The 57,671-nt window shown below is 49.1% G+C and carries 36 protein-coding genes and 1 tRNA gene (2 of these 37 cut by a window edge); 19 read left to right on the top strand and 18 right to left on the bottom strand.

The window, feature by feature from the left end; genetic code table 11:
* From C1H71_RS04750 to C1H71_RS04735, 4 genes are all read right to left on the bottom strand, one after another.
* On the bottom strand, nt 1–82 hold the 5' end (the start) of the coding sequence (locus C1H71_RS04750) for a c-type cytochrome (protein WP_223145989.1). 1,160 nt of this gene lie to the left of the window's left edge; only the first 82 of its 1,242 coding nucleotides appear in the window; the start codon lies at nt 80–82; the stop codon falls past the left edge of the window.
* 5 nt (nt 83–87) lie between these two features.
* Nucleotides 88–627, bottom strand: coding sequence for a (2Fe-2S)-binding protein (locus tag C1H71_RS04745; protein ID WP_130105542.1), 540 nt, complete (start codon nt 625–627; stop codon nt 88–90).
* Nucleotides 624–3,452: a xanthine dehydrogenase family protein molybdopterin-binding subunit gene (locus tag C1H71_RS04740; protein WP_130105541.1), complete on the bottom strand. Its 2,829-nt coding sequence runs from the start codon at nt 3,450–3,452 to the stop codon at nt 624–626. Before C1H71_RS04740 ends, C1H71_RS04745 begins: the two co-directional genes overlap by 4 nt.
* A gap of 850 nt (nt 3,453–4,302) precedes the next feature.
* Nucleotides 4,303–4,857, bottom strand: coding sequence for a sugar O-acetyltransferase (locus C1H71_RS04735; RefSeq protein WP_130105540.1), 555 nt, complete (start codon nt 4,855–4,857; stop codon nt 4,303–4,305).
* A gap of 219 nt (nt 4,858–5,076) precedes the next feature.
* Here C1H71_RS04735 and C1H71_RS04730 point away from each other — a divergent pair, with 219 nt between their 5' ends.
* The 3 genes from C1H71_RS04730 (at nt 5,077) to C1H71_RS04720 (ending at nt 14,230) form a co-directional block, all read left to right on the top strand.
* Nucleotides 5,077–9,042 carry a Pls/PosA family non-ribosomal peptide synthetase gene (locus C1H71_RS04730; protein ID WP_130105539.1) on the top strand — a complete coding sequence of 1,322 codons (3,966 nt, stop codon included), beginning with the start codon at nt 5,077–5,079 and terminating at the stop codon, nt 9,040–9,042.
* A 281-nt stretch (nt 9,043–9,323) separates the two neighbouring features.
* Nucleotides 9,324–10,238, top strand: a complete 915-nt coding sequence (locus tag C1H71_RS04725) for a nuclease-related domain-containing protein (protein WP_130105538.1) — start codon at nt 9,324–9,326, stop codon at nt 10,236–10,238.
* A gap of 164 nt (nt 10,239–10,402) precedes the next feature.
* Nucleotides 10,403–14,230 (top strand): SIR2 family protein, encoded by a 3,828-nt coding sequence (locus tag C1H71_RS04720; RefSeq protein ID WP_130105537.1) that lies wholly within the window; start codon nt 10,403–10,405, stop codon nt 14,228–14,230.
* Nucleotides 14,231–14,498: 268 nt separating this feature from the next.
* Here C1H71_RS04720 and C1H71_RS04715 read toward each other — a convergent pair whose 3' ends face one another.
* Complete coding sequence (locus C1H71_RS04715) at nt 14,499–15,641, bottom strand: Fic family protein (protein ID WP_223145988.1); 1,143 nt, start codon at nt 15,639–15,641, stop codon at nt 14,499–14,501.
* A gap of 162 nt (nt 15,642–15,803) precedes the next feature.
* On the opposite strand from C1H71_RS04715, the gene C1H71_RS04710 reads away from it, so the two are divergent.
* Complete coding sequence (locus tag C1H71_RS04710; protein ID WP_130105536.1) at nt 15,804–16,379, top strand: DUF1294 domain-containing protein; 576 nt, start codon at nt 15,804–15,806, stop codon at nt 16,377–16,379.
* Nucleotides 16,380–17,192: 813 nt separating this feature from the next.
* On the opposite strand, the gene C1H71_RS04705 is transcribed toward C1H71_RS04710, so the two are convergent.
* The 5 genes from C1H71_RS04705 to C1H71_RS04685 all read right to left on the bottom strand — a co-directional run bounded on the left by C1H71_RS04705 (nt 17,193) and on the right by C1H71_RS04685 (nt 24,574).
* Nucleotides 17,193–19,334, bottom strand: a complete 2,142-nt coding sequence (locus C1H71_RS04705) for a T6SS phospholipase effector Tle1-like catalytic domain-containing protein (protein WP_130105535.1) — start codon at nt 19,332–19,334, stop codon at nt 17,193–17,195.
* 2 nt (nt 19,335–19,336) lie between these two features.
* On the bottom strand, nt 19,337–20,065 hold the full coding sequence (locus tag C1H71_RS04700) for a DUF3304 domain-containing protein (protein WP_188053591.1): 729 nt from the start codon (nt 20,063–20,065) through the stop codon (nt 19,337–19,339).
* Between the two features lie 29 nt (nt 20,066–20,094).
* Complete coding sequence (locus C1H71_RS04695; RefSeq protein ID WP_130105533.1) at nt 20,095–20,862, bottom strand: DUF4123 domain-containing protein; 768 nt, start codon at nt 20,860–20,862, stop codon at nt 20,095–20,097.
* The gene (locus C1H71_RS04690; protein ID WP_130105532.1) at nt 20,859–23,525 is read right to left on the bottom strand and encodes a type VI secretion system Vgr family protein; all 2,667 of its coding nucleotides are present in this window, start codon (nt 23,523–23,525) and stop codon (nt 20,859–20,861) included. Before C1H71_RS04690 ends, C1H71_RS04695 begins: the two co-directional genes overlap by 4 nt.
* Nucleotides 23,526–23,731: 206 nt before the next feature.
* Nucleotides 23,732–24,574 (bottom strand): PhzF family phenazine biosynthesis protein, encoded by an 843-nt coding sequence (locus C1H71_RS04685; RefSeq protein WP_130105531.1) that lies wholly within the window; start codon nt 24,572–24,574, stop codon nt 23,732–23,734.
* Nucleotides 24,575–24,980: 406 nt separating this feature from the next.
* Between C1H71_RS04685 and ppc the strand changes: the two genes are divergently transcribed.
* The 8 genes from ppc to C1H71_RS04645 all read left to right on the top strand — a co-directional run bounded on the left by ppc (nt 24,981) and on the right by C1H71_RS04645 (nt 36,617).
* Nucleotides 24,981–27,740 (top strand): phosphoenolpyruvate carboxylase, encoded by a 2,760-nt coding sequence (gene ppc, locus C1H71_RS04680; RefSeq protein WP_130105530.1) that lies wholly within the window; start codon nt 24,981–24,983, stop codon nt 27,738–27,740.
* 475 nt (nt 27,741–28,215) lie between these two features.
* Nucleotides 28,216–28,695 carry a hypothetical protein gene (locus C1H71_RS04675; RefSeq protein ID WP_188053589.1) on the top strand — a complete coding sequence of 160 codons (480 nt, stop codon included), beginning with the start codon at nt 28,216–28,218 and terminating at the stop codon, nt 28,693–28,695.
* Between the two features lie 759 nt (nt 28,696–29,454).
* Complete coding sequence (locus C1H71_RS04670; protein ID WP_130105528.1) at nt 29,455–31,029, top strand: glycosyl hydrolase family 18 protein; 1,575 nt, start codon at nt 29,455–29,457, stop codon at nt 31,027–31,029.
* 129 nt (nt 31,030–31,158) lie between these two features.
* Complete coding sequence (gene murB, locus C1H71_RS04665; RefSeq protein WP_130105527.1) at nt 31,159–32,172, top strand: UDP-N-acetylmuramate dehydrogenase; 1,014 nt, start codon at nt 31,159–31,161, stop codon at nt 32,170–32,172.
* 86 nt (nt 32,173–32,258) lie between these two features.
* Complete coding sequence (locus C1H71_RS04660; RefSeq protein ID WP_130105526.1) at nt 32,259–33,026, top strand: TatD family hydrolase; 768 nt, start codon at nt 32,259–32,261, stop codon at nt 33,024–33,026.
* A 233-nt stretch (nt 33,027–33,259) separates the two neighbouring features.
* Nucleotides 33,260–33,796 (top strand): gluconokinase, encoded by a 537-nt coding sequence (gene gntK / locus C1H71_RS04655; RefSeq protein WP_130105525.1) that lies wholly within the window; start codon nt 33,260–33,262, stop codon nt 33,794–33,796.
* A 6-nt stretch (nt 33,797–33,802) separates the two neighbouring features.
* Nucleotides 33,803–35,140, top strand: coding sequence for a gluconate transporter (gene gntU / locus C1H71_RS04650; RefSeq protein ID WP_130105524.1), 1,338 nt, complete (start codon nt 33,803–33,805; stop codon nt 35,138–35,140).
* A gap of 649 nt (nt 35,141–35,789) precedes the next feature.
* Nucleotides 35,790–36,617: a substrate-binding periplasmic protein gene (locus tag C1H71_RS04645; RefSeq protein ID WP_130105523.1), complete on the top strand. Its 828-nt coding sequence runs from the start codon at nt 35,790–35,792 to the stop codon at nt 36,615–36,617.
* A gap of 348 nt (nt 36,618–36,965) precedes the next feature.
* On the opposite strand, the gene C1H71_RS04640 is transcribed toward C1H71_RS04645, so the two are convergent.
* The 5 genes from C1H71_RS04640 to C1H71_RS04620 form a co-directional block, all read right to left on the bottom strand.
* A complete protein-coding gene (locus C1H71_RS04640; RefSeq protein ID WP_130105522.1) occupies nt 36,966–37,955 on the bottom strand; it encodes a GGDEF domain-containing response regulator in 990 nt (329 codons plus the stop codon).
* 143 nt (nt 37,956–38,098) lie between these two features.
* Complete coding sequence (locus C1H71_RS04635) at nt 38,099–40,306, bottom strand: sensor histidine kinase (RefSeq protein WP_188053587.1); 2,208 nt, start codon at nt 40,304–40,306, stop codon at nt 38,099–38,101.
* A 221-nt stretch (nt 40,307–40,527) separates the two neighbouring features.
* A complete protein-coding gene (locus C1H71_RS04630; protein ID WP_223145987.1) occupies nt 40,528–41,289 on the bottom strand; it encodes a substrate-binding periplasmic protein in 762 nt (253 codons plus the stop codon).
* A 2-nt stretch (nt 41,290–41,291) separates the two neighbouring features.
* On the bottom strand, nt 41,292–41,993 hold the full coding sequence (locus C1H71_RS04625; protein ID WP_188053585.1) for a substrate-binding periplasmic protein: 702 nt from the start codon (nt 41,991–41,993) through the stop codon (nt 41,292–41,294).
* Nucleotides 41,994–42,523: 530 nt separating this feature from the next.
* Complete coding sequence (locus C1H71_RS04620; RefSeq protein WP_130105518.1) at nt 42,524–43,468, bottom strand: NADP-dependent oxidoreductase; 945 nt, start codon at nt 43,466–43,468, stop codon at nt 42,524–42,526.
* A 131-nt stretch (nt 43,469–43,599) separates the two neighbouring features.
* On the opposite strand from C1H71_RS04620, the gene C1H71_RS04615 reads away from it, so the two are divergent.
* On the top strand, nt 43,600–44,520 hold the full coding sequence (locus C1H71_RS04615; RefSeq protein WP_130105517.1) for a LysR family transcriptional regulator: 921 nt from the start codon (nt 43,600–43,602) through the stop codon (nt 44,518–44,520).
* A gap of 69 nt (nt 44,521–44,589) precedes the next feature.
* Here the strand turns inward: C1H71_RS04615 and C1H71_RS04610 are convergent, their stop codons facing one another.
* Entirely contained in the window at nt 44,590–45,699 is a 1,110-nt protein-coding gene (locus tag C1H71_RS04610) for an HD-GYP domain-containing protein (RefSeq protein ID WP_130105516.1), read from the bottom strand.
* Nucleotides 45,700–46,024: 325 nt separating this feature from the next.
* Between C1H71_RS04610 and C1H71_RS04605 the strand changes: the two genes are divergently transcribed.
* Entirely contained in the window at nt 46,025–46,756 is a 732-nt protein-coding gene (locus C1H71_RS04605) for a pseudouridine synthase (protein ID WP_130105515.1), read from the top strand.
* Between the two features lie 163 nt (nt 46,757–46,919).
* Here C1H71_RS04605 and recC read toward each other — a convergent pair whose 3' ends face one another.
* Entirely contained in the window at nt 46,920–50,249 is a 3,330-nt protein-coding gene (gene recC / locus C1H71_RS04600; RefSeq protein ID WP_130105514.1) for an exodeoxyribonuclease V subunit gamma, read from the bottom strand.
* A 204-nt stretch (nt 50,250–50,453) separates the two neighbouring features.
* Here recC and C1H71_RS04595 point away from each other — a divergent pair, with 204 nt between their 5' ends.
* The 5 genes from C1H71_RS04595 (at nt 50,454) to C1H71_RS04575 (ending at nt 54,927) form a co-directional block, all read left to right on the top strand.
* Entirely contained in the window at nt 50,454–50,969 is a 516-nt protein-coding gene (locus C1H71_RS04595; protein WP_130105513.1) for a hypothetical protein, read from the top strand.
* Nucleotides 50,962–51,957, top strand: coding sequence for a type II secretion system F family protein (locus C1H71_RS04590; RefSeq protein WP_130105512.1), 996 nt, complete (start codon nt 50,962–50,964; stop codon nt 51,955–51,957). The genes C1H71_RS04595 and C1H71_RS04590 overlap by 8 nt, the downstream gene beginning before the upstream one ends.
* 103 nt (nt 51,958–52,060) lie before the next feature.
* Nucleotides 52,061–52,153: transfer RNA gene (locus C1H71_RS04585), tRNA-Ser, on the top strand.
* Between the two features lie 387 nt (nt 52,154–52,540).
* Nucleotides 52,541–54,334: a putative nucleotidyltransferase substrate binding domain-containing protein gene (locus C1H71_RS04580; RefSeq protein ID WP_130105511.1), complete on the top strand. Its 1,794-nt coding sequence runs from the start codon at nt 52,541–52,543 to the stop codon at nt 54,332–54,334.
* Nucleotides 54,331–54,927, top strand: a complete 597-nt coding sequence (locus C1H71_RS04575) for a 3'-5' exonuclease (protein WP_130105510.1) — start codon at nt 54,331–54,333, stop codon at nt 54,925–54,927. Before C1H71_RS04580 ends, C1H71_RS04575 begins: the two co-directional genes overlap by 4 nt.
* 179 nt (nt 54,928–55,106) lie before the next feature.
* Here the strand turns inward: C1H71_RS04575 and uvrA are convergent, their stop codons facing one another.
* Nucleotides 55,107–57,671, bottom strand: the 3' portion of a protein-coding gene (uvrA, locus tag C1H71_RS04570) for an excinuclease ABC subunit UvrA (RefSeq protein WP_130105509.1). Its footprint extends 291 nt past the window's final position; 2,565 of the gene's 2,856 nt are visible here — the last part of the coding sequence; its start codon lies off the right edge, out of view; the stop codon is at nt 55,107–55,109.

Below are 57,671 nucleotides of genomic sequence, written 5' to 3'. Positions count from 1 at the left end.
ATGCGACCGAGTCGCTGGCTGAGCAGCCGCTCAATAATACGGCGGCTAAACCTGCTACTGCGAGCAGAGTACTTTTTATCACACCGCTCATTTGATCAGCCCAGGCGTAGTGAGAATGACATCTTTAACGGCTTCGAAATAGCGTACATAACCGGTGCAGCGGCAGAGATGGCTATCGAGTGCATGGGTGATGGTTTCTTCTACTTGCTCTTTGGCGACGGGTTCGCGTTGGAGTTTTTCAATCAGTACCGTTGCAGCATTAACAAAGCCTGGTGTGCAATAGCCGCACTGAAAGCTGTAATGCTCTAGGAATTTTTGCTGAATGGGCGAAACTGCAACCACTTCGCCCTTGTCATTTTTCTTGCCATGACCTTCGATCGTACGAATTTTCTTACCATTAAAAAAATGTGCACCCGTAATGCAGCTGCGGATTTCTTCGCTGGTGCCGTCGGTGTTATCCAGAATCACCGTACAGGCGCGGCACACGCCTTGGCCGCAACCAAAGCGCGAGCCGGTGAGGTTGAGGTATTCATGCAAAAAATCGATCATCATCAGGCCTTCCGGCACGTCAAGAGTGACGTTCTGACCATTGATATGGACGGTGAGTGCTTGCTGGGCGATGGTCATGCTAAGACCTTTTGAATTTTTTCTGGTGTGACGGGTAAGTCAGTAAAACGATGGCCGATGGCGTGTGCGATACCATTCACAATGGCGGCAACAACGGGGATCATGACCACTTCGGCGATGCCTTTGTTGGGGTCGGTTGCACTAATCGGCGGGAGAATGTCGCAAGTTTGCTTCCACACGGCGACGTCACGTGAGCGCGGTATTTTATAACGATTGAAGTTCCAAGTGCCGTTACCGGGGCCCTCTTCGTACAGAGGCAAGTACTCGTACAGGGCATGACCAATGCCTTGCGCCAAGCCGCCTTGTAGTTGGCCCGACACCAGTTGTGGCGAAATTTGATTGCCACATTCCATAATGGAATGATGCGACAGCAGCTCCACTTTGCCGCTTGCTTCATGAATCACCAATTCAACCAGCGTGCCCACGGCGCTGTAGTAAGTTACCGAGGCGTTATTCATTTGTGTCGTGGGTAAATAGACTTTGCTGCGATCCAAAACGTGGTAAGCACCCTTGGTCGTCATTTTGGCTTTTGTCGCCGAATCGGCACCGTCGCCATAATGCAGCGAAAGAGCATCAATCGGCAGGCGCGTGGTTTTGCCTTGCAATACAAAATCGGCTTCGGCCCATTGCCAGCGGTTGAAAACATGCACCGCAGCGCCAGTGACCAAGCCTAGCTCGTGGGCTTTTTGTGCCAATTGTTGTAGTGGCAGGGCTTGCATACCACCGGCGGAAAGCTTGCCGTTGACCCAACGTGCATCTTCCATGCGAACAACCATCGGATTAGCCTGACCACCGCCAAGACCTTGGCGCCAGATTGCCATTGCGGCGGGCCACAGGCCTTGGGTAAAGACGACGCGCGCTGCTTCTTGCGTACTATGGGTGTAGTAATACGCCGAATTGGTTGCACTGGCGGGGGATGCGTAAGCGGGTGACCAGCGCGGATTGGCCGAGAGTTTATCTTGCTCAGCCTGATTCATGATGTAGGGGTTACCCGAGCTGATGACAGGAAGATCATCCCATTCGAGTACCGAAGTGCGAATTTCATCGGCGGGCAGCCCCAGCCATTTAGCGACCGCAATGGCTTGCGAGGTGCTCATGCCGGTGCCAATTTCGGTGCCGGTGTGGTGCAGGCTAATTTTACCTGCGGAGCTGATTTCAACCTTTGCCAGCGAGGATTCAGCGCCGGAGCCAAAGTCTTTTTGTACGCAGGCAAAGCCGACCCCATAACGCTGACCAAGGTGAGCGGCTTCAAATTCTGCTTTTTTCTTGACGCGATTGAGCCACAGCGGATGGACTTTGGCTTTTTCTAGAATTTCATCAGCACGCACTGCGCCGCCCGGAACGGCCCCCTGTGTGTTTTTCATCCCTGATTTAAGGACATTCTTTAAACGAAATTCAATGGGATCAATGGCTAGTTTTTCGGCAATTTCGTCTACCGCCATCTCGGTGGCGGACATCGATTGCAAGGTTCCGTAGCCGCGTGCTGAACCGGCATCGATGGCACGCGAAGCATGGCCGACGGCGGTGAAGTCATTTTTTGGAAAGTAATAAATAGACTGGCAAGCAGTAGCCGCGACCATCATGATGGTTGGCGTGAAGTTGACTCGACCTCCGCCATCGCCAGAAAAATCCGCTCGAAACGATTGCAGTAGACCGGTTTGCTTATTGACGGCAATGCGATAATTTATTTTGATGGCATGACGTTTTAGTGCCGCTTGAAAATGCTCAAAGCGATCATAGGCGAGTCGAACGGGTTTACCATCACCGTATAGCGCACAGACGAGGCCATAAAAAGGCGTGTTGACATGATCTTTCGATCCATAGCCAACCGTGTAGCAGGGGTGGACAAAGAGGTTTTTGAGCGGAAAGCGGCTATGCGCAATCATTTCAGCAGCCTCTACGGACACTTCCATCGGGCCTTGCACCGCCAACACCATATGCATTTCTTGCTTGATGGGGTCGTACCAGCAATTGGCATTTTCTGGCTCGAGAGCGGCTAAATCACTCGATTGTGTTTGGTATTCACGCTCGAAGACCAGCCAGTCGGCGGGCGGCGTATCGAGTTCTTGTTTGATTTTATTGGCATAAAAAATACCTTGTTCGCCGACATTGCCATGGTCTTTGCCATCGGGCCAAACGGGTAGGCGTTTACGCATCATGCTTGGGAAAATAGGCGCGTCTTTCAGGCTAGAAAACGTATCGTCGGAAAACGGAGTTGCGCCGCCAACACGTACAAAGCGCCACGAAGCCCAAGGGTTGCGCTCTAGCGGGCCAGTTACGGCTCCGTAACGAATCACATCATCGCGAAATTGTAGTTTGTTATGCGCAAAACGGAATTTGGCAAAGTCATGAAAAATCAGAATGGCCACAACATGGCCAAGATACGCTGCCGTTTTTCCCTTAGGCAACAGCATATCGTCGCCATAAAACGGAGGGAATTTCACGCCATCGCGAGCTAAATCTTCAGCCGTTACAATTCGATCTGGTTTGAGATCGTCGCCGAGTATTGTAAGGTCAAAGCCTTCGTATGATCGATCGGCTTGCGTGGTGCGTAATAGCAGAGCGTGCGACTGTTCTTTTGGCCAGTTTGGCATGTCTTTGGCGCGAATATCGCGTGCAAATATTTTGGCTCCCGATACCTTGGCCAGGCCGTCAATCCGGAATTTTGCCAGGCCTTCCTGCGTGTTCCATTGTATTGGCTGCAGAATTTTTTCTTCAAATAAAGCGGCGTAGGCTTTGCTGCCAAACGACGCGACATATACCGAAACCCCAGCCGCTACACTGGTTTTCAGAAAGCCGCGACGTGACATATTAAGTGGATCCATTGTGGCACCTCAATAATATTGCTCGCCAAGTATTTAGTATTTTAAAAAGGCGCTTCGCCCCACCGTTGACTAGCAGCCTGTCGGACTTAAGCGATCGTAGCGAGGGAAAGACCGGTTTGAGACAGATTTCGTGGGTTTTTGAGGCGAATAGCTGGCTATTCAACGAGAAAATGCGTGAAATATGGCCAAATCCGGCTTTTCCGTAGTAGATCAGTCTTAAGTCCGACAGGCTGCTAGATAACCGAGTCCTCGTAGTAAGGTTCAAACCACACTTCGCAAAAAATCACGATCAAATTTAGTCAGTTTAAAATAATAGTGTGTCAATATAATGAAAGAAATCTATTGTCCATTTATACCATAGGTTGCCTAAACGAAAGAATTTTTCGTGACAGAGGTAAGCGCCCAGTTTTTCCCTCTACGCGGTACGGCCTTTTTTCTTCATGAATTGGCCGGTACTGTGCTAACGATCATTCACCCTCGTCGCCGCTCAGTGGCCTAGACAGGCCGAAATGATTTTTTCCCACCCTGCTTGTCGGCTGAAATGGCCCTCCAACATCGCCCCTGCCCAGCGAGAATTCCAATATATCGCCGTGGATTGACTGGCAAGGCATGTCAACATTTTAAGCGTTGAAGGAATAGCAGAAAAATAAACCTGAATTATTTAAAAAACGAGTTTATGAACAGGCCAGACTTAACGCTTAGAGATGACGCATGGCACGACCCAGCGGGTATTAGAATTTTTTTTCGCAAGAGGATGATCAATGATCGCCATTAAGCCGCAGAGAAGCGGGAAAGCATTAATAAGATCAATTTACTCTGCTAAATGGGCTAAATGGGCTGAATTTATTGATTATCCTATTTGCCGGATAATCTTGGCCGGATTGCCCGCAATAATCACGTTATTGCCAAAAGACTTAGTGACCACTGCACCCGAAGCCACAATGACATTATTGCCTAAAGTAACACCGGGGTTAATGGTGGCATGCCCGCCTATCCAGCAGCTATCACCAATATAAATAGGCTTTGCATAGCAGATACGCTGGTTTCTCTCTTGCTCGTCAATTGGGTGAGTGGCGGTATAAATACCGACCTGTGGGGCAATAAAGCAATTGTTGCCAATTCGCACTTCGGCTACATCTAGAATAACTAAACCAAAATTAGCAAAGAAGTTTTTACCAATATAAATATTGCTGCCGTAATCACAATTAAAGCTTGGCTCTATATAAGCATTTTTGCCACATTCACCCAGCAACGATTTTAGAATGCGTGTGCGTTTTTTTAATTTAATAATAGACGTCTGATTAAATTTTTCGGTCAATAAACGCGCCGCCGCACGCATTTTGATAAGCTCTTTATCAGATGGATCGTAATGCTGGCCAGCCCGCATTTTATCTGCTTCCTTCATTGAAATCACCTTTGTAATGCTCTATTTTGTTTGCGGTTAATGCTTAATAACCCACCGTAACTTGCTATTTTAATCCTCAACAGAAAGAACTGACTACGCATGTTTTTCTCTCAAGATCAATTAGGAAAATAGATTTTTATTTTATTGGCATAATATTTGATATTTAAATTAAAAAGTGCATAGAATGGCACTTCTTATCGTGCAAATCAGCTGATCCCTATGATTCTTCGTGGCCCTTATCTTCCTGAACTTTTGCGTGCAGAAACGCTTGCTGATTTGCTAGAAAGTACTGCTCAGCGTATTCCTGATCACCCTGCTATTTATTGGCAAAACGAGGTATTGAGCTACAGCCAGCTGAACCAGCGTGCCGATCTAGCCGCGCATCATTTAATTCACTTTGGCGTAAAAGCGGGGCAGATGGTTGGCCTGTGCCTGCCGCGTGGTGCTGAGCTACTCGTAATGCAGGCAGCGATTGCTAAGGCGGGTGCGGCTTGGCTGCCGTTTGAGGCAGATACCCCGGTAGAGCGCATGCAGGTTTGCCTAGAAGACGCAGCGGCGGTGGTGCTGATTGCTGAGGGCGATTTAAGCGCTGCGGGTGTAGCCGTATTAAGCGCCGCGCAATTATCTGCACCGGTGGCGGGCGTTTTGTTGCGCCGTGAAGGCTTACTGCCTAGCCATCCTGCTTACGTGATTTACACATCCGGATCAACCGGCAAGCCTAAGGGCGTGCCGATTAGTCAGGGCAGTATTTGCCACTTCTTGCGCAGCGAAAACTCAGTGTTGGGTGTGCGTCAGGATGATAAGGTTTATCAGGGCTTCTCGGTGGCCTTTGATATGTCGTTTGAAGAAATCTGGATCAGCTATTTGGTAGGCGCTTCCCTTTGGTTAGCACCTAAAATCCTGACAGGCGATCCAGATGCTTTGCCTGCAGTATTAAATCAAGAAAAAGTTACCGTGCTGCACGCCGTGCCGACCTTGCTGGCGCTATTTAGCCAAGAAGTACCCAGCTTACGGATTATTAATCTGGGCGGCGAAATGTGCCCAGAATCTTTAGTAGAGCGCTGGGCCACGCCAGAGCGACAAGTGTTTAATACTTACGGCCCAACTGAATGTACGGTATCGGCCAGCCTGGCCCAATTACGCCGTGGCCAGCCAGTAACCATCGGCAAGCCGCTGCCCAATTACGGCCTCTTGGTGCGCAGCGAAGATGGCCGCTTGCTGCCACAGGGTGAAACCGGCGAGCTGTGTATTATTGGCCCCGGCGTGGCGGATGGTTATTTGGGCCGACCTGATTTAACCGCTGAAAAATTCTTCGATAATCCCTTTTCAAATCTCGAAGAATTCCCGCATGAGCGGCGTTTATATCGCACTGGCGATTTAGCGCGTATCGATGAAGCAGGCCAAGTTCAATGCTTAGGCCGCACCGATGATCAAGTGAAAGTGCGCGGGTTTCGGGTAGAGCTGGGCGAAATTGAAGCCTCCCTTTGCCAGATTGCCGGTGTTGGCACGGCGGCAGTGCTGCTGCGCGAGCTGGCAGGCATCGATCAGCTGGTGGCGTTTGTGGTGGCAGATGGTGTGGATGCGGCTCTTTTAAGAAGCGAGCTAAAACGCAGCCTACCGCCTTATATGATCCCAGCCCGCTTTGAGTTTATGAGCGAATTGCCAAGGCTGACTTCAGGAAAAATCGACAGGAAAACCCTTAAAGCACGCGAGCTGATTCTGCCAACTGGCAAAAATATGGAAAGCGATGAGCCCGTAAGCGATGCAGAAAAAGCCTTGTTTGCAGCACTGGCCACGCTATTCCCCGGCCAGCCTTTACGCCTAGTGGGTGATTTTTTTGGTGAGCTGGGCGGGCATTCCTTACTGGCGGCGCGATTGGTCTCTATATTGCGGCGCAATCCAGCTTATGGCGGCATGACGGTGCAGGAGATTTATCAAAGCCGCACCTTACAAACGATTGCTACTCGGCTAGATGCTCTAGCACTAAGCCAGCCAGAAATCACGCAGGCAGAGCCAATACGCCGTGTGCCATTCATTAGGCGGCTGCTGTGCGGCAGTGCCCAGCTGGCTACGCTGCCGTTTTTAATTGGCCTGAGAATGTTGCTGTGGTTAGCGCCGTTTTTTACTTACCACTTTATGACCGGTGATGAGGGCGATAGCTTAGCTGTGGCGGTTGCTACGGCCATTTTGGTATATCTGGGCAGCCTATTATTTAGTTTTGCGATTGCTATCTGCGGTAAGTGGCTGATTTTAGGGCGGCTGGCGGCAGGGCGCTATCGGCTGTATGGCTTTACTTATTTCCGCTGGTGGCTAAGCGATCGCTTGCTGGATATTACTCCATTGTATTTTCTGACCGGCTCGCCTTTGCAATCGCTGTATTTGCGTGCGCTGGGGGCAAAGGTTGGCAAAAACGTGGCGCTATCGGCGCTTACCGTGCGGGTGTTTGATTTACTCAGTATTGACGACGGCGCAAGCGTGGGGGCATCGGTCAATTTTGAAAACTTCAGAGTGGTGGGCGATAGCTGGGAAGTGGGGCCAATCCATGTGGGCAAGGATGCCTATATCGGCTCTTATGCCGTGATGCAATCGGACACCAGCGTGGCCGATTTCGGGCGGCTAGAAGGCTTATCTGCCTTATCAGTTGGGCAAAAAATTGCCGCCAGCGAAGTGTGGAGCGGCTCTCCAGCGCGTAAAAGCAATGAGCTGATCCCAGCTGTGCCCACCCGCCCAGTGCGTAATTCTGCCTTGCGTGGCTTGCATGGTTTGGCCTATGCAGGCGGATCGGCCTTGGTTGCCATCTTATTTTTTGTGCCGGTCTTTCCCAGCTTTTTACTGATCGATTGGCTAGATGCGCATTGGTTTGATCTCACCGAGCAGGGCGTGGCGCTGCCTGAAGCGTTTATGTTTTATCTGATGCTGGCACTGCCTGCCAGTGCGGTACTGATTGTGCTGACTCTGCTCGGCTCTGCTGCGGTGCGTTGGATGCTGCTGCCGCGTAATCCGCTAGGAAGCTGGCCGGTGTTTGGACCTATGTATTATCGCCGCTGGCTGACCAATCAGATTCAGGAATCCAGCCTAAATATTCTGCATGGCCTGTATGCATCGGTGTATGCAGGCTGGTGGTATCGCCTGCTGGGTGCAAAAGTGGGCCGTGGCACAGAAATATCCAACGCCATTGGCGTCGTGCCCGATCTACTTACGCTGGGCGAAGATAGCTTTATTGCCGATGCCGTTATGCTGGGGGATGAAGACATTGATCGCGGCTGGATGACGCTGCGCCCAACCGTGGTGGGCAATCGCAGCTTTGTGGGCAATGGTGCTTATGTGCCCGATGGCAGTATTATTCCTGACGATGTGCTGATAGGTGTGCAAAGCCGCTCGCCCGCTAATGAGCGGATGCAGCCCGGCCAAACTTGGTTAGGTAGCCCAGCGTTGTCATTACCACGGCGGGAGCAAGTCAGCGGCTTTGCCGATAGCCTCACCTTTCGGCCAAGCTTGGCGCGTCGCTTAGCCCGTGGTGCGGTAGAAGCCTTACGCACCGTGATGCCGCTGGCGGTGATCATTACCGTAGGCTATCTCACCGTATTAAAAGTCATGCCCTTTGCCGAGCGGGAAGATTTTCATGGCGTATTTTGGGCGCTGATGATGGCCGGTGTTTTATACGGGGTGGGCTCATTCATCTTTATTGTGGCGCTGAAATGGCTAATGATAGGCCGCTATCGCCGGAATGAAGCCCCAATGTGGACTTCCTTTGTATGGCGCAGCGAAGCGCTAACCAGCCTTTACGAATCCATCGCCGTGCCCAACTTTTTTAACTTTTTACGCGGCACCCCGTGGCTACCTATGGCATTTCGCTGCATGGGCTGCAAGATTGGTAGTGGCGTATTTATGGATACCACCGACATCACAGAGTTCGATTGCGTCAGCATCGGCGACGATACGGTGATGCACGCATGGTCTGGCCCGCAAACCCACTTGTTTGAAGACCGCATCATGAAAATTGGCCACGTAGAAATTGGCCGCGGCGTAAGCGTAGGCACGCGCAGCACCATCCTTTACGACGCCATCGTCGGCAACGGCGCCCGCCTTGGCCCGCTCACGCTGGTCGTCAAAGGAGAAACCATCCCCGAAGGCCAAGCATGGACCGGCAGCCCCGCCGTACCTTGGCACACGTGCCGTAGCTGATTGTTTAATATTTGCTGTCACTGGCGCTGTTTAAAAACAGCGCCAGTGACAGCAAATATTGGGAATTATCTTATTTTTCTTACTTATAAAATACAAATTATTGTGTAGTATCCTTGTTTGAAATTGCGTTATGCTTACATATCTATCTTGATATTTATTTGGCTGCAATGATTCTCAAATCCCCCGATTCATAACAAGCCCAGCTTGACGAGCTTAATAGCCTGCTTACCCAAGCAAACCTAAGCGCTAATCAGCGCGACTTAATTACCAAAGAAATTTATATGCTCAAGCAGGGTGTGCTGGGTGAGCAGAATAGCGAATATGAAATTAATTTTTATCTGAAAGACTCAACAAAATGGGCAGTGATTCACGACCTGCGCATTGAACACAATGGCCGAGTGGCACAAATTGATCATTTATTGATTAATCGCTTTCTGGAAATCTATGTTATAGAAACCAAAAATTTTAGTGCAGATTTGCAAATCAATGAGTTGGGCGAATTTACGGCTTGGTATAACAAAAAGCCCATTGGCATCCCCAGCCCGCTGGCACAAAATGACAAACACATTGAAGTACTAAAAGCACTCTGCAAAACCCTGCCCTTACCTACCCGCCTTGGCCTTACCTTAATGCCAAGCTTTACCAGCGTGGTAATGGTCAGCAATAAGCAGCGTATTACCCGCCCCCAAAAATTAGATACCAAAAACATTATTAAAGCAGAGCAAATTCTGGAATGGTTAACTAAGACAAATGTTGATAATGCAAGTATTGGAACTGTTTTTGGTAGCTTAGCCAAGATGGTTAGCCCTGAAACAGTAATGGAAATTGCCGAGCTATTTACCAGACACCACCGCCCTTTAAAGCCCGATTTCAAAGCAAAATTTGGAATCAAAGCGCCCACTGAGGTTCCCGTCGTTCAAAAGCCTGAAGTGCAAGCGCCTGCACCGCAGCCAGAAGTGGTGACGGCAGCTATTACAGCAGAAGAAACAACCAAGCTCACTAGCTCCAAATTAGCCGCAAAACTTGGCCTTAAGAATACTCAGGAATTAATTGATCAATTGCTTGAGAAGGGATTTGTAGAAATTGTCGATGGCAAAACAAAAATTACTGATCAAGGGAAAGTAGCGGGTGGCGAGGCCAAATTCAGCCCTAGATTTGGGGCATATTTTATTTGGCCTGAGGGTTTGATTGGTTAGGGTTATTGGATATGGTTCTGGAGTATGCCGTTCTGACGCTAGCCCTACGGCAGCTCCCATCGTTGCGTGGCATATTTGCGTCTAAGTATTTGTAGGGCTACTGCTAGATAGGGCTGCCCATCAATTGGGTGTTGATATATGAACAGCATTGGTAAATTGAGCTTATGAGATTCCATTCCGACGGTCCTTCCATACCTGATAGTCTCTTAGAAAAAAGTGATGCACGCAGTGTCGTTTTTTTGTGCGGCGCAGGGGTTTCATTGTCATCAGGAATGCCAACTTTTTTCCAGCTAACTAAAGATGTTATTAGTTTTTTTGATCCGCCTGCTGATTCAGAGATTATGGCCGCATTTCAGCCATGGCTGAGAGAGGAAAACAAGGACTATATTGCGAATGCTCATCAATCTGCAGCGAATGTTCCTTTAGACCAGATTTTTAATTTACTTCACCTTGAGTATGGCAAAGATGAGGTTAACGCTCTGGTCACAGAGCGGTTAAGTATTCGCCAAGAAGGCAATGATTTTGGGAGTCAGCATGCCTTGATTAAGCGGATCTCTTCGAGTCAGAGTGGCGTGCCGCAGATTGTCACGACGAACTTTGATCGATTATTTGAGCTAGGAGAGAACGGAGAGCATCTAAAACGGCATGTGCCACCTGCTTTTCCTGATCTGAACTTTGGAGCGAATATTGAAGGGATCACGTACTTACATGGGCGACTGGTTGATGTCGCTTCTGAAAGTCATCCTTACGTATTAAGTAGCGCGGACTTTGGACGTGCTTACCTTTCGGAGGGATGGGCTACAAATTTTATTAGGCACCTTCTCGAACGATATACGGTCGTTTTAGTCGGCTATCAGGCAGAAGATCCTCCTGTTAAATATCTTCTTCAGGGTCTTAATCATGACGGTAAGTATGATCGGTCTAGACTCTATGCCTTTGACCTTGGGTCTTCTGAGAAGATCGAAGCCAAGTGGCGTGACCGAGGTGTTACTGCCATCGCTTTTTCTGCTTTTTCTGAACTATGGAAGAGCATGGAGGCTTGGGCAGACCGGGCCGATGATCCGCGCAAGTGGTGTGCATCCATAATCGCTAAGAGCCAGCAGGACCCGAAGGGTCTGGCCCCTCATGAGCGTGGACAAGTTGCTCACGTCCTTCGTACCGTGCAGGGCGCTAAATTATTTTCGGAGGCTGATCCAGCACCCCATCCAGAATGGGTGTGTGTAATGGATGCGAATATCAGGTCAACCACGTTGAGTAGTGGCTATGGTGATGATGCAGGAACCTTCGATCCTAAGGCCGCATATGGACTGGATGATGATGTGAGCGGTGCTCTTGAGGATGGACGTAAGCATGGCATTGGTAATCACAACCTCCTTGTCTGGGCCAATAAAGACGAGACCCCAAGTGATTTTTATCGAGTTATGGGGTGTTTCGAGGCGCTCCCCAAAAGGCTCGGGCATCTTATACCTTGGATCAGCAAGTCTATTGATAGCCCGATGTTGGCTTGGTGGGCGATTCAGCAGAGCAGACTACATCCCCAATTACGGCAAGCGATCGAGGGGCAAGTAGCCAATCCGGAGATACTTAGCGAGCGAGCTCGACATATTTGGAACCTCATCCTTGAATACCATCGTGCCCCTCGCAATCTTCAGAGGATAGACGACTGGTCTGCTTTGAAGAAACGCATCAAGGTAGAGGGATGGACTGCTGGTGTTTTACGAGAATTCCGGAGGGTTTCGACTCCACGTTTGGAGATTAAATCTCCTCGTGGCTTGAGGCAGTCAAGACCGCCGTGCTTGCCTTGGGATAAAGTTAATTTCGATAGCTTAGGGCAGTGGGAAGTTGTGTTCCTTGAGTGGTATCGAGAAGATTTATATATCCCAGACGATCTGTTGTCTCAGGTATTGGGCATCTTAGAGGATCAACTAACTATCGCCTCAGGTTTACTAGGGGATATCGGGACCGTTTACTTTCGCACTCCGACCTTATATCCAAACCGTGAGGTGAATGGAAAAGAACACATTACGAAAGCAGCTAAGGCTCTACCATGTTTCGTTCAACTTTTTGACCGCCTGGCCGCCACACAGCCAAAGCTGGCGCATGCACACGTAACGGCTTGGCCTGTGTCAGATAAGTTCTTTTTTCGGAAGCTCAAGCTGTATGCGTTTAGCAAGGTTGATGTCTTCGATGCCGACTATGTTGCCGAGCAGGTTTTGTTGCTAGATCAAGATACATTCTGGGATAGGGATGTAGTTCGAGAACTTCTTTTCCTAATGGCTGATCGATGGGGGCAGTTCTCTGAGGTTGGCCGAAATAAACTGACTGATCGCATTTTGACAGGCCCCGATCAGCGCCCCAACGGGTCTGATGAAGAGTTTCCAAGGTTGCGGGATGAGTTCGCTGCCAGATATGGCCGCTATCTCGAACTACAGGGGTGTGAGCTGGCGGTTGTTCGTAGTGAGCGGCTTGCTGAAATGATAAAGGGCATTTCGGGATGGAACGACGGTTGGGTTGCATCGGTGGTGACCAACTGGGGCTCGCGAATCGGGAGTATCAGTGTAGATAAAAACCCCGATGTTATTTTGAGTCTTCCTGTAAACGAAATAGTTTCCAGAGCAATGGAAGAGCACTCATCGGATTTTGGCAGTTTCACAGAGAAGCGACCTTTCGCTGGATTGGTGAAACTGAAACCTCGGAAGGCGTTATCTTCGCTGACTGTTGAAGGTAAGCAGGGCAACTATCCTGAGGTTTTTTGGTCGTCCATGATTAATGACCTTCAAGCAAATATCTCGCCTAGATTAAGACGGGTGTTCCTGCACCGAGTTGCACGACTTCCTAATTCGGTTACTGCTGAATTGAGCCATACCTTAGGGCGATGGCTCGAAAAAAGCTTGCTTACGGCTCTTGAGTTTGATGATGACCTTGGCTGGACTGTTTACGATCACATCGTTGATGGCATCTTCAGTGGTGACGAAGAGGCCGCACAGAGCAGTATTGGCGAAATCAGTTATGGTGGAAATGTCATTTTACGGTCGCGGCGCACCATTGACCATGCGATCAATGGCCCCGTCGGAATGTGCATGAAGGCCCTTTTCCATACCGTACCCAGAGATACGCAGGCGGCTGTGGCGCGAATCCCTGATCACATCAAGTCTCGTGTTGAGCGCCTGTTTTTGGCACCGGGTGAGGGCTCAGATCATGCTGTATCGATAGCAAGCAGCCAGTTGAACTGGCTCATGTTTGTTGATCCTGCTTGGACCAAGGAACGTCTTATTCCAATGTTAGATTTTGAACATCCAGCTGCGGAACCAGCATGGAACGGGTTTCTTCATAGCGGGCCTTTGCCTTCCCAGCCGTTGATAGAGATGATTAAACCGCTCCTGTTTAGTCTATTCCCGTGGGTCGAAGGGGGTTCGTGGGATCGCGATCTCTCGAGGGTGGCTGCTGAATGGCTAGGCGATATGCGGGTATTTCATCCTAATGAGCCAAGCGGTCTTTCAGGAGGCGAAATGCGCTCGGTCCTTCGAGCGATGTCTGATGACACTCGGAACAGCTTCATTTCATGGTTAGGTCATATTGGAAGGATAAGCGATAACGGTTGGGAACAACACGTGATCCCCTTAATTAATGGGGACTGGCCGAAAGAGCGTCGATTCCTGACTACCGCATCGATGAGTGCGTGGTTCGGCCTGCTGGTTGACACAGGCGATCATTTTCCTGCTGTCTACGAGGCGGTAAAAAAGTTCTTGGTAGCTGTTGATACCGATGATCTTCAGCTCTATCAGTTGATTGATGAGGGCGATAATCAAAAGCCGATTGCCGTCCTATTTCCTGAAACGACGCTTGATTTTTTGAACAGAGTTATACCTCCAGTTGTTCTACGATTGCCATATGAATTACCTGAAGCGCTTGCTCATATTGTAGAAGTTAACCCTGACCTAACTTCAGATCCTCGTTATTTGCGTCTTATCGATTTGGTTGAACGAAGCTAAATTTCGTATTTTTGGCGACCTGAATTGATTCTGACTTTCTGAACAACTCAGAGGACTTAGAGGTCGTAACCTTGAATGAAGTCGAACGTAAGCAAAGGCCGAATTAATGTCTTTGCTTACCTACGATTTTGTATCAGTGTTATTTGGCGTTAGCCTAAAATAGTCAGCGTTTGCGATCGCAAATCATCTAAGTTTTTGATAGCCATATATTTTCAGCCTTTTTTGCGATTCAGGAATCTGATTAACCTACAAACTCAAGCAGCAGCAATCAAGCCGAAAGCTCATAAGAAGTACTACGCCCACCCGATTCGGATTTATGCAGCACCCCCAGATTCAGCAATTCAGTAATGTCTCTGAGTGCGGTATCGGTGGAGCATTTGGCGATGGCGGCCCATTTTTTTGAGGTGAGTTTGCCTTCAAAGCCATCCTGTAGACGGTTGAGCAATTTGATTTGCCTTTCATTGAATGATGTTGCCGACCAGCGCTGCCAGAAATTCGCCTTTACGAGTACGGCATCTAGAGTGAGCTGGGCTTGTGCAATGGCTTGGAGCAGGGTGGCAAGAAACCAACTTAGCCAGTGTGTGATATCCAGCGTGCCTTTCTGGGTTTTTTCCAAGATGTCGTAATAGCCAGCTCGCTCGCGCTGGATTTGTGCCGACAGGCTGTAAAAGCGCTGAGTGTTGCCATCCGCACGCGCCAGCAGTAAATCACCCACCGCGCGGGCAATTCTGCCGTTGCCATCATCGAAGGGGTGCAGGGTTACAAACCATAAGTGCGCAATCCCTGCCTTTAAAATGGCGTGGTCTTCTAGGCTTCCGCTATTTAGCCAATCCAGAAAATGAGCCACTTCCTGCTGCAAGCCTTCTGCCGGAGGCGCTTCGTAATGCACCTTTTGCCGACCAATCGGCCCGGAAACAACTTGCATTGGGCCATCTTCATCTGCTCTGAATTCGCCAATCTGGATGCGGCTCATGCCGCTAAAGCCGGTCGGAAACAGGGCGGCATGCCAGCCGAATAGGCGATCTAATGTGAGGGCGTCTGCACTGTGGCTTGTTGCATCCAGCACCATCTCGACCACTCCTTCGACGTGTCGGTCTGTGGCAGCTAGTGCGCCAATATCAACGCCAAGGCGTCGTGCAATCGATGAGCGTACGGTGCAGGCATCAAAGTGCTCGCCTTCGATTTCACTGGTCTTAAGTACATCTTCGGTCAATACCAGCAGGCTGGCTTGCTCACGCAGATTCATGCCCACATCACTTAATCGCCCGAGCAGCATGCCTTGGGCACGGCAAACCTCAGCCAGTGGTTTTGCCAGCGCTGCCAGATCGTAATGCCAATTTGGCCAGTCGCTAGACTGCCATATATATTTGTAATCGCCGCTATTCATGCGGTGATTATGGAGTGCATTCACCGCAAGAGCAATATAATGTCTGCAAAATATGCGGTGAATAAATAAACTATTCGCCGCACTGTTACAATCCGACGTCTCTAATGGCCGAATCACTGTGTTTGCGTGCTCAGAACTTTGCAGTAGTGTTTCCTCTCTCCTTTTTAAATTACCAAACGAGGTTCTATGCGCTTTCAAGGAAAAATCAGTAGTTGGAAGGATGATCAAGGCTTTGGTTTTGTCGTTCAAAACGGCGGCGGTGAGCGGGCTTTTTTGCATATTAAGGCGTTTGAAAATCGCACTCAGCGGCCAGCAGAGGGCGATTTGATTACTTATGTGCAGGTGCGTGATGACAAGGGCCGGTTTCGGGCGGAGCAGGTTTGTTTTGTGGGGCAGCGAAGGGTGGCTGCGGCTGAATCTGGCTCTTGGCCTGTGATTTGGGTGCTGGTGTTTTGTGCATTTATAGTCTCTGCCTGCTATATCGGGCGTTTGCCGTGGCTGATTGCTGGTGGCTATTTGTTGATGAGCATCGTGGCTTTTATTGCCTATGCCCTAGATAAATCCGCCGCCAAGAATAACCGCTGGCGCACTCAAGAGAGCACTTTGCATTTGCTGGGGCTGTTGGGTGGCTGGCCGGGGGCTTTGTTGGCGCAGCGGGTGCTGAGGCATAAATCTAAAAAGGCTGCGTTTTTGGTGGTGTTTTGGGCGACGGTGCTGATTAATAGTGCGGTGTTGCTGTGGGTTTTGCTGCGCTGGCGTTGAGCGGCTTAAGGCCAAAGGCGGTGCGCAAGAGACGCGACTTGCACACCCGATACAAACCCATTCACAAGCTAGCAGCCTGTCGGACTTAAGCGATCGTAGCGAGGGAAAGACCGGTTTGAGACAGATTTCGCGGGTTTTTGAGGCGAATAGCTGGCTATTCAACGAGAAAATGCGTGAAATCTGGCCAAATCCGGCTTTTCCGTAGTAGATCAGTCTTAAGTCCGACAGGCTGCTAGCTAAGGTAGAACGGCACAGCGATATCGCATCTTTAATGCTATGCCACGTTACCATCCAAGTATTCCAGCCAAAGTTGAATCCAGATGGGCTGCTGCGGGATAATGTTTTGGGTACGGGCTAGATAGTCGGTTTCATGAAAGCACATGGTTTTTCCAAAAGAAATAAGTAATCTAGTCAACATCCCCTTTATGTTGCACTGCAACATTGATGCTTATCAATCTGCTGACTACTTTTCTTTATTTTACCGCTGAAATATCAATACTTTTCTAACAGTATATTTTGGTGTAATTACCGTGCAATTTTATGCTGGTTTATTTTTAATAATTATGTAAATAAGGTACTAGCAGCCTGTCGGACTTAAGCGATCGTAGCGAGGGAAAGCCCGGTTCGAGACAGATTTAACGGATTTTTGAGGCGAATAGCTGGCTATTCAACGAAAAAATGCGTTGAATATGGCCAAATCCGGCTTTTCCGTAGTAGATCAGTCTTAAGTCCGACAGGCTGCTTGGGGCTGGGGTGGGGGCAAATCAGCTATTTTGAAGTGGTGAAAGCTGCTGACTATGTTCGCCCCCGAGTTTAGCCTGCTGCAGCAAAGATATGCCGCCAGCGTAAATAACCATACATTCGATAAGGCTCTTGCCCAGCGTAAATAAGCCGCACACGTCGGCCTGTTTTGTACTCTTTGATTATTTTATTATTTTCTTCTATTTGGGCCGTGTTTTTTTCTTTGAGTCTTTGCACCTCTGTGACCGCAACGCCCGAACGCTGCAATAAATCTGGGTGAGTAAGAAGCGCTTCATTTCTTTGCTTTAACTCATGATTTTCACGCTGAAGCTTTGCTATTTCTACTTTAGTCTCGTCAGCGGCTTCTGCGCCAAGTGGCTTAAACCACGCTCTTGAATCATGCATTAATGTTTCAAAAAAAGGCAGGCACGGCGCTGGGCAGTGGCCTAGCCACAATGCTTTAATTCCCTCATCCCATTCTTTTTGTTTATCTTTCATTACATTAGCGACCGAATGCCGAGCAAGTAAACTCAGGCCCGTGGATACTATAGGGCCAGGAAAGACGCTTGTAGCAACGCTTGTTCCTCTAAGTATTTTTTCAATCACCGGATCATCAGAATTTAAATATTTAAACGAGGATTGATCCTGCAAAAAATCCAGCTCTAGCTTGAACTGCTGATCTGTCACCTTAAAATCAACAATATCTTGTGCCTTAGAAACGGCAGTAGATGCATTCAGGCTAGCCTGTTCATGGGCATGCCCCAGAATGGAGCGCCGCCATTGCAAAAAATAGCCATAGTGCTGATGTATCAGTTTTAGCAGGGGCATCGAAGGCTGGCGCTCAACAGGCCACATCGGGTCAATCGCCGCCAGGCTGGCTTTACTGACTGGGCTGCTCGATGGGGTACTAAGCTTGCTGGTAGCTTGCACATAGTCGTTAAATTTTTTAATCGTTTGGCTATCAATTTTAAAATTACTTTCCCGAAAGCCCTTCCATTCGCTTGGATTAGTCATCGGCACGCCCGCCATCAGCGCCTCTCGGTACATTTGTGCCAGCGTAATTTGCGAGATTTTTTTCTGATCTCCCTCGCTACCCTTACCATTCGCCCGCCCCTGATCATCCGGCAAATAACCGCCGCCAATATCGGAGTGCACTCCGGGATAAACCACCTCTTTCAAATGACGGCCACTTCCCACCGAATCCAAAGGAAACGAAGCCCTTACCTCGTGCGCAGCCACCAGATGCACACAGCGTTTAATACTGGAAGAAACGCTTAAATTCTGCTCGGTGGCCCAAGCATAATGACCATCTGCCCCAGGTGCAGACCGGGAAATCCCTACCGATGCTACGGTGTCAAACAAGCCAAGAAAATCAATACTCAGCGCTATCCCGCCCACCCCGCCGCCATAGGCATTCAGCAGCCAGTTACAAAATGCACGGGCCTCTGCCGCTCCGCGAGAAAACCCAAACACCGAAATCCTGACCCGCCGTAATGAAGGCTTATTGGCCAGCCTTACTTTAATTTTTTCGTGCAATGCCTGGCTGCGTTTAGCCAGCACCGTCGCTCGGCTAAAGTCCGCCTGCGGATTGGGTATTTCTAACCACTGACCCGGCTTGGTCTGATAAGGCTGTATTTTTAGCGTGGGCGGCAGCGGCTTTTGCTCCCCATACCAGCGATCAAGCATCTTTTGCGCCAGCTTGCCGTCATTATCCAGCGGATCAGTCAGGTTTTCACCCAGCAAAGCGGCAGAAATATGGTTGGTGACTTGCAGCAGAGCCCAGCACATTCTGACTTCTGCATGCATAGCCGCGGCCAGCCCGCCTGTTTTATCACGATCTTCACCGCTATCCCCCAGCTTTTTAAACGGCGTACCCACGCCGGGAATATAGGTTTTACGATACAAATACGGATCTGTTCCCGGCCCCTTTAGGTAAGGCTCATCCGCTTTGGCTGCGCCGCTGGTTAAAGCCAGCTGCGACACCGTGCCCTTGCCCGGATAAGCCTCGTATAAACGGGCCACATTGCTATGGCAGTATTCAGGCGTATCCCGATATTTATTGTTATTGGTGCCATCGAAAAAAAAGCCGAGAAAGATATCTTCTTCGCAGGTGAGGCAGGAGGGCTCATCAAAAGCTATGCCACTAACAATTTGCTCTGCACCATCTAGCATCAAAGGTAAGGGGCGGCAAAGCTCAGCAAATCGTGCGGCCATTTTTATTCTTCCTCAAAGGTTAATGAGCACATTTTTTTGTCAATATTCCACTTATCTAAACAGTCATTAATTAGCTGTTTACATGCTTCTCTATTTATTGGTGGATTGCTAGATGTTCTAATTGCCTTTTCTGTACACGACTGTCGCATTCTTGCGGCTTGTTCCTCTTTTGACCCAATTCCATACTTCGGCAACGATTGCATACAAAATTTCTTGGTGTTTTTTTGCAGGCAAGCATCCAGCGGAGGCGCTTTGATTTTGCCTGGCCAATCTGGGTGCGATGGCTCCACGGGCGAGGCAATTACTTCCAGCTGATGCTCGGGGTAAAACACCAGATACACATCGCCTGGCTTTTCATAGCGTGGTATTTCCTGCGTTTGCCGGTAGATTTCAGGGCGAATTTCCTTATCTGCCTCTTGCCACTCCACCTTAATTTTAATCCCCGGCCGCCAGACTTTAGGCAAGTTCACGCAGCAGCTTTTGGCCCCGCCTGCCGCCAGCGGCACAACAATCCCACCGGCAACTGCCTCTTTGGGGCTGCCGCCAGACACATCAAAGGCGGTGTATTTAATTTCTAAATCGGCGTTGTAATTCACCTGATCTACCGACACCGTTACGCTATCAGCAGGCACTTTACTGGCCGCGGCTAGCGCTTCTTCATCTGCTGAAATATCTTTTTGGCAGGCAAATAATAAAGGCACGAACAAAATGCATAGATACTGTTTAAACACTGTTATTTCCTTTGTGCTGCATCACTTATTTAAGGCCTGCTCTCTTGTAAGCGCGCCGTGCAAAAGGATGCCACTTCGGCAACCTCAGTTAAGCCTTCTGCCCTTGCCGCCATACACTCATTGCTTACCTGGGCATAAGCCAGCGACGCTTGTGCAGGAAGTAGCGCCTGTAATTGATCACGGTAGATTTGCTGCAATACCTGATCAGGCAGGGAGTGATCCATCATCTGATTGAATTGCAGTTCATTCAATATCAGCGGCTTATCCGCAATCTGCGGCTGATGAGCACCATTCACAACCACCAGCTTCGCTGCGCGATCAAAATAAGCCAGCTGCATAAAAGGGCGTAAAAACATGGCGCTTTGCTCTGGGCTTAAAGTAGCAAGCAGATTGGGCAAAATACGCGTATCCGCGTAACGCAAAATCATGCTTATTTTTTCAGGCAAAAGAATGACATCACAATAATTGGCAAAGTGGCTAAAAACCGCCTCTCTATCGAGCGGGCTAAGCCAGAAACTCAGCATGGGCTGCCCTGCAGTGATCTGCAGTAAAAGCTCAATCTGTGCCTGCAGCCCGCTTTGCGTATTGAGCGGGCAGAGCAAGGGCGAGACTTCCACATCCCCTCCCTGATCCTGATACAAAGCCGTATAGCTAATGCGATTCTTCATTTTAAGCAGCAGTTTTGGATCAAAGCTGTGATCCAGCAATGCATACAGGTGATTTTCCGTGCTTAGGCTCGGCTCTAGCCACTGCATCAAAACTTGGGCCGTTTGTTGCGGATAAAGATCAATCATCATGTTTTTCTCGCAAAAGGGCTGCCCGCATCTTTTGCTTTTAGTATGCAGGATTTACAAATTGAATGAGGAAACTGCGGCAAAGTTGGCATCATTTGCGCTGGCCCACTCCAATCATGGCTGCCGCCTTTAATGCTGATTTTCCCCGGTGCATGCAGCTCGATCTTGCCGTCTTTGATGCGGATATAAGCGCCACCAGCGGTCATCAGGATTTCTTGCTTGGCGTTAAACAAGCCCTTGCCTTTGATGGCGGTGAATTTGGTGTTTTTGTCGGCAGTGATTTCAATATCGTCGCTTTGCGCCTGCATTTGCAGCTGGCCTTTGGCGGCGATCAGCTTTAGGGTGATTTGGTCTTTGATACCACCCACAAACAGGCTGATGTGCTGGCTTACGTTATGAATCCAGCGGCGGCCGGTGCTTTGGTTGGTGTCACGCTGGGCGATTTGATCTAGGTTTGTGCCTGCGCTGAGGGTTTGACTTTGCGGGGTGGTGATGGCGATGCCGTCGGTCCCGTGCAGCAGGATGATTTTTTGTTGGCCGGTTTGCTCTTTGGATTTGCTTTTGCCGTCTTGATCCGTGTTGCTGCCTGCTTCAAAACTTTTGCTGGCGTGTACGTGGTGGTGCAGATGGCCGGTGGTGGCTTTGTCGCCTGCGCTGTTGTCGGGCTTGACGGTTTGATCGTCGTCGCCGGTTTCCATGCTGTCGGCGAGTTGTTTAGCTGCGTATTCACCGAGGTTTTTAGCGGTGTCTAGGGCCGATTCCAGCTGGCTTTGGGCGGGGCTGCGGTCTAGCTGCTTACTGGATGCATCACCTTTGGCTTCGGTGCTAATCAGTAAGCCGCTGGCGCGAATGGCACCTTGTTTGTCGCTGCGTAATTCAAAGCCTTCACCGCGTGCTTCGCCTTTTCCATCAGTACGTGGGTGGATTAAGTAGCCAAGGTTAAGCTGGGTTTTACCGTGCTCGCTAGATAATTTAGTACGGACTTCACCCTTGCTATCATCAAACAGCAGCTCGCCATACTGGCCGCCCTCAAATTCTTTGGTTTTGATGCCAGATAGCGTTTTATTGGCGGGCAAAGCACCTGCGCCGCTAAATGTGGGTACAGGATGACTACCGTTGTGGACTACGCCGGTGACGATGGGGCGGTCGATATCATTTTCGAGGAAATCCACCAGAACTTCCTGGCCGATGCGCGGAATAAACTGGTGACCAAAGCCTGCACCGGCACTTGGCATGGAGACGCGCACCCAGCAGGATGACTTATCATCCATATTTGCGCCAAACTCGGGGTGCTCCTTAACCCTCTGCCAGTGAAAATTTATTTTTATGCGGCCGTGCTCATCCGTATGCACCTCTGCTTGTTGGCTAGAGTCGGCACCGCTGCTTTGTGGGCCAACCACGGTGGCGGTTTGTACGCCTAGGCTTTTGGGTTTGCTGTGTTCGGTATGAGCAAAGTTAGGTGTAATCGGCTGGCCGCGCCTTTGGGCGGTGAAATCGGCTTGGTAGGGCTTGGCGGCCGCAGGGGCTAGCAGGCTGTGGGCGACTAGGCCAAGTTGCTGAGTTAAATCTGCTGGCAAATTATTATTGGCGGTGAATTTAAGCTCAGTGATGGCGAATTCCCGTTGCTCGGCTGAAGTCCCCTCATGCGCTGGGTGGCCTTCTAGGCGGAACCATTGCCCGGCTTGTAAGCTGCGCAAAGTACCAGAGCCGGTGAAGGATTTCTTTTGCGCGTCCAAAGCTTGCTGACGCAAGTTGGCATAGTGGCTGAGGCCCTCTGTATCGCTGGCGTAATAGTGGGTCTGGGTATCGTAATCTTCAAGGCTGGTCTGGATTTGCTGCCCGCCATCGCCTTGATCAATGCGGCTTTCATCAAAGCTTTGATTCGTTGTGGTGGCTTTGTAATCGAAGCTGGCAAGGGAACCCGAGCTGCTGCCGATTTGCCGCTGAGTTGTCCATTCGGTAAGAGAATCACTCTCCTCCGTAGCGTCAGCACTATGAAAGCTAACTTGCATTTCTTGCGCCTCTGGGATAGCAAAGGCGTCATCAAATATCACGAGTTGTACTTGCGGATTATCGCCAGCTAAATGCACGAATCGCCATGCCAAGCCTTCCTCGTGCATGAGTCGCGTTAAGAAATCAAAATCAGATTCTCGGTATTGCAGGCAATAAGAGCGCGGCAGGTGCGTGTCGGTGAGTTTAAAATCCAGCGTTTGCACAGCAGCAAACACGGGGTTTATCGCCTGATGCTCGGCCAGTACCTGTTTAATGATGTCTGGAACGCTTAAATCCTGAAAAGCGCGTGAAGTGCGGCGATAGCGCAGCAGGGCAAACGGTGGCTCTATGGTTAAAGCATATTTAGCAAAGCCACCATCTGAGCCAAGTAACTGGGCTTGGGTAATCACCCCGCAACGCTCAATCTTGCCGCCATCGGCATCGCTAATTGCAATCACTACTGGCAGACCCAATAGCGATTTCAGCTCTAAGGAGCCATCGGACGATAGGCAGTCAATTTGATAGCGATAAGCCTGGCTAACGCCCTCTTGGCCGCTTATCGTTTGAGGCAGCAGCTGCTCACCCCATACCCCGCCATCGCCAAGTTGCAGTGTAATAAGGCGATTGTCTTGATTAAAGGCAGCGGCGAAGGAGGCAAGTAGATCGAAGGTCATGTTAAACCAAGGACTTATAGTAATAATTGCATATTACACGAAGCTGTATGCTCTCTACGCTAGGATTTCGATAGTTGTACGGTGTAATTATAAACGAAAGTAGTTTTTGTAAGGTTTACTGCTTATTTGGGGCTTTTAAGGCTGGCCACTAAATGTAGACAGCCTTATGGCCTATATTTAGTGGCCTTTTACCTCGCCCCCATGCATCACAGCTCAATCACTCCGCCGCCTACGCGATGTGCGTTGCCGCCTACTCGGATGACTCGGTTTTCGTCGACCTCTACCAAGATCACGCTGAGGCGGGATACCAGTCTGTGGATGGTGTGGCCTTGCTCGATGCGTAGCGAGAAGGGGGCACTTTGGCCGGAGGCTAAGAGCCAGCCGGCGATACTGGCTGCGCCGGTGCCGGAGCCAAAATCCTCATAAACGGTGAATGCATCACATGAGAAAAAGCGGAGCGTGATTTGGTTGTCGTCTCGGCACCATACGGCGGCTTGCGGCAGGTTTTTGCTGGATTGGGCCAGCTTGGCTAAGCCTTGTGGCTGTGGGTTGGCTTGTAAGACGGATTGCTGCGATTTAACTTGCACAATCAGTTGCTCTAAGCCGCAATCTACAAATAATGGCCTGCCAACAATATCTTTGGGATTAAGCGCCAGTGCTTCGGCGATTTCTAATGCGCTGTGTATCGATTGCCTTGTATGCGGCGTGTTCATTTGGTTCCACCAGCGATCTCCTTGACGCAATAGCCATGTTTCCCCTAGATGCGTTTTAAATACTTGCGCAGCTAGGCCTATTTCATTGGGATGGGTGGCTTCGGCGGCGGAGAGCAAGGCTTGGCTAGAGAAGGGCAGTGCGTATTGGGGAGAGTGCACGTGGACTAGGGTATCGGTATTGCTGATAAAGGCGGTTTCGGCCACGGCCATTTGGTAGGCAAGCGTTTGCCGAGTTTGTTCATCAGGCATCTCGGCAGTGGTAAAGACCACCACAGGGTTTCCACCTAAGCGGCGCTCTGCAAACATATTAATAAGGTGGAAGGGGTAAGACGTCATTTTTTAGACCTTGGTAAGTGGTACATGTTTGTTATTTAATTTAATTATAACTTTCTTATATCTTGCGTATCTTATTAAAATACTTACTAATTATTTTAATAATTAAGTAAATCGCTGACTATTGTTAAATAATTGCACTGGGTGTGAATGTTTACACTTCGGCTTTTATGCATTTTTTAGGTGGATGTTGAGTGGATATCTGTGAATCATCTTCATAAGTGCCACACTGCGCTTACATTTTTTATTTATCCTTTTTGCATATCCTCTTATAGATCAAAGCTATATTTGAAATGTAGTCTGTCTATTTGCATTACATATTTATTTGTAAATATCTATCCGTGAAAACCGCAGCTTCTTGTTAGAATGAATCGTGTTTGCCCGATTCAATCAATGAACTGGATTACTAATGTCCGTACTCGAAACGATTGCCGATAAAGATCTTCCCCTCAAGCGGGATCTTGAATTACTCGCCGAACTTCTCGCTGCAACTATAAGGGAGCAGGCTGGTGTTGCTACTGCTGAGCAGATTGAGTCCATCCGTGCACTCGCTCTGTCTTATGTGCAAGAGAGCAATCCAGAGGCGGGTATCAGTTTAGCCAAATCGCTGGCTGATTTAGACCCCGCTTCCACCGTGGCCTTGGTGCGTGGTTTTGGTTATTTTTCTCATCTATCTAATATAGCAGAGGACTTACACCATAACCGTCGTCGACGCGCACATAAAATAGCGGGTTCCGCACCTCAACGCGGCAGTATTGCAGCAGCAATTAATAGCCTTACTGCAAGAGGCGTTAAGGCCACCGACATTATTAGTATGCTGGGTGAAAGCTTAATTGCCCCCGTGCTTACCGCTCACCCTACTGAAGTAAAGCGCAAAACGGTGCTGGATTCGCATCGTGCCGTGGCCGAGTTGCTAGCCGAGCGCGATCGTTTTGCGATGACACCAGAAGAGCTCGCGGATAATCAGGCCGCTTTAGAGCGGGTGCTGTTGGCGATGTGGCAAACACGGGAAATCCGTACTTTCAAACTTACGGTGCAAGATGAGATTGAAAACGGTGCGGCTTATTTCCGCAATACCTTTTTGCATGAGCTACCGCGCCTTTACTTAGATTTAGAAGACAAGCTGGCGGAACTCTGTGAGCAGCCTGTCCAGCTGCCTAATTTTATTCAAGTGGGTAGCTGGATTGGTGGAGATAGAGACGGTAATCCTTTTGTAACGGGCGATGTGCTGCGCTATGCGGTATCACGTCAGGCTGGGATTGCGCTGGATTACTACTACCAGCAGTGCATGAAGCTAGAAAATGAATTATCGATGTCAACGCGCATTGTGGCTGTAGATACGGCGCTGCAAAAGCTGGCCGATTCGGCTACAGACGAGAAGGATCGTAAATCAGAAGAGCCCTATCGCTTGGCGGTGTCTTCGGTGCGGGCCAGAATCTTTGCAACTGCAGTAAAGATTGGCACTTTCCATCATCAGTTGCACGATGTGGCTAATGCGGCCGAGTACCAAAATTCCGAGGAATTACTGAATGATTTAGCCACAGTTGCCACCTCGCTAAAAGCGCATGGTGCGGCATTGTTGGCGGGCGGGCGTTTACGCCGTTTACAGCGTGCGGTATCGGTATTTGGCTTTTATTTAGCCCCACTGGATATGCGCCAGTTTTCTGGTACGCATGAAAAAGTGATGTCTGAGCTATTTGCCCACGCAGGTTTAGAAGATTATATGCGTTTGGATGAAGCATCGCGCCGTGCCGTATTGCTGCGTGAGCTATCCAGTGCACGGCCTTTAGCTTCTGCTCACGTTGAATATAGCGAAGAGGTGCAAAAAGAGCTGGATATTTATCGTGCAGCGGGCGAAATGCAAGCGCGCTATGGCGAATCGGTACTGCCAAATTACATTATCTCTAACTGTGATTCAGTTTCGGATATGTTGGAAGTGGCCGTGCTGATGAAGGAAGTAGGCTTGGTGCAATTAGCGCCTAAGCTTGTTTCTAAGATTAATATTATTCCGCTGTTTGAAACGATTCCTGATTTGCGCAGTGCTGGCAAAATCATGACCGAGCTATTTAATATCCCGCAGTGGTGCAAGCTTTTATCCTGTCGGGATAATGTGCAAGAAGTCATGCTGGGTTATTCGGATTCGAATAAAGACGGCGGTTATCTTACTTCTAATTGGGAGTTATACAAGGCTGAGCTTACCCTTGTTGAGGTCTTTAAAGCCGCCAACTTTAAGATGCGCCTATTTCATGGCCGTGGCGGTACGGTTGGCCGTGGTGGTGGCCCCGCTTTTGATGCGATCTTGGCCCAACCAGCAGGCTCGGTAAATGGCCAGATTCGGATTACCGAACAGGGCGAAGTGATTACGGCTAAGTATGCGGATCGCGAAGTAGGGCGTCGTAATTTAGAAATTTTGATTGCGGCTACGCTTGAAGCCAGCTTTCCAGAAGAGTCACCACCATTAAATGACATGCTGGAGCGACGTCAGTTAATGGAAAAACTAAGCTTAAGCGCCTATCAGGCTTATCGTGATCTGGTTTACGCCACACCCGATTTTATTACCTACTTCCGTGAAGCCACGCCGATTAATGAGATTCCTAATCTTAATATCGGCTCACGGCCTGCAGCGCGAAAAAGCACCAATAGTATTGGGGATTTACGGGCGATTCCTTGGGTGTTTTCTTGGAGTCAGTGCCGCTTGATGCTGCCAGGTTGGTATGGTTTTGGTACGGCGATTAGTGAGTATCTGCAAGAAGCTGGGGACGAAGGCTTGGCGCTCTTGCAACAGTTATATCGTGATTGGCCGTTTTTCAACTCCACTATCTCGAATATGGATATGGTGTTGGCAAAATCCGATATCGCCATTGCCGCGCGTTATGCTGAGTTGGTGCAAGATCAAGAACTGGCACAGCGTATTTTTGGCCGTATCAAGGCTGAATGGCAGCGCAGCGTAGATGCTGTGCAAGCTATTTCTAAGCATGGCGAACTATTGGCTGATAATCCCAAGCTGGCACGTAGCTTGGAGAATCGTTTACCCTATCTTGATCCGCTTAACCATTTGCAAGTCGAGCTATTAAAGCGCTTGCGTAGCGGTGAGGCCAGTGAAGACGTGCAGCACGCGGTGCATTTAACCATTAATGGTATTGCGGCGGGCTTGCGTAATAGCGGTTAATCTTAGGGTCTGTTGACGTTTCATTCGCCATTGCGCTGAGCCGGAAAACGGCTAGGCACAAGGCATGTGACGAAGGCAATAACGGGTTATTATCGAGGAGCATAACGCAGTGAATGGCCATTTTCCGGCTCAGCCCTTCGGGTTTGGCCCGCTTTTGGGGCTGCACGGCGTTAAAAATCGCTCATGGTACTCGTACCATGTCGCCTTTTCTCCTTGTTCAGCCCCAAAACTGGGCCAAACGCAGCCGTGAATGAAACGTCAACAGACTAGCAGCCTGTCGGACTTAAGCGATCGTAGCGAGGGGAAGACCGGTTTGAGACAGATTTCGCGGGTTTTTGAGGCGAATAGCTGGCTATTCAACGAGAAAATGCGTGAAATATGGCCAAATTCGGCTTTTCCGTAGTAGGTCAGTCTTAAGTCCGACAGGCTGCTAGGGGCACGGTAGACGTGCCCTTTTATTTTATGAGCGTTCTTATTGAATTGGTCTATGCGCCCGCTGCAATTACTCATTCTCTTTTGCCTTGCTAGCCCTGCATTTGCTGCTGGGCAGTTGCCAACTCACTTTGGCGATAAGATGGAGGCGGCTTTATCTTGCCGCAGCGAATGGTCTAATGACTGGTGGCGCAGCTATTTTCGTCAGTATTTAGGTGACCCGTTACGGGTATGGGGCGAGGCGGAGTGGTTTGAAGCGCAAAATGCCAAATTAGGCGACAATACCGTGAGTGAGGTGTTTGTTAGCCTGCCTACATCGGGAGCCTTGATGGTAGGGGCGTTGATCCCCGATCAAATTGAAACCGTGCGTAAAAAGATTGAAGCTTCCATGGGTTTCGCCTTTGTCCCGCTGGCGGGCAGTTATCCGCGTTACCTTTCCAAATTTGGTAGCGTCTTGGTGGGTCTACCTAATGATCAAACCAAGTGGTATTGCGCACGCTGGAATCTGGGCAACCGCCCTTAGTTTGCCCCTTGGCTTGATTTACCGTGAGCTACGGCGGGCCTATCACCGTCCATATCCATACCCTCTGCACGAGCCTACTTTTCCCTGTACAAGCGCTTTAGACAAACTGTGCTTAGCCGGTACGCTTTAGGTTTTTTTTTGCCACTCTTTAACATCAATTTATTCATATTACTAATACCAATAGGCCATTATTAATACACTACTGGTTGTCGTTGCATGTGCTGTTTATAGCTTTTATTTACCTTCTCATCTTGAAATTGTTTTGTACGATTCAAGAAAGAATTCCTTAGGTATCAGTTGTTTACTGTGTACGGTTGTTGCTAAACGTGCAGCAGTTTGATGAAATATTTATGTAATTTTCAAACGAAAACTACATTTTATTTATCTACTTTGCTACATGGGGTTTTTTTCATGCTGCAGTGCATGAATTGCATGATCTCTATATTTGCTAGGAATGACAATATTTTATTTTTCTTATGTTGCAACGCGTCATGAGTAATTGGCTGATCTTTTGTAGTGATGCAGATAAGTCATGCCATTTATACTATCGGTTTGTTTTGCTTCATGATTTTGAGAGCTTGACAAGAAAAATAGAATGGTTAGTAATGAATCTCGTCACGACCAATTACAAATAATAATGGCGTGGCGAAGCCTAAATACAGGTAAAGCTTTCATAGAATTGACAGCCTGTAGAAGAGCAGCAATACCAGTTGAGATGCGTGAATAACGCCAATCGATTTAAAGGATGGAGACTCCCTTATGTCAAATTACAGTCGTTTAGTAGCAATTCCTGCGGCCTTTATTGTTATGCAGGCTTTTGCAGCCCCTGCGTGGGATGCTGCAACAACCTATACCGGTGGCGAAGTAGTAAGCTACGCCGGTAAAGATTGGAAAGCTCAGTGGTGGACCAAGGGCAATATACCTGGTGCAGAGCAATGGGGCCCTTGGGCTCTGCAAAGTGGCGGAACACCAACACCAACGCCAACGCCAACGCCAACGCCAACGCCAACGCCAACACCAACACCAACACCAACACCATCAGGCTCTAAGCAAGTGGGTTCTTACTTTGCTCAGTGGGGCATTTATGGCCGTGGTTATTTAGTGAAGCATGCTCAGACTAGCGGCTCTGCGGCTAAGATGACTTTCTTGAACTATGCCTTTGGTAATATCTATGCCAAAAACGGTGGCTATGAATGTGGCATTGTGAATAAGGCAGAAAATGGTGGTCAGGATGGTGGTGATGGCTGGGCTGATTACCAAAAAGGCTTCAGCGCCGGTGATTCCGTGGATGGTGTGGGCGATGTTTGGGGTGAAGAGGGTAAGGGCGGCTTAAAAGGTAACTTTAATCAGTTGAAAAAACTGAAAGCCAAAAATCCAAATCTAAAAGTATTTATCTCCTTAGGCGGCTGGACTTGGTCTAAGTGGTTCTCTAACGCAGCCTCTACCGATGTTCTGCGCAAGCAGCTGGTTTCTAGCTGTATCGATCTCTACATCAAGGGCAATATCCCTTACGATGGAGGCTCCAATGCTGGGGGCGCAGGCACGGCTGTAGGCGTGTTCGACGGGATTGATATCGATTGGGAATACCCAGGCGTGCAGGGAATTGGTACTAACACGATTTCTCCAAACGATAAGCAAAACAACACGCTGCTGCTGAAAGAATTCCGCGCTCAGCTGGATGCATTGGCCGCCACAACTGGCAAGAAGTATGGCCTGACCGTAGCGATTGGTGCAGGGGCAGAAAAGATTGCGATGACCGAGCCAGGTGAGTACAGCAAGTATCTGGATTGGATCAACTTGATGTCTTACGACTTTAACGGCGGTTGGGATGCGAAGGGCCCAACTGACTTCCATTCGCATCTTTACAATGACCCGGCCAGCCCACGCTATCTTGATCCTCAAACCGGAAAACCAGGTTTAGCTGCGCAATATAATATTGATAGCGCTGTCAAAAATCTGATTGCAGCAGGTGCACCGGCTAGCAAAATTGTATTAGGTATTCCTTTCTACGGCCGTGGCTGGACAGGTGTTCCTAATATCAATAATGGCCTGTACCAATCTGCAACCGGCCCAGCCAAAGGCACGTATGAGGCAGGGATTGAAGACTATAAAGTGTTGAAAAATGCCGCTGGTTCGGTATTTGTGCATCCAATTACCAAGCAATCTTGGAAATATGATGGCAGCACATTCTGGTCTTACGATACTACGGATGTGATCCAGACCAAGCTTGATTACGTGAAAGCCAATGGCTTGGGTGGCGCGTTTAGCTGGTCCTTGGATGGTGACGATAGTGCGGGTACTTTGATGGACGCAATGAGTAAGGTTAGTCAGTAAAAATGCAGCCTGCTAAAGCTCGACAGGTTGTTAATATTTAGTAAGCTTCAACCCTCATGCCTCGGCATGGGGGTTTTTTTTGTCTAGCTAGGGGATAATCCCCCCTTTGCCTGATCAAATGCCTCCGCTATGTTACCCATTCAGTCTAACTTCAGCCTTCAACACGCCAATACACTGGGTTTGCCAGCGATCGCCCGTCATTTTTTGCGGCTGACGGATACTCAGCAATTAGCTGAGCTTTGTCTCGATCCGGTGCTTAGCGTTTTGCCTTGGCGCATCTTGGGTGGTGGCAGTAATTTGGTATTGGCCGATGAAATTAATGCCTTAGTGATAGCGGTGGAGTTAAAAGGTCGGCGCTTATTAAAAGAAGACGATGACGCTTGGTATATCACTGCTGCCGCAGGTGAAAATTGGCATGAATTTGTGCAATGGACTCTCGCGCAAGGTTGGGCTGGATTAGAAAACCTATCGCTCATTCCCGGCACGGTAGGCGCAGCACCGGTGCAAAATATTGGTGCTTATGGCGTAGAGATAAAAGACAGCCTATTTGAGCTTACGGCCTACCGCCTTAGTGATGGACAGGCGCGGGTATTTAGCGCAGCAGAATGCCAATTTGCTTATCGTGATAGCTGTTTTAAGCAGGCCGAGGCGGATCAATGGCTGATTGCCGAAGTGGTATTTAGATTACCAAAAATCACCAGCCTAAAAACCAATTACGGTGATATTGAGCAAGAGCTACAAGTGCTAGGGCAGCGCACGGCCCAAGCGGTGGCGCAGGCGGTGATTCATGTACGTCAGCGCAAATTACCCGATCCTGCCGTGATGGGTAATGCGGGCAGCTTCTTTAAAAACCCTATCGTGAGTAACGCGCTGCGTGCCAGCGTATTGGCCGCGCATCCTGAGCTAGTGTCTTATCCAGCTGGCCCAGCGCATTACAAGCTGGCCGCAGGCTGGCTGATTGAGCGTGCGGGTTGGAAAGGCCGGCAACTCGGGCCAGTGGGCATGTATCAAAAACAAGCTTTAGTATTAGTGAACCATGGCGGTGCAACCCAGCACGATGTTGTGCTGCTAACCCAAGCCGTACAAGCCGATGTGCGCGCACAATTTGGCGTAGAGCTAGAGGCTGAACCAGTCTGGTGGTGATGTAGGGTAGGCCCCGTGCACACTCATCTGTATATGTATGCAATGTTGCGTGGGCACAGGTGCGCGGCTAAGAGAAGGAAAAAACCATGTGGATAGACACTCACTGCCATTTAGATGCACCTGATTTTGCGGCAGATCGGGATGAAGTGGTCGCGGCGGCTAGGCGGGTGGGGGTGGCCCAGATTGTAGTACCGGCGGTTAGCGAGGCCACGTTTGCCGATGCAATTACGATGCGGGAACGTTATGGTTGTTTTCCTGCCTTTGGTCTGCATCCTATTTATACCGCTGTGCATCAAGACGCGCATTTATTGACCTTGCAGCATTATTTGCAGCAGCATCAACCCGTTGCAGTGGGTGAAATTGGCTTAGATTTTTATCTGCCCAGCTTAGATAGCAATAGGCAGGTAGAGATCTTTGAAGCGCAATTAAAATTGGCCCGTGATTTTGATTTGCCTGTGCTGCTGCATTTACGCCGTGCCCAAGACCCAGTACTTAAGTATTTGCGTAAGTGGCGAGTTAAAGGTGGCATCGCTCATGCCTTTAATGGCAGCGTGCAGCAGGCGGATGTGTTTATCTCGCTAGGGTTTAAGCTCGGCTTTGGCGGGGCGATGACTTACGCTGGCTCGCAGCGGATTCGTAAATTGGCCCGTGATTTGCCCTTAGAGGCACTGGTGATGGAAACCGACGCCCCTGATATTCCACCTGCGTGGTTAGATCGCCAGCGCAATCAACCCGCAGAGTTAGTCAAAATGGCTGAAGTGCTGGCTGAGCTGCGCGGCATTAGCCTTGCAGAGCTGGCCGTGGCTACTTCGGCCAATGCCAGAGCCGTTTTACCTAGTTTGCTGAGCGTCTAAACTGATTTATTGGCTGAGTTTGGCCATGCCTCTTAACAAAGTCAGTAAAGGTAGATTGTCTACGGCTCGGTGGTCACACCGCCTCCCTAAGCTTCTCTTTTTTAAGCCTTTTTGATTTGCAACAAATTTATTGCTTGGCAGTTTTTTTATTGCAAGAGATACTGTCGTTACAAAATGTTACCAGTAACATTAAAAATGAAAACCTAGATGAAAACCAATCAGGAGTCGATTCCATGAGTCAGATCGATCAAGCTACACCACACCAAGTTTTTGTTGTAATGGGCGTTTCAGGCAGTGGTAAGTCTGCTGTTGGAAGCGCAGTTTCGCGCATGTTGGACTGTGGTTTTTTGGATGGCGATTTTTTGCATCCACGGGCCAATATCGACAAGATGGCTTCGGGCCAGCCTTTAGATGATAACGATCGTGCGCCTTGGCTTGCGGCATTAAGCACCGCGGCCTATGCGATGCAACGGACCCAAGTTGTATCGGTGATCGTGTGTTCTTCCTTAAAAAAAGCCTACCGCGATATTTTGCGTGAAGGTAACCCCAACCTCTCTTTTATTTATTTGAGCGGCAGTTTTGAGCTGATTGAATCTCGCTTAAAAGCGCGTGTTGGTCATTTTCAAAAGCCAAAAATGCTGGTTTCGCAATTTGCCACGTTAGAAGTACCGGGCGCAGATGAGCCGGATGTGGTGCATATCGATATCGCCCAGAGCTTAGAAAACGTTGTGGCCGCTGCCGTGCAGCATATTCGCCCTGCTCAGGAGTAAGAGAAAATGGATACATTAACACTGGTTGTTACAGCGGTTGGTTCGGTTTTGATGCTGCTGTTTTTGGTGATGAAAGCGCGTTTGCATGCTTTTGTGGCGTTGATGCTGGTCTCGATTGCTGCTGGGATAGGCTCGGGCATGCCGCTGGATAAAATTGCCGACACCATGCAAAAAGGCATGGGCGGTACGCTGGGCTTTTTAGCCGTGGTGGTGGCGTTGGGGGCGATGTTTGGCAAAATATTGCATGAAACGGGGGCGCTAGATCAGATTGCCGTTAAATTACTCGACCTATTTGGGCAAAGCCGCGCTAATTATGCCTTAGGGATTGCTGGGTTAATTTGCACCCTGCCGCTGTTTTTTGACGTGGCGGTGGTGCTGTTGATTGGCGTAGTGTTTGCCGTTGCCCGACGCACCGGTGGCAATGTGGTGAAGTTAGCGATCCCACTGTTTGCGGGGGTGGCTGCAGCAGCGGCTTTCCTGCTGCCAGGCCCAACCGCTATGTTGCTTGCTTCGCAAATGAAGGCTGATTTTGGCTGGATGATTGTTTTAGGCTTGGCTGCGGCTATCCCTGGCATGCTGCTCGCTGGCCCAATTTACGGTAACTTTATTAGCAAACATGTACACCTGCCGCTGCCTGCAGATGTGAGTGAGCCTAGTTTGGGCAAGGGCCAAATGCCTTCGTTTGCTTTTAGCTTGGCGCTGGTGTTGTTCCCGCTTGTTTTGGTCGGGATGAAAACCATTGTGGCGCGTTTTGTTGATCCAACGGGCACGGCTTATCAGTGGTTGCAGTTGATTGGCCATCCCTTTATTGCCATTTTGGCAGCGTGTTTACTCGCCATTTATGGTCTAGCTTTGCGCCGCGGTATGAGTAAAGATAAGGTGATGGAAGTCTGTAGCGCTGCCTTGCAGCCAGCAGGGATTATCTTGCTGGTGACAGGCGCTGGAGGTGTGTTTAAACAAGTGTTAGTTGATTCTGGCGTAGGCCCAGCACTCGGTAATGCTTTGATTGGTGCAGGTTTGCCAATTGCTGTGGCGTGTTTTGCCTTGGCAGCAATGGTGCGGGTGATTCAAGGATCGGCCACCGTAGCGTGTTTAACCACGGTGGGTTTGGTACTGCCGGTGATTGAGCTGGCTGCTTATTCAGGCGCACAGTTGGCGGCATTATCAATTTGTATTGCTGGTGGATCGATCGTACTGAGCCATGTGAATGACTCTGGTTTTTGGTTGTTCGGTAAGTTTACTGGGGCTAATGAGCTACAAACTTTAAAAACATGGTCAGTGATGGAAACCATCTTAGGCACGACCGGTGCTTTGGTTGGAATGACTGCGTTTAGTATGCTGTAAAGTGCTTTGAGGCTCGCTGAGTGATCAGCCGCGTGGTTTATTGCCGGAGACTACGCGGCCTTTGATGAAGCGCTTAGCGGGTTAAACCTCGTGAATTTAAACGTGAATTCAAATAGTCAATGCAACGCTGGGTAGGTTCATCCATTCAGTGACGCACCCTCGTTGAATGCCTGAGCTGGGGGTCGAAACCCCAACCGTTTTCGTGGCCGATTATTTAACCTTTTTTCCAAATGAGCAATTTCTGGGCGACTCACCTTGCTGAAATCACTCTTTTTCTTCGGATAATACGGACGAATTAAGCCATTCGTATTTTCATTACTCCTTCGTTGTCAAGCGCTATACGGATCTGCAAAATAGCAATTCGCAAGCAATGCCTTGGCAATTTCTTCATGCCTCGCAAATTCTTTGCCTTTGTTCATCGACTCGGTGAGAGGCGGAAGCAAGGAGAACACGCTTTCGGTGTGCACTACAGCACCGTTAGCTGCGCCATCCGTCGAGCGGAGCGAATACTCGGTAAGTGATAGAAATTTGTCGTTTTGTACCGCAGAATGAATATGCAGGTATTTCTTATTTAATGATTGGGATTTTAGTAAATGTGCGACAGCAAGATCTGCACCTTACTACTGTTTCACGTTAAGAAGGCCTTGATATGCACTTTCTAAAGATTGGTTTTTATCCTCTGTGTTGCTTGGTTCTCCTCGCGGTGAGCCTCTGCCCCCCAACGGTGCAGGCCGGCCCAGTGAATTGCGGGGACAAGCCGATTCGCTTGGCGTTTTATTCGTATGGGTATCTCTATTTCAACGAAAATATGGGCGGCCAGGGCATAGACAAAGACATCGTGGATGAACTGGCAAAGCGCACGGCTTGCAAGTTTGACATGCGGGTCATGCCACGGGCCCGTATTTGGTTTGATTTGGAGAATGGCGGGCTTGATATGAGCGTCTCGGGCATTCAAAATCCCGTGCGCGATCTTTTCGCTTGGTTTGCACCTTACCTCAGCATGAAGAACTACGTTGTTGTACGGGCCAGTCTCGCTGCCAGTGTGCCCAGCGCAGAGCGTTTTATCAATCAGCCTACCTTGCGCTTTGGCGTGGTGCGATCGTTCAAGCATGGCGTCCAGCAGGACCAGTGGCTGGAGCAATTGCGAGCTAGCCAGCGGGTCGAAGACAGTAACAGCATCGAAACGCTGTTTAAAAAACTCCAAGGCAAACATATCGACGCCCTGTTTTCCCCACCACTTGTGTATGCTAAAAGCCTTGAAGATTTGGGCTTCAAAAAAGAAGCTGCGATACTGGATTGGACGCCACAGGAAAAAGGTGTGCACCTCGGCCTCATTTTGGCAAAGTCGCGATTCAATGAGGTAGAGGCTAAAAAGTGGCAGGCGTTGGTTAATGGCATGCGCGCAGATGGCAGTTTGCAACGCATTTACTCACGCTATCTCAGTGCTGCCGAAGTGACTAATATGCTCGACTTTTAAACCACATTGCAGCTCTGCACCCTCGCTCGCTCGTTCACCCGAAAAATAAGCTCATTTTTAAGTAGAATTTGCTCGCAGTCTTTGAGGGCGCGCAGCACAACCGATGAATGAGTGCTCGGTAGGAAGCGTTTATTTTCTCTGTTTTTTTGCTTTACTATCTGGCACGACTGCAGCAATCAACGTTGATTTTGCGAAGATCGGCTGATTGTCCCTATTTTTTTAGATAAATAACGAGAGCCAAAGCGCATGGTTTTATCGAAAAAATAGGGGCCCTGTCAAAAGTATATCAACGGCAGAGTATCAACTTTATCGAAAGTGGCTGAATTTAAATGATGAAGTGGTTTTCATTCAGGTACTCGACATCACGCGGTTACGTCCCTGATCTTTGGCAAGATAAAGTGCCTTATCGGCGCGTGTTTCTACCATGATCATTGTGTCGCCTTGCTGATAACTGGCCACGCCGAAGCTGGCGGTGCAGCGCCCTATTGATGCGAAGTCGTATTGTTCGATGCATAAACGCAGTTTTTCGGCAACTTTAAGCGTGTCGGAGAGTGATGTATTAGGGCAAAGGATGAGGAACTCCTCGCCCCCCCAGCGTCCAACGACATCGCTCTCTCTGACGTTTCCCTTGAGTATTTGGCTAATGCCTTTGAGGACTTCGTCTCCGGCATGATGGCCGTAAGTGTCGTTCACGTGTTTGAAGTGATCTATATCCAGCAATATTAATGAGAGTGTGGTGCCGTGGCGGCTTAGTGTGCTGAATTCTCGCGCTAATACTTGATCAAGAAATAGCCGGTTATAGAGGCCTGTCAAACGATCTGTGACAGCCAATTGTTCTAATTCTTTATTCTTTTCGACCAGCTCATGTGTGCGCTCGTCCACGATTATCTCTAGCTCATTATTGATACGCTGTAATTCTTGATTTTGTAGCTCTAGCTGATGATCCAACTCGTAGGCTCTGATGGCGGCTTGTATGGTGAGTACGATATCTTCGTTTTGCCAAGGCTTTTCTAAAAAGCGGAATAAATTAGCTTCGTTGATGGTGCGCTTTACGCCGCTTAAATCACTTTGCCCTGTCAGCATAATTTTAATCGTATTGGGCAATAGCTCGTGCACCCGTACGAGGAGTTCATCGCCTTTCATTCCCGGCATGATGTAATCAACAATAATGACGCTGAGCTCAAGCCCGTCTTCGGCGAGTTCGGCAATAATTTCTAGCGCTTCTACCCCATTTTCGGCAATTTCAACTAATTGATCACGCTCTAAGCGCTGGCCCAATAAAGAGCGTAGGGCACTTAGTATGCCACTATCATCATCTACGCATAAAATGGTTGCCATTTGTAATCTCTAAATTAGGTTTTACTGGAGCAATATGTATTTTGAGTTGATTTTTGTTTTGTAGTCCAAAACAAGGCGCTATGCAGGTTTTTTACAGAGCATGTCTGAATCTACTCAAGCCCTATTTCGAGGATAGAGTGAGTTTAAACGGCGATGTTGGCGAGGTAGGGCAAGTAAATAGTAAAGGTGCTGCCTTGGCCTACTTCGCTCTGTACTTCGATTCGCCCATGATGCTTGGCAATGATTTTTTTGACGATATCCAGCCCCAGCCCACTGCCTTCTCCTGCGGATTTAGTGGTAAAAAAGACGTCAAATATTTTGGAGCGGATGTTCTCTGCAATACCACAGCCGTTATCAGAAATCACCACCATGGCGTCATTGCCACTTCGGCTGATTTCTACCTTAAGTACGCCTTTATATTGCATCGCTTGTAGTGCATTGTGAATGAGATTGGTCCACACCTGATTTAGCTCGTCAGGAAAACAAAGGATGGGCTCGATATCCTGATAGTTGCGGATAAGTTCGATATTTTGTTTGATTTGATTTTGATAAATGGTTAAGACTGTTTCTAGGCCATCTTTTAAATGAGCCTCGATGCTGACGCCTTCGCGATTAAAGCGGGAGAAGGATTTCAGCGCAAAGATAATCTTGGAGACGCTTTCTACCGCGATATTAATATTATCCGTATTATTAATAATGCTGGCGATGCTGTAAGCCGTATCAAGGATGAGGCTGCTTTCAGGGTGCTGGAGTAGGGGTAAATACTCAGCAAGATGGTTGTCGGCGTGTAATTGAACCAAGATCCCTGCTGTGTGGCGTGGGTTTATGATTGCAGCGTCTGCCAGCTGTTGGCTCAGTGCGCGTGTTTTGTTTCTTTCTTCTCGGGTGCTGAGCAGAGGCTCCGCTTTGTGCTTGATCAATTGCATAAAGCGCTGCTGATCATTTGTATCCAGAAATTGAAACAGCTTGGGGAGGTTTTCTAAGGCGTGGCTTAATGCATCGGCAATGTTTTTTCCGCTAGATTTAACCGCGCCAATCGGCGTATTTATCTCATGGGCCACGCCTGCAATTAATTGTCCAAGGGCCGCCATTTTTTCGGATTGAATAAGCTGGCTTTGTGCTTGGCGTAAATCTTCTAAAGCATTGGCTGTTTGTGCTCTTGATGCTTCTGTGGCTGCATAGGCCGTTGCGTTGGCGAGCGCAATGGCAGTATAGACTGCAGTAGAGCGTAAAATGTCTAACTCCCTTTCTTGAAAAGCATTGGTGTTATGGCTTCGGATCGAAAGCACACCAATACGCTGGTTGTTTACAATTAAGGGGCGTAGCACCGCAGTGCGCATGGGGGTGTTGGGGGTAATGCCTTCTGGTATAGGTGCTTTTTCTATCAGCGCTTCATCCGCTATAACCAGCTCACGCTCCTCACGAAAGGCTAAGGCGGAGAGGGATGAGGGGTGATCAAGCATCACGTATGAGGGGCAGGCGACGTTGCCGTCTTCGATGTAATAAATAAGGTTTAAGCGATCCCCTTGCTCATCAAGCAACGCAACACTAAAAGCATCGAGTGGCATTAAGGCGAGTAAGTGCCGATAGAGTGTCTGGCAAATAGCGTGATGATTCAGGCTGGTGGTTAGCTCCTTTCCAATATCACCTAGCTGACGTAATGTTTCTGCTGAGCTGCCCAATGCTTTATTGGCGGCGAATAACTCTTCGGTACGCTCCGCCACTCGGTCGGCCAAATGATCTCGGTGCTCGGCTAGCTCTTGTTCGTAGAGCCGCTTTTGTTGTAAGTATTCTAGCAGGCTGTGCTGTAAGTGGTTGACGCCAGCAACCAACATACTTAGTTCATCTTGCCGTGTAGAGCGTTGCATTACCAGAGGATGGCCCAAGTTTTCAGGGCTTAATTGGGCTAAATGGTGGGCAATACGTTGAACATGCACCGTCACAGAGCGGTTAAAGAGCAGCATAATAAATCCTGCCAGTAATAAGGACTGGATAATTTGCGTGACAATAATCGACACTACTTCACCGCGTAAACGTGACCACAACACGTGCTCATCACCATAAATAATCAGCTTGCCTACTTGCTGGTGACGGGCATTGGGAAAAGCTTGGTAACTTAGAGTCAGTTGTAGGGAGGGGGCAATAGTTGATTTTTTCCAGGTGGTTTGCTTGAAAGTAAAGGTTTCTGTTGCATGCTGATCAGGCATTATCATGATAACAATTTGGCCTACTGCTGAGATTTTAGAGGCGCTGGTCAAATGAGTTTTTAGCGTATCTCTATCCATTTCCCAGATTGCTTTGCTTAATGTGAATTGGTAAACCTGCGCGATCAGGTTTAGCTCCGCACGCATGGTGGCTATGTTTATTTGCCACGTAGACCAGGTTTTGACGGCCACTGCACCCAGTGTAAAAACAAAACAAAAAAGGAGTGTGGCCAAAACCATACGGCTTCCAAGCGATTGATCCGACGGAGTGATATGTGGCATGGTTGGCTTTTAATTAAGGATTGGGTTTTTATGAGCAAAAAATAGTTAATTTGTTTTTCATGGTAAAGCGAATGTTAATTAATAATTCAATCTACATTTTCTAATGCCCACTTATTTTTTATTAAATTTAATATGCCATTTTTTTTTATATTCTCTAGTCCAATATTGAATCGGTCTACTATCTTGTCAGAGGTTTTATGACTGAATGCAATGAAATATCTGCTTTCATCTAGTTGAAGTTTATAGGTTTTTATGAGGATTTTTTCTGGATCATCACCTGCTTGGCGAACAAGGTGATAAGCCGCTATGTCATTCATTGCCCATAAATCAACACGGCCTAATTTTAATTTTTCGTAATTATGCTGATATTTTACGCTAGATTGCAGGTTTGTTCCTTTGGAAAATCCTTGTGACTCTAGAAATTGCTCGCGAATGTCTGCGTTGACACTCGCAATTTGATATTTTTTTGCATCTGCTAATTGTGATATTTTTATATGGCTGCTAGCCAGAGCAAAGAGATAATTATTGGCATGAGCAATAGGGCCTATCCATTTAAATTGCATTTCTCTTTGTGGTGTACGACCAATTGAATAGATCAGTACATTTTCATTTTTTAGCGCAATGTCATAAGCTCTCGCCCAAGGCATCGATTGAAAATCGCCTTGAATATTTATTTCTTTGAGAATAGCTTGAACGATTTCGGTACAAAATCCAGTTAAAACACCTTTCTCGGTATAGTTATATGGGGCAAGCTCCTCTGTGACTACTTTAATTGTTTCTGCGAAAACCAACCCTTCAAATGTTAGGTTGAGTAATAGCGATAAAAAAATGCACTTTAGCCTCAGCAAGATCATCTCCTCTTAGCGTGGCAAGGGGGGCGTTCTATTATTTTTTTTACTAGGCCTTCTGCTTTTAATTTTTCAAAAGCATCCTGAGTTTGTTTAACTAATGAATCAGGTGTTTGCTTACTAAATGCCATATATATCCCATTACTAAGCTCATTAAGTAAGAATAGTTTCTCGAGTTTATTGCAGTCAAATGATTGCTGTTGGCAGAGACGAGGCATATCTGCATCAAATAAAACAATAAGGTCTAGTTGATGATTGACTAATTGCCTAAAGCTATCTGATTGCTGGGATGAAATACTTAGGTTGGTTAATTTTCGTTGCTGCAAAAACTGATGGCGCACATCATTTCTGACAACCCCAATAGAATAGTGCTTTGTGTCTTCTAGTTTATTAGCCTTGATATCCGTTCTTTCTTTTAGTTTGACCAAAAAACACTGTGGTTTGCTCAGCTCACCCACCCATTTAAAATCTGTTTCTCTGCTGGGTGTGCGGGCAATCAGGTAAATCAGCACATTCGCTTCTTTTAAAGCGAGATCATACGATCTTGCCCATGGATAGATATTGATACTGTAATCGACGATGCCTGCTTTTTTAAGGCTCAGCTCAACCACTTCTGTGGCAGGTCCTGCCACTTTTCCTTCCTTCATATAAGAATAAGCTGTTGTTTCAGTAACAACACGAATGCTCTCTGCATGGCTATTCATGGAGTAGACGATTAGCCATAGCGCTAGGAAGGAATGGGTCTTCATAGGGGATTAAACTTCAGCGATTAGGATCTTTGAGTAGCTAGTTTGTGTTCATACACATAGCAGAATAGATCATAGGGGCGATCATGCAAGCATGGGGGTGATTTATCTTAGATATCTTTCTGACAATATAAAAAGAATGGGGGTGTGAATTCGCTGGAATGGCGTCAGCAGCATGCCTATACATTGAAATTATCGGGTAAAAAATCGCTATATCTTGCGTAGGATAGGCTTAAGAATGTGGCTTGAATTACGTTTTGAAATTGCAGGCCTAATAAAAACGTCGTCACCCACAAGCGGGAGTGACGACGTTTTACCTAGCAGCCTGTCGGACTTAGACGGTCGAAGCGAAAAATCGCATGATCGAGACCAGATTTTGCCGGATTTGCAGCGCCAATAACGAGTTATTGGTCAAAAATCTGGTGAAATATAGGCCGATCAGGTGATTTTGCAGCTGGCTGATGCTAAGTCCGACAGGCTGCTAGGGATTAGCCCTGAGCGACTTGCAGTACAATCTTGCCACGGGCTCGGCCGCTTTCACTGCGCTCATGGGCAAGGGCGGCTTGGGCTAATGGGAACACGCTGTCGATCACCACTTTGATGTGTCCGGCATCAAGCAATGCAGCAATTTCACTTAACTGAGCGGCATTGGGCTGCACAAAGCAAAAATGCCCGTGCACATGGTGTTTTTGCGCGGTAGCCGTATCGGGCTGATCGCAAATTGAAACAAGGCGGCCACCTGCTTTTAGTGTCTGCCAGCTTTGGGCCAGAATATCACCACCCATGGTGTCAAATACCACATCCAGATCGCGTAAATCTGCGAAGTTGGCTTGGGTGTAATCAATCACATGGTCGGCACCGTGTGCGGTGACCAATTCGGCGTTTTTACTGGAGGTGGTGGTATACACCTCGGCACCGCGCCACTTGGCGAGCTGAATCGCAAACAAGCCCACACCGCCTGCTCCGGCATGGATGAGTACTTTCTCGCCTGCTTGCAATTGGGCTATTTCAAATAGCGCTTGCCATGCAGTTAGCGCGGCTAAAGGCACGGCTGCGGCTTGTTGCCAGTCTAGGCTTTTGGGTTTTTTGGCAATTTCGCTGGCTCTAACGGCAACAAATTCGGCATAAGCGCCATTGCGGGCAATCTCTGGGCGGGAATACACGGCATCGCCGATCTGCCAGCCTGTGACTTGCTCGCCTAGGGCAACAATTTCACCCGCTACATCCCAGCCTAAAGTGAGCGGCATTTCATGAGACATGATGGATTGCAAATAGCCTTCACGGATTTTCCAATCCACTGGATTAACCCCAGCTGCGTGGACACGAATCAATACATCATCAGGGTTAATTTGAGGCATTGGAACGTTTTCTAGCTGTAATACATCGCGTTGGCCGTAGCTGTGTTGGCGAATGGCTTGCATGCTTGTTGTCATTTTTATTCTTCCAGTGGGTAAGTGAATGGGGCTAGTTTATCGATGAATCGCTGGATTGATTAGTACTGACAAAGGCATTACATTGTTGCCTCAGTAGAATCAATCAGCTCGCAACGTTAAAGGAAGCATGGATGACTCTTTCTCTAGATACTTTGCCAGGCTTGGCGCTGTTTTCCTGCGTGGTACGTCATGGCAGTTTAACCGGGGCCGCCCAGGAGCTGGGCCTAAATCGCTCGTCGGTGAGTAAGCAGCTGGCACGGTTTGAAGCTCAGCTTGGCGCAAAATTATTACAAAGAACAACGCGCAAGCTAGCACTGACCGAATTAGGCGAGCGGGTCTGGCAAGAGGCGCAAACGGTGGCTGCGGCGTTGGGTAATATCGATGCGATTACCGATGATTATCGGCAGAACGTGCGTGGGCGGCTGAAAGTAAGCTGCTCGTCGTCGTTAGCTCGGGTGCATTTAGTCCCCTTACTGCCCTTATTTTCCCAGCGTTATCCAGAAGTTGATTTGCTCTTGCAATTAGAAGATCGCTTTGTGGATTTAACGACAGAGCAAGTCGATATCGCTATTCGAGTGGGCCATTTGCCAGATTCATCCCTGGTTGCGCGTAAGCTGGGTGAATTGCAGTTACAGCTGGTTGCCAGCCCAGCCTATCTGGCAAAACACGGCACGCCACAAACACCGAGTGATCTGGCGCAGCATGCTTGCCTCTATTACCAAAATGGCTCGCGCGCTATGAATCTATGGACTTTTTCTGGGGTATTGGGGGAAGAGCAAGTACGGGTAAAGGGGCCTTTAGCGATGAATGATGCTTGCGCTTTGGTCGATGCAGCCATCCATGGGCTAGGCTTATTATTGATTGACCGCGCTTTATTGGCCGCACCGCTTGCCAGTGGCCAATTACTGGCGCTGCTGCCTAATTACCAGCTAGCAGTGGGCTTACCTGTGTATGCCGTCTACCCCGCACGGGATTGGCTGCCCGCCAAAGTGACGGCCTTGGTTGAGTTTATCGTCAGCGAATTTGCGCCTAGATTAGCAGCGCCCCGATAGTGAAACCCAAATAAGGAGGGATCAAGTTTCATCATCTCTTGGGGGCGCTTTCGAAGGCGCTGTGGTTTTTTACAAGCCGCCGTTTTCCATCATGGTGCGAATAACGCGGTTAAATGGCTCGATCCAGTCTGAATCAAATTGCAGATCAGATGCGTTGACTTCTGCAATGGCCCGCAATACAGATTTATTTTGCCCACGATGGCTGTGTTTGAGCATGACGGCTTCAAAAGCATCGACCAGCGCTATGATTTTTGCGCCCGGCACAATATCGTTGCCACTGAGTTTATTGGGGTAACCCGTGCCGTTGATGTTTTCGTGGTGCTGCAAACACATGGTTGATGCATCATGCCAACCATCCATACGGCTCAATAAACCGGCGGCCCAAGCTGGGTGATCAATCAGTTGGGCCCGCTCGGCATCGGTCATTCTTCCAATTTTTAACCATAGTGATTCAGGCAAAAACATCATGCCAACATCGTGCATATAAACGGCAGCCTCTAGCTGGGTGCTAGAAACAACGCCGCCCGCGGCTTTATTTGTATTTAACGCTAATTGCAAATTACGTGCGGTTCGGCCACGAAATAAGGGTGAGCGCATCTCTAATTGCAGTGCCATATTGCGGAAAAAACGCAAATCTTGGCTACGCTCTTCATTTGAGCGCTCCACTTCATTGCGTGAGCGATCAGGCATGACAACAACAGCGGCATGTTTAAAGCCTGTTACCGCTTCAATCAGCCGAGAACAAGCGGGATCAAGCTCTTCGGCTTGCAAAGTGGATAAGCCATCTAAGCCACGTGCCAGTGTGGGTAAGTGCAAACTACTGGCAGAAGCATTATTGCTAAGCGATTCTACGGCTTGCTCTAGCCTATCTAGGGTCAGCAGCAGTACTTCAGAGAGCACCTCAGTGAGTTGAATTTCACCTGCGCGCATTCTAGAAAGTAGCGTTTCTATTCCATGCACTAAGGGAATAACAAACTCTACTCGGCATAATCCAGCATCCCCTTTTATATTGTGAAAGGCGCGGAATAAATCAGAGATTAATATCATTTTGCCTGGGTCACGCTTTAGCTCGGCAATGATTTGCTCAATGCGCGGCGCTAAATCCCCTAGGCTTTCCCGAAAATCTTGGAAAGTGTTGATATCGTGTATTTTGGGAACGAGTAAGCTGTCGTAGTTCATGGCGAGCTCCTTGGGGCTTATATAGCTTAAGCATAATTCGCCATTACTGCAGAAGATATTCAAATTTGGGCTTTAATCTGTGCAGCGGCAGTTTTAGCTTGTATTTGCTGGGTAATATTCGCGGTATAGGATGTTAATTCTGCAACGACGCTGCAGGCGTCAGCATTTAGAATGCTGGCTGCTGAAACGGAATCTTTGCATTGAATTGATTTCGATGTTGTTTCATCTCTCTCCTCTGTATGTATTTGCGCCACCGAATCGGTGGCGTTTTTTTTTGCCTTAACGGGTACAATGGCAGATTGCTCTTAAGAAAAGTTTCACGACCATGACTGAATCCATCCGCTTATCCAAACGCATGACTGAACTTGGCATGTGTTCACGCCGCGAGGCCGACGAATTTATTGAACAAGGCTGGGTAAAAGTCGATGGCGTGGTGGTGAACACGCTGGGCAGCCGTGTTGTTCCCGAGCAAAAAATCACCCTAGAGCGCCAAGCTACTTTATTCCAAGCTGAGCGTGCCACCATTCTGATGCATAAGCCTGTTGGCTATGTTTCTGGCCCTGCTGAGCCGGGCGATCGCCCAGCTTGGACATTGATCAAAGCGGAAACACGTTTTATTGCCGACAAATCAGGCATCGTTTTCCTCAAAAAACATATGCATAATCTGGCCCCAGCTGGCCGCCTAGATGTAGATTCATCAGGCTTGTTGGTGCTGACGCAAGATGGCCGAATTGCTAAAAAGCTGATGTCGGATGCAGATGTAGAGCGTGAATACGTGGTGCAGGTAGAAGGCTTTTTATCTGATGAAGGCATGAAGCAGCTTAATAATGGCTTAAGCCTAGATGAAGAGCGCCTCAAGCCAACTAAGGTAAGCTGGCAGAGTGAAGATGCATTGCGCTTTGTACTGCGCGAAAACCGCCCGCGTCAGATTCGCCGTATGTGCGAATTAGTTGGTTTAAAAGTGATCGGCATTCGTCGCCTGCGTATTGGCCGTGTATCGCTATCTGATTTACCTGTAGGTCAATGGCGTTATTTGCGGATGGAAGAGCGGTTTTAAGCGGATCTAAGAACTCGCTTTATCTCTTTGTACTCACGCCATGATCGTCATCCCCGAATAGTTTTATCGGAGATCCAGTAGAGTTGCTGGGTTCCCAATAAAACGTTCGAGCCTGACGGTTTTATTGTTTTTAAAAGCTCAAATGTTGATCTTGGGCCTTGCCTTATAGTTCTTCCCTGCATTGATACATCGTTAGCAACAGCGTATTCGCCATCTCGGCAAATCCCTCATCGCTCAGCAAGCTTTGCCCACGCCAAGCCATTTCATACCACGGCTCGCTTTCTTCCCCGCTAAAGCCACGCAGGCTGTTACCGTGCCAAGATTCTCTGGCCGCGGTATCTGCCTTGGTTTTGTCATCGTCTGTATAAAGCGCTTCGGCATATTTGGCACTGCTGCGGGTGGCAAAGGGCAGGCGCTCAGCTTGGCCCTGCCAGTAATATTGCAGCCATTTTTCTAGTTGGTGGCTGGCTTCTGGCTTGGTGAGCGGGGCAAAACGCCAATGACCTTTTTGACTGACGATGCGGGTTTCAAGCGCCACGCCTTCTGGGCTGGCAAGACAGAGTGCCAGGTGCTTTAGCCAGCAGGCGATCAGCTCAATCGGTGAGCTGTGATCGGTCCAGATCATCACTTGGCCATTAGGGCGTAACTGATGCAAGGCACCAGTCAAAATCTGCCCTGACAACTCAAAGCGGAAAGAGTACGGCGCAAGCGGCACATCATGAAGCAGTGGCTCGGCGGTGTTGTACAGCTTAATCATGCTGGCAGATTGTTTGGCGGCGCTGATATTGCCAAAACCGCCGTGTGGCAGTAGGCCAGCAGCGCGGCCAGTGGCAATGGCATCCGCACTCCAGCCCTGCTCTAAGGATTGCCAAATCACACTGTTTAGTTCGCTTTTGGCAGAGAAAGAAAGGCTAAATGGCTCATTGCCTTCAAACTCGACGGCCTCTGTTGCCAAGCGAATACCGAGGCGATTTCTGAGTAAATAGCGGGTTGGGTTACGCCAAAAAGCGAGGAAATCTACAAAGGCAATCGGCTCCATCTCGGGTAGCGGCAAGGTCTCGCTTAGCACCGATAAAGGCGCGCTTTGTGGCTGGCCCAGTTGCGAGGCGGCGATAAACCACAGTGGCGAATAGGCTACCAGCCGCTGGTCTTTAAAATAGCGCGGGCTAAAGGGCTGCAAGGGATGTTCGATAATCAGATGCGCGAGCAGGCGTTCCCGCTCTAAGCGCCGCCATTTCAGCGCCTCATTGCCCAGCGCAGGCATGGGGGCTGCGTCTTCCAGCACAAAGCTTTTACTGACTGCATCAATTAAATCGGATACCACTACCGATGGTGGGATCCGATTGTTGTCCTGGATGCCGCGCCCTACATAGCTCAGATACAGCACATCGCTGGCTGAAAGCAGCGTTTCTAAAAATAGATAGCGATCATCGGCACGGCGTGAGCGATCGCCGTACTGCGGGTTGTGCGCCATCAAATCAAAGCCCGGTGGGCGCGATTCACGCGGAAAAGCGCCGTCATTAAAACCTAGCAAGGCAATCACTCTAAAGGGGAGGCAGCGCATCGGCACCATAGCGCAAAACGTCACCGCGCCGGTTAAAAATCCACCGCTAGGAATCTTGCCGGACAGCGCACCATTGAGCCAGCTGCGCGGCACGGATAAATCCACTGGTGCATCGTAGCCAGCCTCTTGGCTTTGCAGGGCAAATTCGATCACTTGCTCGCGCAGCTCGGCTAGCAAGAGTGCTTCTTTTTCATCGGTCTCGTCCGGCGCAAACAGGGCCTCAATCAGAGCAATCAGCTTGATATGCCACTCTGCTGGGGTGTGATCCCCTGATAGGGCCTGGGCTTGGGCAAACAGCGTTTCAGCAAAGGCGGCTAAGCTTGCCGCTAGCTGCGCTTGATTACCCGCCACACCGCTGCCCGGCAGGGTTCCGGCAAACAGCGGCGCAGCATGGTGGGCCACGCCAGCGGGTAGAGCAATGCTTAGCAACAGCCTATCCAGCCCAAAGCGCCAAGTGTGCTCAAAGGTAGGTGGCAGGCCTAGCTCGGCCTTATGCTCGCCGTCTCTGCCCCAATGAATGCCCAGCTCATTCATCCAGCGATGAATTGTAGGCAGCTCGCTGACGGGGATTTCAAAGCGGCGGGCAATGGCGGGAATATCCAGTAGTGCCATCATCCAATCGCTGGCAAAACGGCATTGCGGCAGTATGAGTAGCTCTAACAGGGCTTGAGCTAAGGGGGCGGAATCCCGCAGGCTGCGATCGGCAATGGCAAAGGGGACGTGCGGGGTTTGATTGGCCTTGGGGCGCGGATCTATCCCCGTGCGGCCGAAGACCGCCTCAATATAGGGGATGTAATGTTCGATATCCGGCATCAAAACCACAATATCGGCAGGGCTTAAGCTGGCGTCCCGTTCAAATAAAGCCAGTAGCTGATCATGCAGTACTTCTACTTCGCGCATGGCTGAATGGCAAACGTGGATTTGCAGCGATTTATCGTCTAGCGCTACCCTTTGTGCGGTTTCTGGTGAGCGGGCGACCAATTCCAGTACATCGCTTTTCAGTGTTTGCAGTAGCGTTTCATGGTTGCCGGGAAAGGGCGTGAAATATTCCATCATTTCTGGCTCGGCAATCAGCTGGTTAAAAAACTCCCGTCCCTGCTTACCCCACACCGCCAACAGCGGATTACCCACTTCCAGATATAAATCATCCGGGTCATAGCCATCAGAGAGCCGCGCTATCTCGGCCTGATCCCGAATCTCACCCCATGGAATACTGCAAGGATTAAGCGCATGGATAAACACCTCGCAGCGCTTGGATAGCGCGCGCAAAATCTCCATATACACCGGCGGCAGGCTGGATATGCCAAATAGCGAAACACGGCTGGGCAAATCCAGCGGGCGCGGGTCGAGCAGCCGCTTGTGGGTGGCTGCCAGCAAAGCGCCGCGATGGCCGCCATCCACACGAATATCCAGCTCGTCTTTAGATAAATAGCGCCACAGCGCCGCCTGCCAAGCCTCATCGTCCCCCAGCCCTAGGCTCTGATTTTTTTCCCAAGCCAGCAGCCAATCGGCGCGGTAAACCAGATACTGATCGAACACATCGGCAATCCGCGTGGCGAGTTCAAAGCGCCGAAAATCCCCGCCTTCGCGCAGATAATTAAGCAGCACCGGCGCATTGGGCTGCGAATCCAGCCAAGCCAACACCCGCCACCCCATAATCTCCCGCGAAAACGGCGACTTTTTCGGCAGATTGCCACCTAGCGTGCGCTGCATTAAATCCCAGAAAAAAGACGCCAACAGCGGATAGCCCATCTGCGCCGTCATCCCTTGCTTTTCTGCCAAGCGAAAATTCAACCACCTCCCCATCCCCTTAGACTGCACCACAATCTTTTCCTGCTCGAAAGGGGAAGCCAAAGGAGAAGTCTCTAACTGATGCGCCAGCGCCGCCAGCAGAACATCGATACGGTTGGATTGGAATAGATGCAGCACGGGAAAGTCTTATTAAATGGGCTTGGAGGAGAGGGTAGCGGAAAGTGGGGGGGAATGCAGCAGGGGCAGGTGTTTTTTGATAAAAATTTGGCCAATGCATGGAAATCAAATAAAGCAAGGGCTTGAAATAAAATATTTTCGTGTTTTAATTGAAATAGTTTCAGAATGTACTGAAACTATTTTTAATAAAATATAAGGAAATATATGACTACTGATGTAATGAAATTGATCCTTGAGTGGGCAGGCCCTTTTTCTACTTTTCTCGTTGGAGTTCCTGCTGTTTATTTTGCAAGGAAAAGTGCTAATCAACTTGAAATTTCAAATAAATTAGATAACGCAGTTTTAACCGTAAGAGCTTTTGAAATACTTGTTGGACATGTTACGCGAGAAGATACAAGCATAGATTTAGAATATGTTGTTGCTTTTTCTGATTATAATGTAAATGTGCATAAGTTTTTTAATAAAAAAACAACTCGTTTTATTAATAAATATTACGAAAGAGTTTATCAGTATTGTTTTTATTTGCGATCTAATCGTAACGATGCTGTTGAACAATATGCTGAGAGTGATAGATTTATTGCGTTTAGAGATGAAATTATGCCAAAAATTAAAAAAGAATTAAATAAGCTGCCTATACCTATTAGTGAAATATTCAACACACCCACGAAAGAAAAATCAGGGTTTTATTCATGGTTTTTACAAAAGTTACCCCATGCCTAACCCCAAACTCCCCCCATTAAACGACGCCATCCGTGCCGATTTGTTTACCCATCTGGCAACGATGGAGAAAGCGGGCTTGCCGGTGGCGCAGGCTTTTTTGTCGCTGCGGCTGGCAAAAGCTGCCCAGCCTAGAGTGGATGAGGCGCGTAAGTGGCTGGGGCGGGGGAAGGATGTGGCGGCGGCAGGGCGGATGGCTGGCTTGTTTAGCGATTTGGAAGCGGATTTGTTGCATGCGGCGATTAGCGCGGGCAGCCCGGCACGTACTTACTTTCGCTTGGCTGAGCGCTATACGCTGAAAGCCAGATTAAGCAAGCAGATGCGCTCCAAAATGATGCTGCCCATCGTGGTGTTTGTGCTGGCTTTACTCGTACAACCTTTGCCTGATTTGGTTTTGGGCACACTTAGCTCGGCTGCTTATTTGTGGCGCTGCCTGCGGCCAATACTGTTTTTTATCAGCCTCTATGCTTTGTTCAGAGGGATTTCGGATTGGCTGGAAGTCACGGGGCCATCGCGTTTAAGGCTGCAGCTTGAAATGCTGTTGATCAAAATGCCGCTATTCGGAGCAATGCATGTGCGGCGCAATGCGCGGGATTTTTTTGAAAGCCTGGCCTTGATGCTGGAAGCGGGCCTGCCGATGTTTGATGCCCTGCCTAAGGCGAATCGGGCGATTCATAATCAGCTGATCCGCAGCGAATACAGCCGTATTCTGCCCAAAATGCAGCGCGGCGATAGCTTAGCTAAAGCGCTGGATCATCAGTCTTTTTTAGGGGAAGAGCGGGTGATGGGCTTTGTGCAAACAGGGGAGGCCAGCGGTACTTTGCCTGAAATGCTGCTGCGGCATGTGAATATGGAAAGTGCTTCCATCGCGGATTTTCAAAGCAAAGTGGCCGAGTGGTTTCCAAGGATTATGTATGGCTTACTGATGCTGTGGATGGCTTATGGCATGGTAGTGGGGAGCGGCGCACCGCAGATACCCACTGATTTGTAAGGATAAAAAGAGGCAGAGCAATATTGAAATGTATTTTTTTGCGGAATTTTGACAGTTTGATTGACTAAATTGTAAGTGATTAGGTATGATTCGCAGTCTTGATGGAGAGTTGGCCGAGTGGTCGAAGGCACTCCCCTGCTAAGGGAGCATACGGGCAAAACCTGTATCGAGGGTTCGAATCCCTTGCTCTCCGCCAAGTGCAGTTTGCACTGGCAGAGTCCGGTAAATCATTGGTAAGCAACATTCGGCATTGAGTGGGTTTTAAATACCGTTGCATTGCTTGCATAAGAAAACAGCCCTTGTTAATCAAGGGCTTTTTTTCGTCTGAAGTATGGCTTCTGCTGATCGCTACTTGTTTTGCATACTACCTAGTAGCCTGTCGGACTTAGCATCAGTCAGCTGCAAAATCAGCTGATCGGCCTATATTTCACTAGATTTTTGACCAATAACTCGTTATTGGCGCTGCAAATCCGGCAAAATCTGGTCTCGACCATGCGATTTTTCGCTTCGACCGTCTAAGTCCGACTGGTTGCTAGCACCCTTTTTCCTCTAGTAAGGCTAAAATTAGCTAATAGGGGGATTTATGACTGCATCCTTTGATTTTAATCGTTCACCTTTTAGCTGCCTGACTGCTGCTGAGCGCGATCGTTTGTCTGCAGCGCTGGATATCTCCTACTTTGCAGCGGGCCATTCTATTCAGCAGCTAGGGCAGCAGGTGGATGCGCTACTGGTGGTGATGAAAGGGCTAGTCAGTGAAGAAGGGGCAGGGGATGAGGTGGTTTTTTACGGCGCTTTTGATGTGCTGGATAGCAAATCGCTGCTGAGTGCTAAGGCTTGTTGTACTTTGCGGGCGGTTGAGGACACCCTGCTCTGGCATATTAAACGCGATGTGGTGATGAAAATCAGCGATGGCAATAGCCAGTTTGCTGCGTTCTTTTATGCGGATGTTGCCCGCAAGCTGGCCGCGTTAGATCACCCCTTGCAAGAGCTGCAGCCACGGGTAGGGGATGCTGTACTGCATCCGCCTTGCTGGCTGGCGGAAAGCGCCACTGTGCTGGATGCCGCAAGGCTGATGAAAAGCATGCATAGCCGCGCAGTGCTGGTGCAGGACGCATCAGGGGTGGGGATTTTTACCCAGAGCGATTTACGCAATGTGGTGGCGGATGGGCTGGATGCGCAGCAGGAAGCCATATACCGCCATATTAGCCGTCAGCTGATTTGTGTAAAGGCCGAGGATGATCTGCACCACGCCATGCTGCTGATGATGCGCCATTCGGTACAAAGGCTGATTGTGCAGGAAGACGAGCAGATTTGTGGCGTACTAGAACAGATTGATCTCATGTCGGCGCTGGCAAATAATCCGCGTAGCATTACCGCCCAAATTGGCCGAGCTCACCATCCGGGCGCACTGCAGGCTGCGGTTAAAAGCACGCAGCAACTGATTATTTCCCTGCACCGCAATGGTATGAAGATTACTTTATTGGCTGAGCTGCTGGCCGAAATTCGCCATCGATTATTGAGTAAGCTCTTTAGCTTGTTGGCCCCGCCGGAAATGCTGCCGTATGTGTGCCTGCTGGTTTTAGGCTCCGAAGGGCGGGGTGAGCAGATTTTAAATACCGATCAGGATAATGCGCTGATTATTGCCGATGGTTATCAGCATCCAGATTTGCAGCGGGTTTGCGATGATTTTACCGCTCACTTAATTGAATTAGGCTATCCGCCGTGCCCCGGCGAGGTGATGGTTTCTAATCCCGTTTGGCGGCAAAGCGTGACGGCTTATAAGCGGAAAATGGATGAATGGAGCCGCTCTGCCAGCAGTGAAAACGTGATGAATATGGCGATCTGGCAGGATGCTCGGCCTGTTTGTGGGCAGAGTGCTTTATTTGATGAGTTACGCGATTATTTAACTCAAGGCGTGGCAGATAGCGCGGCTTTTTTATCCCGCTTTGCATTTCCTGTAGAGCAATTTGCCACGCCAATTAATTTGTTTTCTCGCTTAATTACCCACGCTGGTGCGGATAAAAACTGCTTAGATTTAAAAAAAGGCGGTATTTTTCCGCTGGTGCATGGCGTACGCAGCTTGGCTTTGCAATATCAAATTAAAGAAACAAATAGCTATCGGCGGATTCAATGCCTGATTGCGCTCGGGTATTTAAACGAGAGTTTTGGCCGTGATATGAGCGAATCTTTGGCGTTTTTACAGGGCTTGCAGCTTAAATTAGGGCTGGCTAGGCTGGCGATGGATAAGCCGATCGATAATTTGCTTGATCCGGCACAGCTCACCACTTTAGAGCGAGAGTTGCTTAAAGATACGCTTGGGGTGGTGAAGCAATTTCGCCAACTGATTAGCCATCATTTTAAGTTAGGCATGCTATGAATTGGCTGCAAAACTGGCGGCGATCCCGCAAACTGGCCGCCTTACGTGATCCACAATTTGCATTTTTATGGGATAAGCCACCGGCGGGGGAATATGTCAGCTTAGATTGTGAAATGAGCTGTTTAGATCCAAAGCTGGCTGAAATTATCAGCATTGCGGCGATTCTCATAAAGGATCAGCGCATTTTTCTTTCAGAAACATGGAAGGTTCTGGTTAAGCCCGCAGGGCAAATCGACCCAGCCAGCATTCCCGTGCACGGTTTACGCCACCAAGACGTGCAAGGTGGAATAGCGTTATCAGACGCCTTGGCGCAGCTGCTGCACTTTATCGGGCCCAGGCCTATCGTGGGCTACTATCTAGAGTTTGATCTGGCGGTGATTAATCGCAGCTTAAAGCTAGGCGTAGCGCTGCCGAATGCGGCGATTGATATCTCTGGGCTATTTTATGATCGAATGGTGAGCGCGCACCGTCCAGATGTGGATCTTAGCCTTAGCCATATATTGCAAACGCTAGATATTCCTGATTTGCCTCGGCACAATCCAGTCAACGACGCTTTATTGGCCGCGATGGTGTTTTTAAAGTTGCGGGCTTAGCGTGGTGTGGCTTTGGGGATTCAGCGCTTAAGGGAATGCCATGAAAGGAAGATAAGGCAGGGAGGATCAAAACCGTTCGCTTTTACGCTCTGTGTAAGCATGGAATAAATTTTTACCCACAGAGAGCACAGAGAAAGCCCTGTTTAGAGCCTTGTCTGTGTTTGCCTCTAGTCTGGTGGTTATTTCCACATATTTAAGGTTTTAGCCAGATATTGCCCAGTATGGCTTTCGGTGCAAGCCGCTAGCTCTTCCGGTGTGCCGCTCATCAGGATAAGCCCACCACCCGCGCCACCTTCTGGCCCTAGATCAATCACCCAGTCTGCAGTTTTTACCACATCCAGATTATGTTCGATCACCACCACGGTATTGCCGTGCTCACGCAGGCGATGCAGCACCGTCAGCAGTTGGTCAATATCGTGGAAATGCAGGCCGGTGGTTGGCTCATCAAGGATATACAGCGTGCGGCCAGTGTCGCGTTTAGATAGCTCCAGCGCCAGCTTCACGCGCTGTGCTTCACCACCAGACAATGTGGTGGCGCTTTGGCCTAAGCGGATGTAATCCAAGCCTACATCGGTCAATGTTTTGAGCTTACGTGCCACCGTAGGTACGGCTTCAAAAAACGCCAGTGCTTGCTCTACTGTCATCCCCAATACTTCGGTGATGTTTTTGCCTTTGTAGAGCACTTCCAGCGTTTCGCGGTTATAACGCTTGCCGTGGCAAACATCGCAAGGCACATACACGTCTGGCAGAAAGTGCATTTCTACCTTGAGTACGCCATCGCCCTGACACGCTTCGCAGCGGCCGCCTTTTACATTAAAGCTAAAGCGCCCAGGCCCATAGCCGCGTTCACGGCTGGTGGGTACACCGGCAAATAACTCACGAATCGGCGTAAACATGCCGGTATAGGTAGCAGGGTTAGAGCGGGGGGTGCGGCCAATCGGTGATTGATCGACGTTAATCACCTTATCAAAGTGATCCAGCCCTGTAATGCTTTCAAACGGTGCTGGCTCGCCCGATGCGCCGTTGAGTTCTTTCGCGGCGATGGTGTAAAGCGTGTCGTTGATCAGCGTAGATTTACCCGAGCCTGATACGCCGGTGATGCAAACAAACAAGCCCACCGGTAGCTTAAGCTCAACTTGTTTCAGGTTATTACCCGAAGCACCTTTCAGCGACAGCCATTTGTCTGGGTCTGGGCTGCGGCGAACCTCTGGGATCGCGATTTTGCGAGCTCCCGATAAAAACTGCCCAGTGATCGAGCGTGGCTCGTTCATGATGTCTTCTGGCGTACCCGCTGCCACCACTTCACCGCCATGTACACCTGCGCCTGGGCCCATATCAACCAGATAATCGGCCATGCGGATTGCGTCTTCATCGTGTTCAACCACAATCACGGTGTTGTCTAGATCGCGCAGATGGCGCAGCGTGCCGAGCAGGCGGTCGTTATCGCGCTGATGCAGGCCAATCGACGGCTCGTCCAGCACATACATGACGCCGGTTAGGCCAGAGCCAATCTGGCTGGCAAGGCGAATCCGCTGCGCTTCGCCGCCCGAAAGCGTATCTGCGCTGCGATCAAGGCTAAGGTAATCCAGCCCCACATTGACCAAAAAGCCTAAGCGTTCACGGATTTCTTTAACAATTTTTTCGGCAATCTGCGCTTTAGCACCAGTGAGCGTTAAGCCCGCAAAATAGCCAGCGGTTTCTTTCAGCGCCATTTTGCTGACTTCGTGCAGATTACATTCGCCGACGCGCACATTACGCGCTTCAACCCTTAGCCTTGCGCCTTCGCAATGCGGGCAGGGCTGGTTGTTTTGATACTTGGCTAATTCTTCACGCACGGCCATTGAATCGGTTTCAACATAGCGGCGTTCTAAGTTGGGGATAATCCCTTCAAAAGCATGCGAGCGCGATACTTTATTGCCGCGCTCGTTCATGTAGGTGAAAGCAATTTCCTCAGTACCTGAGCCGTGTAATACCGCTTGTTGTACTTCGGCAGTCAGCTCTGTCCATGCTTCACTGACATCAAAGCCATAGTGCTCAGAAATACTGGTCAGCATCTGGAAGTAAAATTGATTACGCTTATCCCAGCCCTTAATCGCGCCTGCCGCTAGGCTTAAATCAGGGTGAGCCACCACACGCTTAGGGTCAAAGAAGGTGATCTGGCCAAGGCCTTCGCACTTAGGACAGGCGCCCATCGGATTATTAAATGAGAACAGACGAGGTTCTAGCTCTGGCAGGCTGTAGCTACAAATTGGGCAGGCAAACTTGGCGGAGAACCAGTGCTCTTTACCGCTATCCATTTCTAAAGCAATTGCACGGCCTTCGGCGTGGCGCAGCGCGGTTTCAAAGGATTCGGCCAGACGCTGCTTAATGTCTTCGCGCACTTTTAGCCGGTCAACCACTACTTCGATAGTGTGTTTTTTGTTTTTATCCAGCTTAGGCGTTTCTTCCAGCTCGCAGATTTCGCCGTCCACGCGAACCCGTACAAAGCCTTGCGCGCGTAGCTCGTCAAATAGATCGACGTTTTCGCCTTTTTTGCCGACTACAACCGGAGCCAGAATCATCAGCTTGGTTTCTTCGGGCAGCGCTAATACGTGATCAACCATCTGGCTGACCGTTTGCGATTGCAGCGGCTGCTTGTGCTCGGGGCAATATGGCGTGCCGACGCGGGCAAACAATAGCCGCAGATAATCGTGGATCTCGGTTACCGTGCCAACGGTGGAGCGCGGATTATGACTGGTGGCTTT

It is taken from the genome of Iodobacter fluviatilis (assembly GCF_004194535.1).
In the GTDB taxonomy this organism is placed as follows: Bacteria; Pseudomonadota; Gammaproteobacteria; order Burkholderiales; family Chitinibacteraceae; genus Iodobacter; species Iodobacter fluviatilis_A.
Note: the sequence above shows the minus strand (reverse complement) of the source record. Positions and strands in the feature narration are given on the sequence as shown.

Excerpts from the sequence above, each read along its gene's own strand:
- C1H71_RS04745 (WP_130105542.1), bottom strand. The coding sequence starts at position 627 with ATGACCATCGCCCAGCAAGCACTCACCGTCCATATCAATGGTCAGAAC.
- C1H71_RS04740 (WP_130105541.1), bottom strand. The coding sequence starts at position 3,452 with ATGGATCCACTTAATATGTCACGTCGCGGCTTTCTGAAAACCAGTGTA.
- C1H71_RS04735 (WP_130105540.1), bottom strand. The coding sequence starts at position 4,857 with ATGAAGGAAGCAGATAAAATGCGGGCTGGCCAGCATTACGATCCATCT.
- C1H71_RS04730 (WP_130105539.1), top strand. The coding sequence starts at position 5,077 with ATGATTCTTCGTGGCCCTTATCTTCCTGAACTTTTGCGTGCAGAAACG.
- C1H71_RS04725 (WP_130105538.1), top strand. The coding sequence starts at position 9,324 with ATGCTCAAGCAGGGTGTGCTGGGTGAGCAGAATAGCGAATATGAAATT.
- C1H71_RS04720 (WP_130105537.1), top strand. The coding sequence starts at position 10,403 with ATGAGATTCCATTCCGACGGTCCTTCCATACCTGATAGTCTCTTAGAA.
- C1H71_RS04710 (WP_130105536.1), top strand. The coding sequence starts at position 15,804 with ATGCGCTTTCAAGGAAAAATCAGTAGTTGGAAGGATGATCAAGGCTTT.
- C1H71_RS04705 (WP_130105535.1), bottom strand. The coding sequence starts at position 19,334 with ATGGCCGCACGATTTGCTGAGCTTTGCCGCCCCTTACCTTTGATGCTA.
- C1H71_RS04695 (WP_130105533.1), bottom strand. The coding sequence starts at position 20,862 with ATGATGATTGATCTTTATCCGCAACAAACGGCCCAAGTTTTGATGCAG.
- C1H71_RS04690 (WP_130105532.1), bottom strand. The coding sequence starts at position 23,525 with ATGACCTTCGATCTACTTGCCTCCTTCGCCGCTGCCTTTAATCAAGAC.
- C1H71_RS04685 (WP_130105531.1), bottom strand. The coding sequence starts at position 24,574 with ATGACGTCTTACCCCTTCCACCTTATTAATATGTTTGCAGAGCGCCGC.
- ppc (WP_130105530.1), top strand. The coding sequence starts at position 24,981 with ATGTCCGTACTCGAAACGATTGCCGATAAAGATCTTCCCCTCAAGCGG.
- C1H71_RS04670 (WP_130105528.1), top strand. The coding sequence starts at position 29,455 with ATGTCAAATTACAGTCGTTTAGTAGCAATTCCTGCGGCCTTTATTGTT.
- murB (WP_130105527.1), top strand. The coding sequence starts at position 31,159 with ATGTTACCCATTCAGTCTAACTTCAGCCTTCAACACGCCAATACACTG.
- C1H71_RS04660 (WP_130105526.1), top strand. The coding sequence starts at position 32,259 with ATGTGGATAGACACTCACTGCCATTTAGATGCACCTGATTTTGCGGCA.
- gntK (WP_130105525.1), top strand. The coding sequence starts at position 33,260 with ATGAGTCAGATCGATCAAGCTACACCACACCAAGTTTTTGTTGTAATG.
- gntU (WP_130105524.1), top strand. The coding sequence starts at position 33,803 with ATGGATACATTAACACTGGTTGTTACAGCGGTTGGTTCGGTTTTGATG.
- C1H71_RS04645 (WP_130105523.1), top strand. The coding sequence starts at position 35,790 with ATGCACTTTCTAAAGATTGGTTTTTATCCTCTGTGTTGCTTGGTTCTC.
- C1H71_RS04640 (WP_130105522.1), bottom strand. The coding sequence starts at position 37,955 with ATGGCAACCATTTTATGCGTAGATGATGATAGTGGCATACTAAGTGCC.
- C1H71_RS04635 (WP_188053587.1), bottom strand. The coding sequence starts at position 40,306 with ATGCGTGCGGAGCTAAACCTGATCGCGCAGGTTTACCAATTCACATTA.
- C1H71_RS04625 (WP_188053585.1), bottom strand. The coding sequence starts at position 41,993 with ATGAATAGCCATGCAGAGAGCATTCGTGTTGTTACTGAAACAACAGCT.
- C1H71_RS04620 (WP_130105518.1), bottom strand. The coding sequence starts at position 43,468 with ATGACAACAAGCATGCAAGCCATTCGCCAACACAGCTACGGCCAACGC.
- C1H71_RS04615 (WP_130105517.1), top strand. The coding sequence starts at position 43,600 with ATGACTCTTTCTCTAGATACTTTGCCAGGCTTGGCGCTGTTTTCCTGC.
- C1H71_RS04610 (WP_130105516.1), bottom strand. The coding sequence starts at position 45,699 with ATGAACTACGACAGCTTACTCGTTCCCAAAATACACGATATCAACACT.
- C1H71_RS04605 (WP_130105515.1), top strand. The coding sequence starts at position 46,025 with ATGACTGAATCCATCCGCTTATCCAAACGCATGACTGAACTTGGCATG.
- C1H71_RS04595 (WP_130105513.1), top strand. The coding sequence starts at position 50,454 with ATGACTACTGATGTAATGAAATTGATCCTTGAGTGGGCAGGCCCTTTT.
- C1H71_RS04590 (WP_130105512.1), top strand. The coding sequence starts at position 50,962 with ATGCCTAACCCCAAACTCCCCCCATTAAACGACGCCATCCGTGCCGAT.
- C1H71_RS04580 (WP_130105511.1), top strand. The coding sequence starts at position 52,541 with ATGACTGCATCCTTTGATTTTAATCGTTCACCTTTTAGCTGCCTGACT.
- C1H71_RS04575 (WP_130105510.1), top strand. The coding sequence starts at position 54,331 with ATGAATTGGCTGCAAAACTGGCGGCGATCCCGCAAACTGGCCGCCTTA.